At 68.6% G+C, this 56,545-nt stretch carries 56 protein-coding genes, 1 pseudogene and 1 riboswitch (1 of these 58 cut by a window edge); of the genes and pseudogenes, 36 read left to right on the forward strand and 21 right to left on the reverse strand.

Annotated elements, in window-relative coordinates; genetic code table 11:
• Positions 1–90: 90 nt before the first annotated feature.
• Genes M4D77_RS07835 through M4D77_RS07845 form a run of 3 tightly spaced genes read right to left on the reverse strand, consistent with a single transcriptional unit; the run spans position 91 to position 3,100 of the window.
• Positions 91–930 carry an ABC transporter ATP-binding protein gene (locus M4D77_RS07835; RefSeq protein ID WP_259935949.1) on the reverse strand — a complete coding sequence of 280 codons (840 nt, stop codon included), beginning with the start codon at positions 928–930 and terminating at the stop codon, positions 91–93.
• Positions 927–2,060 carry an iron chelate uptake ABC transporter family permease subunit gene (locus M4D77_RS07840; RefSeq protein ID WP_068971135.1) on the reverse strand — a complete coding sequence of 378 codons (1,134 nt, stop codon included), beginning with the start codon at positions 2,058–2,060 and terminating at the stop codon, positions 927–929. The genes M4D77_RS07835 and M4D77_RS07840 overlap by 4 nt, the downstream gene beginning before the upstream one ends.
• Positions 2,057–3,100, reverse strand: coding sequence for an iron ABC transporter permease (locus M4D77_RS07845; RefSeq protein WP_165629648.1), 1,044 nt, complete (start codon positions 3,098–3,100; stop codon positions 2,057–2,059). Before M4D77_RS07845 ends, M4D77_RS07840 begins: the two co-directional genes overlap by 4 nt.
• 270 nt (positions 3,101–3,370) lie before the next feature.
• Between M4D77_RS07845 and M4D77_RS07850 the strand changes: the two genes are divergently transcribed.
• On the forward strand, positions 3,371–3,877 hold the full coding sequence (locus M4D77_RS07850; RefSeq protein ID WP_078112747.1) for a hypothetical protein: 507 nt from the start codon (positions 3,371–3,373) through the stop codon (positions 3,875–3,877).
• 202 nt (positions 3,878–4,079) lie between these two features.
• Here M4D77_RS07850 and M4D77_RS07855 read toward each other — a convergent pair whose 3' ends face one another.
• Both M4D77_RS07855 and M4D77_RS07860 read right to left on the reverse strand, forming a co-directional pair.
• On the reverse strand, positions 4,080–5,477 hold the full coding sequence (locus M4D77_RS07855; protein WP_205333822.1) for an FAD-dependent oxidoreductase: 1,398 nt from the start codon (positions 5,475–5,477) through the stop codon (positions 4,080–4,082).
• A gap of 180 nt (positions 5,478–5,657) precedes the next feature.
• Complete coding sequence (locus tag M4D77_RS07860) at positions 5,658–6,683, reverse strand: ABC transporter substrate-binding protein (protein WP_259935950.1); 1,026 nt, start codon at positions 6,681–6,683, stop codon at positions 5,658–5,660.
• 170 nt (positions 6,684–6,853) lie between these two features.
• On the opposite strand from M4D77_RS07860, the gene M4D77_RS07865 reads away from it, so the two are divergent.
• From M4D77_RS07865 to M4D77_RS07875, 3 genes are read left to right on the forward strand one after another with little or no spacing between them, the layout of a single operon-like run.
• Entirely contained in the window at positions 6,854–7,324 is a 471-nt protein-coding gene (locus M4D77_RS07865) for a hypothetical protein (RefSeq protein WP_259935951.1), read from the forward strand.
• Positions 7,321–7,734, forward strand: coding sequence for a rhodanese-like domain-containing protein (locus tag M4D77_RS07870; RefSeq protein ID WP_058249965.1), 414 nt, complete (start codon positions 7,321–7,323; stop codon positions 7,732–7,734). Before M4D77_RS07865 ends, M4D77_RS07870 begins: the two co-directional genes overlap by 4 nt.
• Positions 7,731–8,948, forward strand: a complete 1,218-nt coding sequence (locus M4D77_RS07875; RefSeq protein ID WP_259935952.1) for an O-succinylhomoserine sulfhydrylase — start codon at positions 7,731–7,733, stop codon at positions 8,946–8,948. Before M4D77_RS07870 ends, M4D77_RS07875 begins: the two co-directional genes overlap by 4 nt.
• A gap of 73 nt (positions 8,949–9,021) precedes the next feature.
• On the opposite strand, the gene M4D77_RS07880 is transcribed toward M4D77_RS07875, so the two are convergent.
• Positions 9,022–9,966: an ERCC4 domain-containing protein gene (locus tag M4D77_RS07880; RefSeq protein WP_226514008.1), complete on the reverse strand. Its 945-nt coding sequence runs from the start codon at positions 9,964–9,966 to the stop codon at positions 9,022–9,024.
• A 61-nt stretch (positions 9,967–10,027) separates the two neighbouring features.
• The gene (locus M4D77_RS07885; RefSeq protein WP_259935978.1) at positions 10,028–11,104 is read right to left on the reverse strand and encodes an isochorismate synthase MenF; all 1,077 of its coding nucleotides are present in this window, start codon (positions 11,102–11,104) and stop codon (positions 10,028–10,030) included.
• 107 nt (positions 11,105–11,211) lie between these two features.
• Positions 11,212–11,325, forward strand: a riboswitch (SAM riboswitch).
• Between the two features lie 19 nt (positions 11,326–11,344).
• Between M4D77_RS07885 and M4D77_RS07890 the strand changes: the two genes are divergently transcribed.
• Positions 11,345–12,271 carry an aminotransferase class V-fold PLP-dependent enzyme gene (locus M4D77_RS07890; protein ID WP_259935953.1) on the forward strand — a complete coding sequence of 309 codons (927 nt, stop codon included), beginning with the start codon at positions 11,345–11,347 and terminating at the stop codon, positions 12,269–12,271.
• Entirely contained in the window at positions 12,268–12,768 is a 501-nt protein-coding gene (locus tag M4D77_RS07895) for a hypothetical protein (protein WP_159371422.1), read from the forward strand. Before M4D77_RS07890 ends, M4D77_RS07895 begins: the two co-directional genes overlap by 4 nt.
• A 162-nt stretch (positions 12,769–12,930) precedes the next feature.
• On the opposite strand, the gene M4D77_RS07900 is transcribed toward M4D77_RS07895, so the two are convergent.
• Positions 12,931–13,443 (reverse strand): inorganic diphosphatase, encoded by a 513-nt coding sequence (locus M4D77_RS07900; RefSeq protein ID WP_259935954.1) that lies wholly within the window; start codon positions 13,441–13,443, stop codon positions 12,931–12,933.
• Positions 13,444–13,607: 164 nt separating this feature from the next.
• Here M4D77_RS07900 and dacB point away from each other — a divergent pair, with 164 nt between their 5' ends.
• The 3 genes from dacB to tilS are packed head-to-tail and all read left to right on the forward strand — an operon-like array spanning position 13,608 to position 17,061.
• The gene (gene dacB / locus M4D77_RS07905; protein WP_259935955.1) at positions 13,608–15,005 is read left to right on the forward strand and encodes a D-alanyl-D-alanine carboxypeptidase/D-alanyl-D-alanine-endopeptidase; all 1,398 of its coding nucleotides are present in this window, start codon (positions 13,608–13,610) and stop codon (positions 15,003–15,005) included.
• Positions 15,002–16,132 carry a zinc-dependent metalloprotease gene (locus M4D77_RS07910; protein ID WP_259935956.1) on the forward strand — a complete coding sequence of 377 codons (1,131 nt, stop codon included), beginning with the start codon at positions 15,002–15,004 and terminating at the stop codon, positions 16,130–16,132. The genes dacB and M4D77_RS07910 overlap by 4 nt, the downstream gene beginning before the upstream one ends.
• Positions 16,129–17,061, forward strand: a complete 933-nt coding sequence (gene tilS / locus M4D77_RS07915) for a tRNA lysidine(34) synthetase TilS (RefSeq protein ID WP_259935957.1) — start codon at positions 16,129–16,131, stop codon at positions 17,059–17,061. Before M4D77_RS07910 ends, tilS begins: the two co-directional genes overlap by 4 nt.
• Positions 17,062–17,088: 27 nt before the next feature.
• On the opposite strand, the gene M4D77_RS07920 is transcribed toward tilS, so the two are convergent.
• The gene (locus tag M4D77_RS07920; RefSeq protein ID WP_259935958.1) at positions 17,089–17,796 is read right to left on the reverse strand and encodes a glycine zipper family protein; all 708 of its coding nucleotides are present in this window, start codon (positions 17,794–17,796) and stop codon (positions 17,089–17,091) included.
• 335 nt (positions 17,797–18,131) lie between these two features.
• Here M4D77_RS07920 and hpt point away from each other — a divergent pair, with 335 nt between their 5' ends.
• From hpt to M4D77_RS07965, 9 genes are all read left to right on the forward strand, one after another.
• Positions 18,132–18,695: a hypoxanthine phosphoribosyltransferase gene (hpt, locus tag M4D77_RS07925; protein ID WP_259935959.1), complete on the forward strand. Its 564-nt coding sequence runs from the start codon at positions 18,132–18,134 to the stop codon at positions 18,693–18,695.
• Between the two features lie 171 nt (positions 18,696–18,866).
• Complete coding sequence (ftsH, locus tag M4D77_RS07930; protein WP_259935960.1) at positions 18,867–21,254, forward strand: ATP-dependent zinc metalloprotease FtsH; 2,388 nt, start codon at positions 18,867–18,869, stop codon at positions 21,252–21,254.
• A gap of 9 nt (positions 21,255–21,263) precedes the next feature.
• Positions 21,264–21,875 (forward strand): GTP cyclohydrolase I FolE, encoded by a 612-nt coding sequence (gene folE / locus M4D77_RS07935; RefSeq protein ID WP_065629597.1) that lies wholly within the window; start codon positions 21,264–21,266, stop codon positions 21,873–21,875.
• A gap of 50 nt (positions 21,876–21,925) precedes the next feature.
• The gene (folP, locus tag M4D77_RS07940) at positions 21,926–22,780 is read left to right on the forward strand and encodes a dihydropteroate synthase (protein ID WP_259935979.1); all 855 of its coding nucleotides are present in this window, start codon (positions 21,926–21,928) and stop codon (positions 22,778–22,780) included.
• Positions 22,773–23,144 (forward strand): dihydroneopterin aldolase, encoded by a 372-nt coding sequence (gene folB / locus M4D77_RS07945; protein WP_259935961.1) that lies wholly within the window; start codon positions 22,773–22,775, stop codon positions 23,142–23,144. Before folP ends, folB begins: the two co-directional genes overlap by 8 nt.
• A complete protein-coding gene (gene folK, locus M4D77_RS07950) occupies positions 23,141–23,659 on the forward strand; it encodes a 2-amino-4-hydroxy-6-hydroxymethyldihydropteridine diphosphokinase (protein WP_259935962.1) in 519 nt (172 codons plus the stop codon). Before folB ends, folK begins: the two co-directional genes overlap by 4 nt.
• Positions 23,656–24,171 (forward strand): DUF3180 domain-containing protein, encoded by a 516-nt coding sequence (locus M4D77_RS07955; protein ID WP_068971963.1) that lies wholly within the window; start codon positions 23,656–23,658, stop codon positions 24,169–24,171. The genes folK and M4D77_RS07955 overlap by 4 nt, the downstream gene beginning before the upstream one ends.
• A gap of 115 nt (positions 24,172–24,286) precedes the next feature.
• Positions 24,287–25,639 (forward strand): DUF6779 domain-containing protein, encoded by a 1,353-nt coding sequence (locus tag M4D77_RS07960; RefSeq protein ID WP_259935963.1) that lies wholly within the window; start codon positions 24,287–24,289, stop codon positions 25,637–25,639.
• Positions 25,640–25,763: 124 nt separating this feature from the next.
• Positions 25,764–26,549 carry a hypothetical protein gene (locus M4D77_RS07965; protein ID WP_259935964.1) on the forward strand — a complete coding sequence of 262 codons (786 nt, stop codon included), beginning with the start codon at positions 25,764–25,766 and terminating at the stop codon, positions 26,547–26,549.
• Between the two features lie 26 nt (positions 26,550–26,575).
• Here M4D77_RS07965 and M4D77_RS07970 read toward each other — a convergent pair whose 3' ends face one another.
• Positions 26,576–27,988: a serine/threonine-protein kinase gene (locus M4D77_RS07970; RefSeq protein ID WP_259935965.1), complete on the reverse strand. Its 1,413-nt coding sequence runs from the start codon at positions 27,986–27,988 to the stop codon at positions 26,576–26,578.
• A 312-nt stretch (positions 27,989–28,300) separates the two neighbouring features.
• On the opposite strand from M4D77_RS07970, the gene M4D77_RS07975 reads away from it, so the two are divergent.
• From M4D77_RS07975 to M4D77_RS07990, 4 genes are read left to right on the forward strand one after another with little or no spacing between them, the layout of a single operon-like run.
• Positions 28,301–29,335: a Rossmann-like and DUF2520 domain-containing protein gene (locus M4D77_RS07975; protein WP_259935966.1), complete on the forward strand. Its 1,035-nt coding sequence runs from the start codon at positions 28,301–28,303 to the stop codon at positions 29,333–29,335.
• Between the two features lie 20 nt (positions 29,336–29,355).
• A complete protein-coding gene (gene panC / locus M4D77_RS07980; protein WP_259935967.1) occupies positions 29,356–30,303 on the forward strand; it encodes a pantoate--beta-alanine ligase in 948 nt (315 codons plus the stop codon).
• A gap of 2 nt (positions 30,304–30,305) precedes the next feature.
• On the forward strand, positions 30,306–30,746 hold the full coding sequence (gene panD, locus M4D77_RS07985; RefSeq protein WP_058249900.1) for an aspartate 1-decarboxylase: 441 nt from the start codon (positions 30,306–30,308) through the stop codon (positions 30,744–30,746).
• 17 nt (positions 30,747–30,763) lie between these two features.
• Positions 30,764–31,567, forward strand: coding sequence for a type III pantothenate kinase (locus tag M4D77_RS07990; protein WP_058249901.1), 804 nt, complete (start codon positions 30,764–30,766; stop codon positions 31,565–31,567).
• A gap of 201 nt (positions 31,568–31,768) precedes the next feature.
• Here M4D77_RS07990 and M4D77_RS07995 read toward each other — a convergent pair whose 3' ends face one another.
• Complete coding sequence (locus M4D77_RS07995) at positions 31,769–32,356, reverse strand: TetR/AcrR family transcriptional regulator (protein WP_259935968.1); 588 nt, start codon at positions 32,354–32,356, stop codon at positions 31,769–31,771.
• A 60-nt stretch (positions 32,357–32,416) separates the two neighbouring features.
• Between M4D77_RS07995 and M4D77_RS08000 the strand changes: the two genes are divergently transcribed.
• Entirely contained in the window at positions 32,417–33,382 is a 966-nt protein-coding gene (locus tag M4D77_RS08000; RefSeq protein ID WP_259935969.1) for an alpha/beta hydrolase, read from the forward strand.
• 10 nt (positions 33,383–33,392) lie between these two features.
• Here M4D77_RS08000 and M4D77_RS08005 read toward each other — a convergent pair whose 3' ends face one another.
• Entirely contained in the window at positions 33,393–33,896 is a 504-nt protein-coding gene (locus M4D77_RS08005) for a TetR/AcrR family transcriptional regulator (RefSeq protein WP_259935970.1), read from the reverse strand.
• Positions 33,897–33,944: 48 nt separating this feature from the next.
• On the opposite strand from M4D77_RS08005, the gene M4D77_RS08010 reads away from it, so the two are divergent.
• The 3 genes from M4D77_RS08010 to lysS all read left to right on the forward strand — a co-directional run bounded on the left by M4D77_RS08010 (position 33,945) and on the right by lysS (position 37,373).
• Positions 33,945–35,087 carry an FAD-dependent oxidoreductase gene (locus M4D77_RS08010; protein ID WP_259935971.1) on the forward strand — a complete coding sequence of 381 codons (1,143 nt, stop codon included), beginning with the start codon at positions 33,945–33,947 and terminating at the stop codon, positions 35,085–35,087.
• Positions 35,088–35,262: 175 nt separating this feature from the next.
• The gene (locus M4D77_RS08015) at positions 35,263–35,745 is read left to right on the forward strand and encodes a rhodanese-like domain-containing protein (RefSeq protein ID WP_226513987.1); all 483 of its coding nucleotides are present in this window, start codon (positions 35,263–35,265) and stop codon (positions 35,743–35,745) included.
• Positions 35,746–35,804: 59 nt separating this feature from the next.
• Entirely contained in the window at positions 35,805–37,373 is a 1,569-nt protein-coding gene (gene lysS / locus M4D77_RS08020) for a lysine--tRNA ligase (RefSeq protein WP_259935972.1), read from the forward strand.
• 92 nt (positions 37,374–37,465) lie between these two features.
• Here lysS and M4D77_RS08025 read toward each other — a convergent pair.
• The 3 genes and pseudogenes from M4D77_RS08025 to M4D77_RS08035 form a co-directional block, all read right to left on the reverse strand.
• Positions 37,466–37,693 (reverse strand): annotated as a pseudogene (locus M4D77_RS08025) (endonuclease domain-containing protein); the annotation flags it as partial.
• A gap of 85 nt (positions 37,694–37,778) precedes the next feature.
• A complete protein-coding gene (locus M4D77_RS08030; RefSeq protein ID WP_259935973.1) occupies positions 37,779–37,901 on the reverse strand; it encodes a hypothetical protein in 123 nt (40 codons plus the stop codon).
• A gap of 100 nt (positions 37,902–38,001) precedes the next feature.
• On the reverse strand, positions 38,002–39,588 hold the full coding sequence (locus M4D77_RS08035; RefSeq protein WP_259935974.1) for a FadD3 family acyl-CoA ligase: 1,587 nt from the start codon (positions 39,586–39,588) through the stop codon (positions 38,002–38,004).
• A gap of 42 nt (positions 39,589–39,630) precedes the next feature.
• Here M4D77_RS08035 and M4D77_RS08040 point away from each other — a divergent pair, with 42 nt between their 5' ends.
• The 7 genes from M4D77_RS08040 to M4D77_RS08070 all read left to right on the forward strand — a co-directional run bounded on the left by M4D77_RS08040 (position 39,631) and on the right by M4D77_RS08070 (position 49,082).
• On the forward strand, positions 39,631–40,890 hold the full coding sequence (locus M4D77_RS08040; protein ID WP_078112635.1) for an acyl-CoA dehydrogenase family protein: 1,260 nt from the start codon (positions 39,631–39,633) through the stop codon (positions 40,888–40,890).
• A gap of 1 nt (position 40,891) precedes the next feature.
• Positions 40,892–41,731, forward strand: coding sequence for an SDR family oxidoreductase (locus M4D77_RS08045; protein WP_058249907.1), 840 nt, complete (start codon positions 40,892–40,894; stop codon positions 41,729–41,731).
• 37 nt (positions 41,732–41,768) lie between these two features.
• A complete protein-coding gene (locus M4D77_RS08050) occupies positions 41,769–42,926 on the forward strand; it encodes an acetyl-CoA C-acetyltransferase (protein ID WP_078112634.1) in 1,158 nt (385 codons plus the stop codon).
• Between the two features lie 192 nt (positions 42,927–43,118).
• On the forward strand, positions 43,119–44,648 hold the full coding sequence (locus M4D77_RS08055; protein WP_068971976.1) for an aldehyde dehydrogenase family protein: 1,530 nt from the start codon (positions 43,119–43,121) through the stop codon (positions 44,646–44,648).
• Positions 44,649–44,735: 87 nt separating this feature from the next.
• Positions 44,736–45,383, forward strand: coding sequence for a TetR/AcrR family transcriptional regulator (locus M4D77_RS08060; protein WP_058249973.1), 648 nt, complete (start codon positions 44,736–44,738; stop codon positions 45,381–45,383).
• Positions 45,384–45,444: 61 nt separating this feature from the next.
• Positions 45,445–47,349 (forward strand): ABC transporter ATP-binding protein, encoded by a 1,905-nt coding sequence (locus M4D77_RS08065; RefSeq protein ID WP_226513979.1) that lies wholly within the window; start codon positions 45,445–45,447, stop codon positions 47,347–47,349.
• Entirely contained in the window at positions 47,346–49,082 is a 1,737-nt protein-coding gene (locus M4D77_RS08070; protein WP_058249911.1) for an ABC transporter ATP-binding protein, read from the forward strand. The genes M4D77_RS08065 and M4D77_RS08070 overlap by 4 nt, the downstream gene beginning before the upstream one ends.
• A 132-nt stretch (positions 49,083–49,214) precedes the next feature.
• Here the strand turns inward: M4D77_RS08070 and M4D77_RS08075 are convergent, their stop codons facing one another.
• The 5 genes from M4D77_RS08075 to echA20 form a co-directional block, all read right to left on the reverse strand.
• Positions 49,215–50,066: an ABC transporter ATP-binding protein gene (locus M4D77_RS08075; protein ID WP_259935975.1), complete on the reverse strand. Its 852-nt coding sequence runs from the start codon at positions 50,064–50,066 to the stop codon at positions 49,215–49,217.
• 185 nt (positions 50,067–50,251) lie between these two features.
• Positions 50,252–51,364, reverse strand: a complete 1,113-nt coding sequence (locus M4D77_RS08080; RefSeq protein ID WP_058253933.1) for a nitronate monooxygenase family protein — start codon at positions 51,362–51,364, stop codon at positions 50,252–50,254.
• A complete protein-coding gene (locus tag M4D77_RS08085) occupies positions 51,361–52,152 on the reverse strand; it encodes a CoA-transferase subunit beta (protein ID WP_078113609.1) in 792 nt (263 codons plus the stop codon). The genes M4D77_RS08080 and M4D77_RS08085 overlap by 4 nt, the downstream gene beginning before the upstream one ends.
• Positions 52,149–53,042, reverse strand: a complete 894-nt coding sequence (locus tag M4D77_RS08090) for a CoA transferase subunit A (protein ID WP_259935976.1) — start codon at positions 53,040–53,042, stop codon at positions 52,149–52,151. Before M4D77_RS08090 ends, M4D77_RS08085 begins: the two co-directional genes overlap by 4 nt.
• A 1-nt stretch (position 53,043) precedes the next feature.
• Positions 53,044–53,829 (reverse strand): (7aS)-7a-methyl-1,5-dioxo-2,3,5,6,7,7a-hexahydro-1H-indene-carboxyl-CoA hydrolase, encoded by a 786-nt coding sequence (echA20, locus tag M4D77_RS08095; protein WP_068970725.1) that lies wholly within the window; start codon positions 53,827–53,829, stop codon positions 53,044–53,046.
• Between the two features lie 91 nt (positions 53,830–53,920).
• Here echA20 and M4D77_RS08100 point away from each other — a divergent pair, with 91 nt between their 5' ends.
• Genes M4D77_RS08100 through M4D77_RS08110 form a run of 3 tightly spaced genes read left to right on the forward strand, consistent with a single transcriptional unit; the run spans position 53,921 to position 56,034 of the window.
• Positions 53,921–54,709 (forward strand): SDR family oxidoreductase, encoded by a 789-nt coding sequence (locus M4D77_RS08100; protein ID WP_058253930.1) that lies wholly within the window; start codon positions 53,921–53,923, stop codon positions 54,707–54,709.
• Positions 54,710–54,760: 51 nt separating this feature from the next.
• Entirely contained in the window at positions 54,761–55,657 is an 897-nt protein-coding gene (locus M4D77_RS08105) for an SDR family oxidoreductase (RefSeq protein WP_068970727.1), read from the forward strand.
• Entirely contained in the window at positions 55,654–56,034 is a 381-nt protein-coding gene (locus M4D77_RS08110) for a nuclear transport factor 2 family protein (RefSeq protein ID WP_259935977.1), read from the forward strand. The genes M4D77_RS08105 and M4D77_RS08110 overlap by 4 nt, the downstream gene beginning before the upstream one ends.
• Positions 56,035–56,108: 74 nt before the next feature.
• Here M4D77_RS08110 and M4D77_RS08115 read toward each other — a convergent pair whose 3' ends face one another.
• Positions 56,109–56,545, reverse strand: partial view of a GNAT family N-acetyltransferase gene (locus M4D77_RS08115; protein ID WP_058253927.1) — the 3' portion only. It continues 220 nt past the right edge of the window; the window shows 437 of its 657 coding nt (coding positions 221–657); the start codon falls outside the window, past its right edge; the stop codon is at positions 56,109–56,111.

Raw genomic sequence — 56,545 nt, forward strand, 5'->3', positions numbered from 1 at the left:
AGCGGGGAGCGGGGAGCGGGGAGCGGGGAGCGGGGAGCGGGGAGCGGGGAGCAGGGAGCAGGGAGCAGGGAGCAGGGGCCGCGCTTCGGATCAGGGAGCGGTGGGGGTAGCGCGGGTCCGGGAGTCCAGCGGCACGATGAGCGGGCCACCGGTGATCGGATCGGTCATGACGTGCGCCCGGAGGCCGAACGCCGCGTCGAGGGTCTCGGCGTCGATGACCTCGGTGGGCGAGCCGGTGGTGACGATGGCTCCGTTGCGCATGACGAACAGCGAATCGCTGTAGCGCGCGGCCAGATTGAGGTCGTGCAGCACCATGACGACGGTCTTGCCGTGCTCGTCGCGGAGCCGGCGGACCAGGTCGAGGACGTCGATGGAGTGCGCGAGGTCGAGGTAGGTGGTGGGCTCGTCGAGCAGGATGAGATCGGTGTCCTGCGCGAGCGTCAGCGCGATCCAGACCCGTTGCCGCTGACCGCCGGACAGGGCGTCGAGGGTGCGGTCGGCGAGGTCGAGGGTGTCGGTCATCTCCATCGCCAGCGCGACCGCCGCCTCGTCGGCCGCGCTGGCCTGCGCGAACCAGCGCTGGTGTGGATGGCGTCCCCGCCCGACCAGATCGGCGACGGTGAGCCCTTCGGGCGCGATGGGATTCTGCGGCAGGATCGCCAGGGTGCGGGCGACCTGTTTGGGCCGGACCGAGGAGATGTCGTCGCCGTCGAGGTAGACCGCACCGGTCCGGGGTGGCAACAGCCGTGCGAGACAACGTAACAGCGTCGACTTGCCACATCCGTTGGAACCGATGATCGTCGTGACCTGACCATCGGGGATGTCGATGTCGAGGCCGTCGATGACGATCCGTTCGTCGTAGCCGACGGTCAGTCCGACGCCCCGCAATCGGGCGGTGGTGGCAGGGGATTCGAGGGATGACGCGGTCATACGCTCGCCTTTCGGGACATGACGATCATCAGGTAGATCAGGAACGGGCCGCCGATCGCCGCGGTGACGATGCCGACCGGAAGGCCGCCCGGCAGAACCGTACGCACCAGCAGGTCGCCGCCCAGTACCAACGACGCACCGATGACACCGGACACGAGCGGCGTGGGCACCGCCGTACCGGCCAGCCGCAGCGCGATCTGTGGGGCCAGCAGCGCGACGAAGGCGATCGGCCCGGCCGCGGACACGCTCAGCGCGCTCACCAGGACCGCGGTCAGGAGCAGCGTCGTCGACACCGCGCCGGTCCGGACTCCGAGTCCGCGGGCGAGATCGGGTCCGAGGCTGAGCATCCCGATCTGGCGGGCCAGGACGACCACCACGATGATGCTCGCGACGACACCGGCGGCGACCGGCCACACGTTGGACCAGCCGACGTTGGACACCGACCCGACGATCCACACCTGCGCGCGAGCCACATCCCGGATGTCGGCGCGCGAGAGGAGGAACTGGGTCAGCGCCTGCAGCAACCACGTCATCCCGACGCCGATCAGCACGAGCCGGAACGGGTTGATGCCGTTGTTGGCCTTGCGACCCGGCCAGGCGAGGACGTACATAGCGACGGCGGTGAGCAACCCGCCGATCATCGCCGCCGCCGGGACGCCGAGATCGCCGAGCCAGGCACCCCAGCTGGTGGTCGAGAACGCGATGGCGGTCACCGCCGCCACGCTCGCGCCGGCGGTGATGCCGAGCATGTCCGGTGTGGCCAGGGGATTCTGGGCGATCAGCTGGGTCATCGAACCCGCAAGGCCCAGACCGAATCCCACGAGCAGGGCGACCAGCGCTCGGGGCAGCGCGACGTCGAAGACCACCACGTTCTCGACGCGGGTGCCGCCGCCGAGCAGGATGCGGGCGACGTCGACGGGGGTCAGCGGGAAGTCGCTGACACCGACGCTCGTGAGGAACAGGACGACCGTGACGGCCGTGGACACGACTGCGACGGTGAGCATCCGTGGTCGGACCACCATCGACAGCGGTTCGACGGCGATCCGATAACCGCCGGGGTGCGGTGCGATCCGGCCCTTCGTCGTGGTTCCGGACGTGATGTCGGTCTTGATGGAGGTCGGCGGATTCACACGGTCCCCAATCTCTGTCGGCGGACCATGACGATGAGGAAGGGCGCGCCGACCAGTGCCAGCATGACGCCGACCTGCACTTCGCCGGGACGGGCGACGATCCGGCCGAGGATGTCGCATCCGACGAGCAGGATGGCGCCGAGCAGAGCGGAATACGGGATGATCCACCGATAGTCGGCGCCCACGAAGGCGCGGGCGATGTGCGGTACGACCAGGCCCAGGAACACGATCGGCCCGCACGCCGCGGTCGCCGCGCCGATGAGCAGCGTGATGGTCAGGACGCCGAGGGCGCGGATGAGCACGACACGGGAACCGAGGGCCTTGGTCATGTCGTCGCCCAGGCTCAGGACGTTCAGGAAGAAGCCGCTCGCCAGCGCGAGGACGAGGCCCACCGTGATGAACGGCAGGCTCGCCCAGAACACGTCGATGCCCCGACCCGCGGTGGAGCCGACGCTCCAGAAGCGCCACTGGTCCAGCGAATTGGTGTCGACGAGCACGATCGCGGACGTGATGGCGGTCAGCATCGCGGTCAGGCCGGTGCCGGCGAGGACCAGGGTCAGGGGACTCGAACCGCTCAGCGACGACAGCCCGAACACCACGGTGGCGGCAATGATCGCCCCGACGAGACCGAATAACATGAACGCGATCGGGCTGGTGATGCCCAGCAGGTAGATGCCGCCGACGACCGCGCAGGCGGCACCCGCGTTGACGCCGAGCATGCCGGGATCGGCGATCGGGTTGCGGGTGTGGCCCTGGGTGATGGCACCGGCCGCGCCGATCGCGAGTCCGGCGGCGAGGCCGAGCAGAGTGCGCGGCACGCGCAGATCCCACACGATGCCGTCGACATCGGAGTCCTTGGGCACCTGCGGCATCCGCAGGTTGACCAGCGCGTTCCAGATCTCTTCGACACCAGCGGTGAAGCTGGGCCAGATCTCGTCGAGCGGGACCGGCCGGGTGCCGAAGAGAACCGAGGCGACGACCAGCGCTACGAGGACCGCCAGGAGCAGCGGGATTCCGAGAAGTCGGAGGGATCGGCGCACGAAGGTAAACCTTACCAACCTTCTTCGACGCGGCATCGCGCGCAGCGTCGAGCTCGGTCGTCGGTGTCGTTCGTATAACGAATTGCCGACGAAACCTGAGGGATCGCTGTGCGCGCGGTAACACTTCGCTCAGGCTGGGTCGATAGTCCCGGTGTCGGTGGGCATCTCGGGCCGACCGCAGCAAGACCGGTCGTCGGGTGGGATGGCGTGAACCGCTCCCACGACGGCGACGTCGGGAAACACAGTGTCGCCTACGAACGAGGAGGATCGATGAAATCGCTGAAACGGGCTCTCACAGGGGTTCTGGTCGCTGCAGGAATCGCCGGTGGATCGTTGGTGGGTGCCGCGCCGGCACAGGCCGCCGTTCCCAACCTCCAGATGACGGGCGGGGTCTACTGCCAGTTCGCAGCCCCTGGCACGCCGTGGAATCAGGCGTGGAGCATGACCCGGTTCATGCGCGTCACCGCGCGTGACGGCGATTTCCGTAACGTCACGCTGCAGGAGATCAACGGCGCGACGAAGTTCAAGTCGCTGCTGAAGAAGAACGAGTCGCTCACCATCAAGACCACCTGGTTCGGCTGCTTCCCGTCCTCCATCGCGGGGTACGCGATCTCCGATTACGCCGAGAACCTGACCGACAACGCCGGTTTCTGGTGGAACGTCCGGCGCATCGACAACCCGTTGGACCGATTCGGTACGGGCTCCTCCGCTTCAGCGGCCGCCCTGACCGGCGGTGGCACCGACGTCGCCGGCGTGCCGGCGATTCCGGGCCGTTGATCTCATCCGACGACAGTTGAGAATGCACCACAACTGAGCCATTCGCGCCGGGCGGCGTGCGGGGAGGACGCCCCCGCACCCGCCGGGCGCATGCGAAAGAGCGGCGACCGAGAGAACTCGGCCGCCGCTCTTATGGCTTCGACAGGCTCAGCCGGCGGGGGTGGACTCAGCCGGCGGAGGGTGGCTCAGCCGGCGGGGTGGATCACGCGGACGGGCGGGACACCTTGTCCGGCTCCGATGCGGCGAGCATGTCCTCGCGTTCGACGACCTTGACGCGTTCGCGGCCTTCGGCGGCGCCGAGGGCGCGTTCGTGTTCGTCGAGGCGGTACCAGCCGTCCCAGGTGGTGAACGGGATGTTCTTGGACTCGAGGAGTTCGACGATGGCGTCTTCGCCGGGGTGGGCCGGGTCGAGGAGTGTGCCGGCTTCCATGTCCTTGAGGATGCAGTCGACGGTTTCGTTGGCGTCGCCCTTGGTGTGGCCGATGAGGCCGACGGGACCGCGTTTGACCCAGCCGGTGGTGTAGATACCGGTCAGCTGCTGCCCTTCGTCGAAGACGCGGCCGGCTTCGTTCGGGATGACCCCGGCCTGGGAGTCGAACGGGATCTGCGGCAGGTTGTCCGAGAGGTAGCCGACCGCACGGTAGACCGCGCCGACCTCCCAGTCGGTGGTCTTGCCGGTGGGTTTGACGTTGCCGGTGCCGTCGAGTTGGGTGCGTTCGGTGCGCAGACCGACGACCTTGCCGTCGGCGCCGAGGATCTCGGTGGGGCTTTCGAAGAAGTGCAGGAACAGTTTGTGGATCGCGCCCTGTTTGGGTTCGCGGATCGCGTAGTTCTCGATGATGGTGGCGACCTGGTCGGTGATCTTCGACCCGCGGCGCGCGACGGCCGAGCCCTCGTCGTAGTCGATGTCCTCGGGGTTGACGATGACCTCGATGTTGGGGGAGTGGTCGAGTTCTTTGAGTTCGAGCGGGGTGAACTTCGCTTGGGCGGGTCCGCGGCGGCCGAAGACGTGGACCTCGACGGCCTTGTTGGCTTTGAGTCCGTCGTAGACGTTGGCGGGGATCTCGGTGGGCAGCAGTTCGTCGCCGGTCTTGGCGAGCACGCGGGCGACGTCGAGGGCGACGTTGCCCACGCCGATGACCGCGACCTTCTCGGCCTCGAGGGGCCAGGTGCGGGGGAAGTCGGGGTGGCCGTCGTACCAGGCGACGAACTGGGCGGCGCCGTAGCTGCCGTCGAGGTCGATGCCGGGGATGTCGAGGGCGCGGTCGTCGGTGGCGCCGGTGGAGAAGATCACCGCGTCGTAGTGGGCGCGTAGTTCGTCGATGGTGATGTCGGTGCCGTAGTCGACGTTGCCGAGCAGGCGGACCTGAGGCTTGTCGAGGACCTTGTGCAGGGCGGTGATGATGCCCTTGATACGCGGGTGGTCGGGTGCGACGCCGTAACGGATCAGACCGAACGGAGCAGGCATGCGCTCATACAGATCGATGCTGACCCCGCGGTCCTTGGCGGTGTCGGACTTCATCAACGCGTCGGCGGCGTAGATCCCGGCGGGACCGGCACCGACGATCGCAACCCGCAGCGGGCGGCTGTTGTCGCTCATGGAGTAGGTGTCTTCCGTTGCTCAGCACGCGAGGACAAGCAAATCTCGGTGACCCCCAGGTCCGCGCGTATGGATAAGGCCTATCCCTTCTACGGTAGGCGCTTGCTGTCCCCGACCAAAATCCGTCTGTGAGGTAACCCTCACTCGGCGGGTGCATGGTGTCCGGCGGGTTCGGGCCCGCTACGCCTTGCCGGCGGCCGCGGCGATGGGTCCGACGGCCTGCTCGGCGACCCACGGGATCGTCAGGACCGTCGGCACCGACATCGCGCTGCCGACCTCCTGGGGCAGATAGACCACGCGGCCCGACTGCGCGACCGCCAGCCGGTTGAACGCCGCGTTGGACTTGAGCTGGTCGTTGGAACCCTGCCAGTCGACGGCGACGACGACGTCGGCCGAGTCCAGCAGGTTCAGGCTCTCGGCCGGCAGGTCACCGTAGAAACCGCTGGTCACCGAAGGTTGCAGCGCGGGCGGGAAGGTGAGTCCGTAACCGGTGAGGGTCTGTCCGCGCCCGTCGCCGGGGCCGTAGATCGACACGCCGCCGGTGGGGCTGGCGGTGACCACGATCGCCGTCTTCCCGGCCAGCTGCGGGTTCTGCTCCCGCACGTTCGCGAGGAACTGCTCGGTCTCGGTCACCTTGCGATCGGCGAGTTCGGGCAGTCCGACGGCGGTACCGATCTGGCGGGTCTGCGCGTCCCACGGCACCTGCCACGGCTGGAACTGGGCGGGCCGCAGGATCGTCGGGGCGGTCTTGCTCAGCAGATCGAACTGGTCGCGGGTGGGATCGGCGCCGACGGCGGTGATGAGGTCGGGCTCGGTGGCCAGCGCCTTGGGGATCTCGTCGCCGAACGCGCCGGACGCGTTCGGCAGCACCACCGGCTTGGAGTCGGCCAGGAGTTCGGCGTTCCACGGCGCCGACGCCTGGTCGGGGTCGGCGAACGGGGCGATCGTGGTGGGGGTGACGCCGAGTGCGAGGAGGGTGTCGCCGTCACCCACGCCCATCGCGGCGACGCGCTTGGGTGCCTGGTCGACGGTCGCGGGGGCGTAGGCCTGCTGCACGGTGACCGGGATCGCGCCGGCCTCGGGCGTGGGGACCTGGGCCGTGCCGGAGTCGACCGTCTCGTCCGGCGGCGAACACGAGGTCACCACCAGGGCTGCCGCGAGCAGCCCGACGAGAAGGGTGAGTGAACGGTGGGTGGAAGCGCGCATCCGGGTCCTCGCTGGTCGTTGCGGTCGGCGACGTCGTTCGCCGCGGAACTTAGGGCCACCTTACGCAGGACGTGTTCGATGTCGACGTCGTTCGGCGCTCCGCCCGGTGCGTCCGGGGTCCGACGACGCCGGTCTCAACCGCCGCCGGGACGCTCGATAGACTGCCCGCCATGGCCGAAGCTGCAGGTGAGGGCGACCAGAAGCCCCCGTCGTGGAAGAACGCCTGGCCGTTCTTCGTCGCGGCCGGCGTCGTGGGACTCGTGGTGCTCGGCGTCGTGCTGTCGAATGTGACCCGTCCGGCCGAGGACCGGGCCGGCGACTCGGCTCAGGTCCAGTACGCGATCAACGACATCTACACCGCGCGCAACGGTCCGAACTTCGGCGAATACCGGGCGAACACCTGCGCGGCCGATGTCGAGGCGGCCGACTTCGTCTCCGAGGAACAGTTCCTCGCCGACAACCGGGAGTCGCTGCTCGCCAACGGTCACATCGAGATCCCGGAGATCAACGAGCTGGTGGTCGACGGTGACCGGGCGACCGCGAAGGTTCATTGGCACTATGACAAGACCCCCGATGATGTGAACGTCGTGGACACGATCGTGGTGCGCGAGAACGGCGAGTGGAAGGTGTGTTCCTCATGAGCTATGCCGGTGACCTGACCCCGCGCGAGGCGTGGGAGAAGCTCGAGAACAACCCGGATGCGGTGCTGGTCGACTGTCGCACGCAGGCGGAGTGGTCGTTCGTCGGCGTGCCCGACCTCGAGGTCCTGGGCAAGCGCGCGATCTTCGCCGAGTGGACCACCTTCCCCGAGGGTCGCCGCAACGATGACTTCGTGGCGCAGCTGCGTGATTCCGGTGTCTCCGACGACCAGGAGGTCATCTTCATCTGCCGTTCGGGGCACCGGTCGATCGGCGCTGCGGAGGCCGCGACCGCCGACGGTATCGCGAAGGCATACAACGTGATCGACGGGTTCGAAGGCGCCCTCGACGAGAACGACCACCGCGGGACGTCGGGCTGGCGTGCCGAGAACCTGCCGTGGAGGCAATCGTGAGTTCTGATCTGCCCGTCAGCCGTGAACTGCCTGAAGGGCTCTCGGCTGACACGATCGCGGTGCGCGGCGGGCTGGCGCGTTCGGGTTTCCACGAGACGGCCGAGGCGCTCTATCTCACGAGCGGTTACGTCTACGACTCCGCGGAGGCCGCCGAGCGAGCCTTCACCGGCGAGGACGAACGATTCGTCTACTCGCGCTACGGAAATCCGACCGTCGAGATGTTCCAGGAGCGGTTGCGCCGGCTCGAGGGCGCGGAGGCGTGTTTCGCCACCGCGAGCGGCATGGCCGCGGTGTTCGTCGCGCTCGGTGCACTGTTGAAGGCCGGCGACCGTCTCGTCGCCGCCCGCAGCCTGTTCGGTTCCTGCTTCGTGGTCTGCAGCGAGATCCTCCCGCGCTGGGGGATCGAGACCGAGTTCGTCGACGGTGAAGACCTCGAGCAGTGGGAGCGGGCCCTGTCCAAGCCCACCGACGCGGTGTTCTTCGAGACACCGTCGAACCCGATGCAGAGCCTCGTCGACGTCGTGAAGGTCTCGGAACTGGCGCACGCCGCGGGCGCACAGGTGGTGCTGGACAACGTCTTCGCCACCCCGCTGCTGCAGCGGGGTCTCGAACTCGGCGCCGACGTCATCGTCTACTCGGGCACCAAACACATCGACGGCCAGGGGCGCGTCATGGGTGGCGCGGTACTCGGAACCAAGGAGTACATCGACGGTCCGGTGCAGCAACTCATGCGACACACCGGTCCGGCACTCAGTCCGTTCAACGCCTGGACCCTCGTGAAGGGGCTGGAGACGATGCGTCTGCGCGTCGACGCCTCGGTGTCGTCGGCGCTGCGGATCGCCGAGTTCCTCGAGAGCGATCCGCGCGTGCGCTGGGTCAAATACCCCTTTCTGCAGTCACACCCGCAGTACGACTTGGCGAAGTCGCAGATGTCCGGCGGCGGCACGGTGGTGACCTTCGAGCTCAACGACCACGACGGCATCGACGGCAGGAAGCGCGCCTTCGAGGTCCTCAACGGCCTGCGGATCGTCGACATCTCCAACAATCTCGGAGATTCGAAGTCGCTGATCACGCATCCTGCGACCACCACTCATCGTGCGATGGGTCCCGAGGGACGCGCGGCGATCGGTCTGAGTGACTCGGTGGTGCGGCTGTCGGTCGGCCTCGAAGGGGTCGACGACCTGTTGGGCGACCTGGACCAGGCGCTCGGCTGACGCCCGCGCTCACGGCTCCCGTACCCGCTCAGCCGAATCCGTGGAGCGGGGATGCATCATGAGACGCGGCAGCTCAGCCGTTGCGACGATCCCAGGCCGCGCGCACCGGAGCGGGGATACGGCCCCTCGCGGGCACCTCGAGTCCCTCGGCCCGAGCCCAAGACCTGATCTCCGATGGTGTCGCGGGCGGCCCCTGCATGCTGTGCACAATGGTCTCGCTGCCGGCGGTGAGTCGCCACTCGTGTAGCGCGGCACCGAGCCAGCGGTACACCCATTCCTCGGCGAGCTTCCGGTTGTCGCAGAACACGATCGGCACGGTCGGAAACCGGACCTGCGCCTCGGCCGCTGCCTCGGCCAGCGCGGCGCCGCTGACGTATTCGCGCGTGAACAGCTTGCTGTACGAGGCTTCGACGACCACCGCGGCGCGGCGAAGTCCGGCGAGACCTGCCAGTTGGTAGGTGAGAGTTCCCTTCATGAGGCCGTTGCCGAGATCGTCGATCGACTTGCGTTCGACGGCGGCGATCACCTCGTCGTCGTTGACGATCGCATAGTCGCCGGCATCGAGGCGGTGTCGAGTGGTGGTCGCCTGCTGATGGCTGAAGGAGTAGGCGTACTTCTCGCCCGTGTCGACGACGATCTCGAGTGCCTGGCCGTGTGCCCGGGCGGTGGGGAGGGCGACGTTCGGACGCGCCTGCTTGGTGGTCTTGCGCGTCTGCCAGAAGATCATCTCCCGTCCTCGAGCGCGGGTGATGACGAATTGTGAGCGATTCTCCCTGGCCCGGGCGAGTACCAGGTCGATCGCCGCCCCGCGCCGCGTCACCGAACGTACTGCGAGTCGTTCGACGATCTGCGGTGTGGTCGGCCACTCCTCAGCGCGGTGGCAGTAGACCTTGCTGGTCCGCGGCCACGTCTCTCTCACCTTGAGGACAATGCCGTCGCTGCCGAGCGGGATACGTACGAGAAAGGGCAGCGAGGAGCCCTCTTCCGGGTTTCGGGCGATGATCAGATCGTCGGGCATCGAAGGTCAGCGTAACGGGCTGCGGTCGCCTGCGGTCGTGTTCGACCCCGAACCATCTCTGCTAATCGAGGCTGTCGATTCCCAACGCGTTCAGGACCGTCCGCAGCTTGAACGCCGTCTCCTCGAGTTCGCCCTGCGGGTCGGAGTGTTCGACGATACCGCCGCCGGCCCACGTCCGGAGGCTGCGACGATCGGCCTCGAGTTCGAGGCACCGGATGGTGACCATCCACTCCCCGTCGCCGGCGGCGTCGCACCAGCCGACCGCCCCCGCGTAGAAGCCGCGCTCACCCTCGACCTCGCGGATGATCTGCGCAGCAACATCACTCGGCGTGCCGCAGACCGCCGGGGTGGGGCCGAGCAGGAGTGCGAGATCGAGCGCAGTGGTCGCCGGGTCCCGAAGCCGCGCGCGGATCGGGGTGGCCAGATGCCAGACCTCCCCGGTCGACTGCAATTGCGGGGTCGACGGCGCGTCGACGTCGTCGCAGAGGTGTCCCAGCCGGTCTCGCAGGTGGTCGACGACGAAGGCGTGCTCGGCGAGGTCCTTTGCCGAGGAGAACAATCCGTCGGCAGCGGCGCGGTCGACGACCGGGTCGGGTGACCGCGGCGCCGATCCCGCGTACGGGTGGCAGGTGACGACGGAACCCGACTTGCGCAGCAACACTTCGGGACTCGCGCCCAACAGCCACGAACCCGAGCCGGTGGCCGCGCCGAGATCGACACCGAATGCGTTGTGTCCGGCATTGCCGCCCGCCAATGCGTCGAGAAGTCGCAGAGGCTCGACCTCGGCGTCGAGCACGATGTCGACGCTGCGGGCGAGGACGACCTTGCCGACGTCGCCGGCGACGATCCGCTTCACCGCGTGCGCGACCCGTTCGCGGTGCTCGTCGGCCGTGGGGTACAGGGTCGTCGACACCGGGGTGCGCGTCAGTGGCGGCCCGCCCGCCAGCGGCGCCGCGTCGACGTGCAGGACTTCGGGCACCACCAGCGCGGCGGGGTCGGCGAGGTCGAAGGGGATCGCGCCGGTCAGACCGTCGACGGTCCCGGCGCGCAGGGCGGCCGAGGCGGCGTCGACGTCGGTGAACGCACGGACCGCGCCCATGCCCCGCACGGTGCCGTGCGGGCGGGACAACACAAACACATCAGTCGCTGACACCCCTGACACGCTACAGGTAAGTGTGCCCTAACTTCCGATCACGTTGAGTGAAAATTGACACGCCCGCGCGAGATCGACGACCCTTGGTCGTAGGTCATGAGTGCCAGTGACAAGCCCCGGCTCGCTGGTCGGCAACCCTCCTTCGCGGTGGGGTGCTCCGGGTGACGACCCGGCCGCGTACCGACCGGACGCGGCAAGCGCGAATTGTCTGAGGAGTTTCCTGCCGTGACCGCTGTCCTGTCCGCACCCGCCGGTCGCCTGTCGCCCGCAGTCGACGTCCGCTTCGACGCCGCCCGGGAATCGGTGCGGCAGTTCGTCCGTGCGCGGGTCGACGACACCGTCGTCTTCACCCGCGATGCCGCCGTTGCCCTCGACCTCGCGGCGCGCATCACTCCCGGCGACGTCGTCGTCCTCGACATCGGGCAGGGCGCCGACCTGCTGCGGTGGTGCGCACCACGGCAGGGGCGCGACCGGGCGCGCTTCGTCCCGGCCTGCGAGACCATCGAGGACACCTTGGTCGCGCTGGAGACCGAGCTCGCCTCGGCGCCGGCATCGCTCTTGGTCGTGACCGCGGTATCGGACATCACCGGCGAGGTGCTGCCGATGGGCCGGCTCGCCTCGCTCGCGCACCGGTCCGGGGCCCGCATCCTGGTCGACGCCGCGCAACTCGTCGGGCACCGGCCCGTCTCCGTCGTCAGCCACGGCATCGACTACGTCGCGTTCGGTGAACCAGGTCGTAGGACGGATGGCCCCGGCGTCCTGATCGGTCGTCGTGACTGGTTCGACGCCGCCGATGTCGACGCCTCGCCGGACTCCGACGGCGTTCCCGGGGCGATCGCGGTCGCCGAGGCGTGTCGGGTGCTCGCCGATCTCGGACCCGAGACGATCGGGCTGCACGAACGCCGCCTCGCCGAACGTCTCGACGCCGGCCTGGCCGCGATCGGCGGCTTCACGCCGCTGCGGATCTTCACCGATTCCACCGACCGCGCGGGAGTCGCGGGCTACACCGTCGACGGCCTCGCACCGCCGGCCGACACGGTGCGCGCGAGTTTCGGAGCGGGCACCACCGTCGACGACATCGACCGGATTCTCGATGCATTCCGGGCGCGAACCGACCAGACCGACCGAACTCGACCAGGGGTGAATAGATGACCATCGAACTCGACGCACGTGCTGACCGCGGCACCGTGATCGCCGCACCGACTGCCACCCCGACGGCCCCGATCAGCATCGGACGTCCGGGATTCCAGATCGCGCTCGCGGGAGACGATCTCGCACAGACGTTTCCGATCGTCGTGCGGCGGGAGACCCTCCGCGAGGCGCAGCGCGCCCGCTCCCTGCTCCGGGCCGGCAGCCACGATCAGGCCAAGTTCGTGGTCGCACTCGAGGTGGAGGTGGCTGTCGCGCCGGACGCCGCGTCGGCGCGCACGGCCGCTGCTGCGGCGGTGGACGCGTCGTCGGAGACGGGCTCGGGGACCATCCGCTACATCGGGACGACACACGGACTGATCACGCTGGTCCGCGACATCTACGCAGCCGAGGTCGCCGACGCCGTGATCCTCATCCCGATCGACGGCGCGGCCACCGAACGCCGCATCCGCGAACAGATCCTGCCGGTGCTCGCCGAGCAGCGGTACCGCGTGGCCTGACCCACTGCTGGTTGAGCCGGCACCGAGCGTAGCCGCCGGGCCGAGCAAGCGACGAAGGAGCGCGTCGAGGTCGAGGCGCCGAGTCGAAGCCACCTGGTGACCAGACAAGACCGCCGACACCATCTCGGATGATGGTGCCGGCGGTCTCGTGTGTGGGAGAGATCAGCCGCGCGAGGGCTCGTTGGCCGCGTCGGGGTGCGCAGCGAGGCGATCGACGGCCTCCTGTGCGATCTTCTCGGCCTGGTCGCGGCCGACCCATCCGCCCGGGTCGACCTCCTTGCCCGGCTCGAGGTCCTTGTAGTGCTCGAAGAAGTGGGCGATGGGTCCCAGCTCGTATTCGGACACGTCGGAGATGTCCTTGATGTGGTCCCAGCGCACGTCCTTGGCGGGGACGCAGAGCAGCTTGTCGTCGCCACCGGCCTCGTCGGTCATGGTGTACATGCCGACGACCCGTGCGCGCACGATGATGCCGGGGAACACCGACTCGGGGAGCAGGACCATCGCGTCGAGCGGGTCGCCGTCCTCACCGAGGGTGCCGTCGATGTAGCCGTAGTCGGCCGGGTAGCCCATCGAGGTGTACAGGTAGCGGTCGAGGTAGACCTTGCCCGTCTCGTGGTCGACCTCGTACTTGTTGCGGCCACCTTTGGGGATCTCGATGGTCACATCGAATTCCACAGTTCCTCCTGGCAGTCTTGATCGGGGATGCCGCGTCGGGCCGAAACGCCCGCACGCTGCCCCAACGATACTGTTGGTCCGGCGACCTCGATGTTCGTACCCCTCGTTGTGCGTATGTCCGGGCCGTTCCATCGACCGTCAACCGCGAGAGACCCGGAGGCTTTGTGGGCGCATCCACCCGAAACGGCGGTCGTTCCGGTCGGAGACTTCTGTGGTGGACGATCACCGCGGTGGTGATCCTGGCCCTCGTCGCGACGGCCTCGGTGGTCATCGCGCTCCGGCTCGACCGGGAACCCGAACTGCCGCCGGGGGTTCCCCCGCAGCCCGCCGCGATCGCCGTCGACCCCCGGATCGACCCGGTGGTCGCCTCCGCGCCGGAGCCCACGCCGAGCGGTGTGTCGCGGGCCATCGCGCCGGCACTGCGGGATCCGGCGCTCGGCGAACTCACCGGCATGATCAGCGACTCGCTGACCGGCACCGTCCTGTGGACCAGCAACCCCGAGCGTCCGCGGATCCCCGCGTCGAACGCCAAGGTCCTCTCGGCCGCGGCCGTCCTCGAAGCCGTGCCGCACGATCAGCGACTGACCACGACGGTGGTGGCCGGCAGCAACGGGCAGATCATCCTCCGAGGTGCGGGTGACCCGACCCTGTCCGCACAGCCCGCCGGCACCGACACCTTCTACACCGACCCCGGTCGCATCGCCGACCTCGCGCGGCAGATCGAGGACACCGAGATCCCGGTGACGTCGGTGGCCGTCGACCTGAGCGCGTTCTCGGGTCCGACGATGGACACCACCTGGGACCGCCGGGACATCCAGGGTGGCGACATAGCGCCGATCGAATCGCTGATGGTCGACGGCGCCCGGCTCGAACCGCTCGACGAGTACTCGCCGCGCACCGCGGAACCGGGCATCATGGCCGGCGAGGCGCTGGCCGCGGCTCTCGGCGTGGAGGGGCCCGTCACCGAGGTGACCGGTACCGCCGGGGCCGGAGACGACCGCGTGATCGCGAAGGTCGAGTCGGCGCCGCTGGTCACCCGGGTCAACGACATGCTGCGCTACAGCGACAACGTGCTCGCCGAGACCCTGGCCATCGAACTGTCGGTGCACCGGGGCGGGCCGCCCACGCACGCCGGCGGCGTGGAGGCGATCGAACAAGTCCTGTCGTCGATGTTCCCGGACCAGTGGGCGGGCACCACCCTGCACGATGCGTCGGGGATCTCCTACGCCAACCGCACCACGCCGGAACTGCTCGACGCCGTGATGACGGCCGCCAGCGGGCCCAGCCGGCCGGCGCTGCGCCCGATGCTCGACGGGCTGCCGATCGCCGGTGGCACCGGTACGCTCGCGGACCGGTTCGACGCCCCGGGCAACCCGGGCGCGGGCTGGGCACGCGCCAAGACCGGAACACTCACCGGGGTCAGTTCGTTGACCGGCATAGTGCAGACAGTCGACGGCCGCGTGCTGTCGTTCGCCCTGATGTCCGGCGGCACCTCGCCGGCGGACGCGCGACCCGCCCTCGACGCCGTGGTGGGTCAACTGAGAGAGTGCGGGTGCCGATGACCACTTCAGGAATCGCCGGATCGGACGTCACCGACGCCGGGATCACCGGAACCGGGACCACCGAGGTCGCCGAGACCGCCGACCGTCAACCGGGCATCGGGTCGCAGATCGACTGGTCGCTCGCGGCGTCGACCGCGAAACGTCTCACCCGTCCCGGTCCCAAGACCACGGCCTACACCTACGAGGCGGCCCGTACGGAACTGGCCGACGCCGCGACCCGGGCCGAAGCCCCGGTCCGTGAGGTCACCGGGCTCGCCGACGGCCTTCGCGTACCGACCACCCGGGTCCTCGACCGGGCCGGGTGGATCGACGCCGCATCCCGGTCGATGCGCTCGATGCTCGGCTCCGACGAGTCGATCGATGCGGGATCGCCCGGACTCGGGGCCCGATTCGGCGGCCTCCAGGCCGGCGGATTGCTCGCCTTCCTCTCCACCGCGATCCTCGGCCAGTACGACCCGTTCACCCCCGACCCGGAGACCGGCGAACCGGGTGTGCTGATGGTGGTGACGCCGAACATCATCAACGTCGAACGTCAGCTCAAGGTGATCCCGACGGACTTCCGCCTGTGGGTGTGCCTACACGAGGTCACCCACCGGGTGCAGTTCTCCGCCAACCCGTGGCTGCGCGACTACATGCAGGACAACGTGGCCGTGCTGACCTCCGACGCCGGCGAGTCCACCACCGAGATCGTCACGCGGATGACCAAGGCGCTCAAGGGCTCCGACGGTCCGCGCGAAAAGGGTGTGATCGGGGCGATGCAACTGCTGCAGAGCCCGGAGCAGCACGCCGCCTTCCAACGCATGATGGTCCTGGGCACGCTGCTCGAGGGTCACGCCGACCATGTCATGGACGCCGTGGGACCGGCGCATGTGCCGTCGGTGGCGAGTATCCGCGCCGCCTTCGACAAACGACGCACCGCACCCCAGAACCCGGTCCAGCGGCTCATCCGGGCGCTCATCGGGATGGACGCCAAGCTCGCGCAGTACATCCGCGGCAAGGCCTTCGTCGACGCGGTGGTCGAGGCCGTCGGAATGGAGCGGTTCAACGTCGTGTGGACCTCGCCGGACACGATGCCGCTGCCGGGCGAGATCGACGACCCGCAGGCATGGATTCAGCGGGTCTTGTGAGACGGGCGGTCGCGGAGTTCGCGGCCGCTCATCTCTCCGGGCCGCAGGTCTGTGTGGGCCTCTCCGGCGGACCGGACTCGCTCGCACTGACCGCAGCCGCCGTCGGCGCCGGTCTGGACGTCACCGCGCTGATCGTCGACCACGGACTGCAGCCGGACTCCGCTCAGGTCGCCGCGGCGGCAGGAGACGTGGCGGGAAGTCTGGGTGCCCGCGTCCGGGTGCTACCGGTGCGCGTCGGGCGGCGTGGCGGCCTCGAAGCCGGAGCCCGTGAGGCCAGGTATGCGGCGCTCGACGAGGCCCGCGCCGATCGGCCCGTCCTGCTCGGCCACACCGCCGACGACCAGGCCGAGACCGTGCTGCTCGGGTTGGCCCGCGGGTCCGGGTCCCGCTCGATCGCGGGCATGCGTGCGTGGAACGACCCCTGGGCCCGGCCGTTGCTCGGCGTCCGCCGGCGGCAGACGCTGGCGGCCTGCACCGAACTCGGTCTCGCGCCCCATCGCGATCCGCACAACGACGATCCGCGGTTCACCCGTGTCCGACTGCGAACCGAGGTGCTGCCGCTCCTCGAGGAGGTTCTGCACGGCGGGGTCGTCGACGCGCTGGGTCGCACCGCCGAGGGCCTGCGGGCAGACAACGACGCGCTGGACGAGTGGGCGGCCGGTGTCCTCGCCGGGGCCGGGCGAGACGATGGGCTGGCGATCGCGCCGCTGCTCGCCGTGCCGCTCGCGGTCCGGACGCGTGTCCTGCGCGCCTGGCTGCTCGGTGTCGGCGCCACCGAACCGACGCACCGCGTCATCACGGCCGTCGACGATCTGATGGCGACCACCGGGAACGCGCGGTCGCAGGTGGCCATCGGCGGCGACCCCGAAGCACGACGCGTCGTCGTACGTGCCGGGGAAACACTGACGGTCCGCCTCACCGCGAGGTGAGACGGACCGTCGTGTGGTTACGGGCGATCAGCGACGCGGCGGGGTGAACGGCGAGTTGATCGTCTGGAAGTAGTGGATGCCGGCACCGATGAGCGTGCCGCCGCCGCCTAGGGCGAGGCCCGCGAGTGCTCCTGCAGCCGTGCCGAGGGGAATTCCGGCGAGGACGCATCCGATTCCGAAGGCGACTGACGCGATAGCACAGCCGAAGACTGCCCCAAGGATCCCACCAATCACGGTCCCGACCAAAGACGAGATGGTCATGCCGGTTCGCAGTTGAGAATTGAATCGTTCGAGCGCCTGGTCGTCACGTTCCTGGCGCGTTTGCGGCGCCGCGACATTGTGTCGGGCCACCCCGCGTAATTGATCGACCGCGGTCGGATTGAGTGCCGTCGAACGTGCGACCTCACGGGACGGAATGAGGGTCACCTTGTTTCCCGTGGTCCGCGTGTCGATCGGGAACTGCCGATACTCGCTGCGATACATGAGCGGCATGCGGAAGAGTTCCGCGCCGGCGGTGTCCCGGATCGTCAGATTTCCGTTCTCCGTGCTGACCGATGCGTTGTGCACCGTGAGAGTGAGGGCCGAGGCATTCCACGACGCGTCGTAGGTCGGAGCCGCGGCCCGCTGAGGTGCAGCTTCGGCGGTCGCGGCGAAGACGGTGACGACCGCGGTGACCAGGCAGAGAATTGCGCTGAAACGTATTTTGCGCAGGGGAGAACGCGAAGTGGGGAACACGAGCGCTCCTTCTTGTCCACACGGGGACAGGGCGTGAGAAGGGAGGGGAATTTCGAGGCCTGGTTGCTCAGATCTCTATTCTCGAGAATGTCAGACGCTTGATCCACTTCGAAACGCAACCACTCGGAATGGTGCCGGTGTGATGAGTTGTTATGGGACCGTTATGCACATAGCAATTCCGCGAAATGTCGGTGTGAAAGGTCAACAATGATTTGAGCAGGCATTTCTCGATAAAACCGCAGGTCGATGCTCGATCATTTCTCCGACCGACGGTCGCGGCCCTCGGTGCAACCCCCGTTCGCCGCGGTATCGGCAAAACATGACAAGCTGGGACCGTGCAGTTTGCCGATCCGTATGCCGCTGACATCGACGCTGTCCTGATCACCGAGGACGAGATCAAGCAGCGCACCGCCGAACTCGCCCAGTCCGTGGCGTCGCGCTATGCCGACATCGAGGAGGATCTGGTCCTCATCGGTGTCCTCAAGGGCGCGATCATGTTCATGACGGACTTCGCCCGGTCGCTGCCGATCCCGTCGCAGATGGAGTTCATGGCGGTGTCGAGTTACGGATCGTCGACCTCGTCCTCGGGTGTGGTCCGCATCCTCAAGGACCTCGACCGCGACATCGAGGGACGCGACGTCCTGATCGTCGAGGACATCATCGACTCCGGTCTGACGCTGTCCTGGCTCATGAAGAATCTCGCCACACGGTCGCCACGCAGCCTGGAGGTGTGCGCCCTGCTGCGCAAGCCCGAGGCCGTGCGGTCCCCGGTCCGCGTCGCCGATGTCGGATTCGACATCCCCAACGAGTTCGTCGTCGGGTACGGCCTCGACTACGCGGAGCGATACCGCGACCTGCCCTACATCGGACGACTGAAGCCGTCGGTGTACACGCACTGATCCATCGCCGGCGCATGACGCGCCGCCCGCGTGTCCGACCTGCGAGGGAACGGTTTCACCAGCGCGATCGTTGACCGGTAGCCTCAATGTGTACGTCGACGGGAAGGACATGGGAACGGCGTCGGCACCGGGACTCGATCCCGTGAGCCCGCACGACCCCCACCAACTGGCATGAACCGTAAGACAGTCTTCCGCAACCTCGCCATCCTGGCGCTCATCCTGCTCGCCCTGTGGGGCTGGAGCGTGATGAGCGACTCCGGTCGGGAGTACCGCGGCGTCGACACCTCTGTCGCACTGCAGCAACTCAACGACAAGAACACCAAGTTCATCAGCATCGACGACCGCGAGCAGCAGCTGCGCATCGAGCTGAACACCCCGATCAAGGTCAACGACGCCGACGCCGACAAGATCAGCGCCAAGTACCCGGCGCAGGCGGGGGACCAGGTCTTCGAGGCCGTCCAGGGCACCGGCGCCCCGTACACGACCAACGTCAACGAGCAGTCCGTCCTGTGGCAGATCCTCATCTTCGTGCTGCCGATGATCCTGCTGTTCGGTCTGTTCTTCTTCGTGATGAGCCGTATGCAGGGCGGTGGCCGCGGCGGCGTGATGGGCTTCGGCAAGTCGAAGGCCAAGCAGCTCACCAAGGACATGCCGAAGACGACCTTCGCCGACGTCGCGGGCGCCGACGAGGCCGTCGAAGAGCTCTACGAGATCAAGGACTTCCTGCAGAACCCGACGCGGTATCAGGCGCTGGGCGCCAAGATCCCGCGCGGTGTGCTGCTCTTCGGCCCTCCCGGAACCGGCAAGACGCTGCTGGCCCGCGCGGTGGCCGGCGAGGCGGGCGTCCCGTTCTTCACGATCTCCGGTTCGGACTTCGTCGAGATGTTCGTCGGCGTCGGCGCGTCGCGTGTGCGTGACCTGTTCGAGCAGGCCAAGAACAACAGTCCGTGCATCATCTTCGTCGACGAGATCGACGCCGTCGGCCGGCAGCGCGGCGCGGGTCTCGGCGGTGGTCACGACGAGCGTGAGCAGACGCTCAACCAGCTCCTCGTCGAGATGGACGGGTTCGGCGACCGCTCGGGCATCATCCTGATCGCGGCCACCAACCGCCCCGACATCCTCGATCCGGCACTGCTGCGCCCCGGACGTTTCGACCGGCAGATCCCGGTCGGCAACCCCGACATGGCGGGTCGACGGGCCATCCTGAAGGTGCACGCCAAGGGCAAGCCGATCGACTCCGACGCCGATCTCGACGGCCTCGCCAAGCGCACGCCGGGTATGTCCGGCGCCGACCTGGCCAACGTCGTCAACGAGGCGGCGCTGCTCACCGCACGGGAGAACAAGCAGACGATCAGCGCCGAGGCCCTCGAAGAGGCGGTCGACCGGGTCATCGGCGGTCCGCGCCGCAAGTCCCGGATCATCAGCGAACACGAGCGCAAGGTCGTGGCCTACCACGAGGGCGGCCATACCCTCGCCGCCTGGGCGATGCCCGACCTCGACCCGATCTACAAGGTCACGATCCTGGCGCGCGGGCGTACCGGCGGCCACGCGCTCGCCGTCCCCGAGCAGGACAAGGACCTGATGACCCGCTCGGAGATGATCGCGCGGCTGGTGATGGCGATGGGCGGCCGTGCCGCCGAGGAACTGGTGTTCCACGAGCCGACGACCGGCGCGTCGTCGGACATCGACCAGGCGACGAAGATCGCGCGTGCGATGGTCACCGAATACGGCATGAGTTCGAAGCTGGGTGCGGTGCGCTACGGCCAGGACCAGGGGGATCCGTTCCTCGGCCGGTCCATGGGCTCGCACACCGACTACTCCGCGGAGATCGCGAGCGAGATCGACGACGAGGTGCGCCGGCTCATCGAGGCCGCGCACACCGAGGCGTGGGCCATCCTGACCGAGTACCGGGACACCCTGGACGTGCTCGCGACGCAGCTCCTCGAGAAGGAGACGCTGACCCGCAAGGACCTCGAGAAGATCTTCGCCGACGTCGACAAGCGTCCGCGGATCACCGCGTTCAACGACTTCGGCGAACGCACTCCGAGCGACAAACCGCCGGTGAAGACGCCGGGAGAGCTGGCGATCGAACGCGGTGAGCCGTGGCCGCCGCCGGAGCAGGCCAAGATCCCGGAGCCGGTCGGTGCCGGCTATCCCGGTGGGCCGCAGGTCCCCGGCCAGGTGCCGAACTACCCGCCGATGTATCCCGAGCCGGGTGGTCCGACACCCCCGACGCAGGGCAATCCGGAACCGCGGTACCCCGACCACGGATATCCGCCGGCCGATCCCGGCCCCCACTATCCGAATCCCCAGTATCCGAACCCCCAGTATCCGAACCCGAACTACCCCAACCCGCAGTATCCGGACCCGGGCAACGGCCGGACGGCACCCGGGTCGGGTGGGCCGTACGGGGGCGGCACGCGCCCGGATTACGGCGCGCCGCGCGATTGGTCCGCACCCGGTTGGCCGCCCGAGCCCGACCCGCGGTCGGGTCGCAACGGCGACACGAACGGCTGGGGTCATCGCGCCGGTGACGACGACTCGCGTCCGAGTTCGTAAAGTGGCCGGATGAGTATCAGCGAGCGGCGGGACGCCGTACTCGAGGGACCCCGGTCCGACTTCGACCAGGCACGCGCCGAAGCCGCGGTCCGCGAGTTGCTGCTCGCCGTCGGCGAGGACCCGGATCGGGAGGGTCTGATCCGGACGCCCACGCGGGTGGCGAATGCCTACCGGGAGATGTTCGCCGGTCTGTATACCGAGCCCGACGAGGTCCTCGCCACGACGTTCGACGAGGACCACGACGAGCTGGTGCTGGTGAAGGACATCCCGATGTACTCCACCTGCGAGCATCATCTGGTGTCGTTCCACGGTGTCGCCCACGTCGGCTACATCCCTGGCACCTCGGGCCGGGTGACCGGGCTGTCCAAGTTGGCGCGCCTGGTCGACCTGTACGCGAAGCGTCCGCAGGTCCAGGAGCGGCTCACCAGCCAGATCGCCGACGCGATGATGCGCAGACTCGAACCCCGCGGGGTGATCGTGGTGATCGAGGCCGAGCACCTGTGCATGGCCATGCGCGGTATCCGCAAACCCGGCGCGACGACCACCACGTCGGCGGTGCGGGGCATCTTCAAGACCAGTGCGGTGTCCCGCGGCGAAGCCCTCGACCTGATCGCCCGGTGACGCAGGCGTACGCAGTCCCCGCCGGCGGCGGTGTGCACCGGACTCTCGTGATGGGCGTCCTCAACGTCACCGCCGACTCGTTCTCCGACGGCGGCCGCTACCTCGACGCCGATGCAGCCATCGCACACGGGCTCGAACTCATCGAGCAGGGTGCCGACCTCATCGACGTCGGTGGCGAATCGACCCGGCCCGGCGCGGTCCGGGTCGACCCCCGTCTCGAGGCCGAGCGCGTGGTCCCGGTGATCGGCGAACTCGCCGCGCGCGGGGTGACCGTGTCGGTCGACACGATGCGCGCCCCGGTCGCGGCCGCCGCGATCCGGGCCGGCGCCGCGATCGTCAATGACGTGTCCGGCGGGCGTGCCGACGCCGACATGGCGCGGGTCGTCGCGGACGCGGGATTGCCGTGGATCCTGATGCACTGGCGCCCGGCCGGGGAGAGCTCGGACAGGCGGTTCACGCACCGCAGCGGAGACGTCGACGGGTACCGGGACGTGGTTGCCGAGGTGAGTGGGGAACTGCTCGCCCAGGTCGACGCGGCGGTGTCGGCCGGCGTCGATGCCGACCGCCTCATCCTCGACCCAGGGCTGGGCTTCGCCAAGACCGCCGAGCACAACTGGGCCCTGCTCCACGCATTGCCCACCATCACCGGGCTCGGCTTCCCGGTGCTGGTCGGAGCCTCCCGCAAACGCTTCCTCGGGTCGCTGCTGCGTCGCGACGGTGCGGATCGGCCGCCCGCCGGACGCGATGTCGCCACCGCGTCGGTCTCGGCGCTGTCCGCCGCCGCGGGCGCGTGGGGGGTGCGCGTCCACGACGTCGCGAGCAGTCGCGACGCGGTCGCGGTCGCGGCGGCCTGGCGCACCGGCGGTTCCCGAACCTCGTCCTCGGTAGGAGACTCGAATGGCTGACCGGATCGAACTGCGCGGCCTCAAGGTGCGCGGCAATCACGGTGTGTTCGACCATGAACGGGTCGACGGCCAGGACTTCTACATCGACGTCGTGCTCTGGGTGGACCTAAGGGCCGCCGGCGAGTCCGACGACCTCGCCGACACCGTCGACTACGGCGCGCTCGCGCAGCAGGTCGCCGGCATCGTCGGGGGCGAACCGCGCAACCTCATCGAGAAGGTGGGGGCCGAGGTCGCGGAGTCGATCATGACCGACGAGCGCATCGATGCCTGCGAGGTGACCGTGCACAAGCCGTCGGCGCCGATCCCACTGACCTTCGACGACGTCGCGGTGGTGACCAGACGTTCCCGCAAGGGGACGCGATGAGCCGCGCGGTGCTCTCGGCCGGTTCCAACATCGGTGACCCGACCGCGCACCTGCGTTCGGTCGTCGAGGCTTTCGCCGACGACCTGGTCGCGGTGTCCGCGGTCTATTCGACGCCGCCGTGGGGCGGGGTCGAGCAGGAGGACTTCCGCAACATCACGCTCGTCGTCGACGGCCCGCACGATGCGCGCGGATGGCTCGAGCGCGGATTCGAACTCGAGCGGGCGGCCGAACGGACGCGCGAGATCCGCTGGGGGCCGAGAACTCTCGACGTCGACGTGATCACCGTGTACGAGTCCGGCCAGGTCGTCCTGTCCGGGGACCCGGACCTGACACTGCCCCATCCCCGTGCCGCGCAACGGGCTTTCGTCCTCGTCCCGTGGCTCGAGATCGAACCCGATGCCACCCTCTGGACCCCGGACGGTGCGCGCGCGGTGTCCGATCTCGTGGCCGGGCTCGACGCCGCAGAGCGGGACGCGGTGCGTCCGGTCGGCCGCCTGACCGGGGTCGACTCGTGACCGCGCCGGACCCGCGCCGGCCGGATCAGGACGACGAGGAAACCGGTCTCGGTCCCACCCGGGTCCGCGATCTCGCCGTCATCGCAGCGGTCACGGCGATCGTCGCGTGGATCCTGGTGCGGTACAACTACTCCGATTTCCCGCCGCTGCCGTTGCTCGCCGGTGTGGTGCTGTATGTGCTTGCCGCACTCGAGATCGTCATCGCCTTCGTCGTCCGTTCCCGGGTCGATTCGCGGGATGTCGGTCGCGCGCGGGGACAACTCCATCCACTCACGGCCGCGCGAGTGCTGGCCCTGGCCAAGGCTTCTGCGATCCTCGGCGCGATCGCCGTCGGGGTGTGGCTGGGTCTGCTGGCCTTCCTGCTCGGCCAACACGATCTGGCCGCTGCCGACCACGACCGGCCGGGCGCGATCGTCGGACTGATCGGCGGGGTGGTCCTCGTCGGTGCCGCGCTGTGGCTCGAATACTGCTGCCGAGCACCCGACGATCCGTCCGCCGTCGGCGGTCCGTGAGGGTCGGGGCGAGTGTCGGACGCCCCGCGCACTCGTCGCCTAACATGTCGACTATCGGAGAAACTCCGCACCCGCCTGCGGTCCGAATGCACTCACAGCGGGTAAATTCACGATCATGACGACCTCGAACGGCCGTGCCGCCGACTCGCGCCGCTCGAGTCGGTCGACGGCTCAGTGGTTGCTCGGCCTCTTGATCGTGCTCGCATTGATCGCCAGCATCCTGATGGTCTTCACCGACAGGCTGTCGATCACCGGCTCGCTGGCAGTCATCGCGGCGTTGTGGGCGGCCGTCATCGGCGCGATCCTGGTGACGAAGTTCCGTCGACAGGCCGAGAGCGCCGAGGCGAAGAGCCGTGACCTCCGGTTGGTCTACGAATTGCAGCTGGAACGCGAGATCGCCGCGCGTCGGCAGTACGAACTCGATGTCGAGACGACCATCCGCAAAGAGGTCACCGCCGAGTCGAACGAAGAACTCTCCGAGCTCAAGGCCCAGGTGCTGGCGTTGCGTTCCAGCCTGGAGATGCTCCTCGGTGAACCGCTGCCGGATCAGCGGGTCGCCCTGTCGAGTGAGAAGATGCGCGAACTGGCCTCGGGCCTGAACGACGAATCACGCGCGGGTCGTCGATCCGGTGCACCCTACGGCGGTGGCTTCTCCGGTGATATCGGTGGCGTGTCGTCCTACGGCGCCACCTACGCCGACGACGGGGTGCTCGCCGCGCGCGACTTCGCGGCGACGGCTCCGACCGCGGACGACGGCAGGCATACGGGACCGGTCGATCCCAACGAGATGACCGAGGTGATCCCGGTCGTCACCGACGACCCGATCTCGGGCCGCATCGCCACCGAGGTATCGCCCGACGAGCCCGCGGCGACGAGCGCGCCGGCCGAACCCTCTGCCGCGACGGGGACGTCCGGGAGGACGTCCGACTCAGACGTCTCCGACGCCGAGATCGTCGACACCGATCACGCCGACGGCCCGGAGGCCTCCGCAGGCGCCGAGACCTCGGGTGCGGACGGTGCGTCGACCGGCGCCGGAGAGTCCGCGTCATTGCCGTTCTCCGGGGGCTTCTACCTCGGGAACGACACCGACGCGGCGGATACCCGAGGCCCGGGATCGCAGTCGCCGGTCGCGGACGCGAATCAACCGCTCTACACCGACGACACCCCGACCGACGAATGGTCGACCCGGGCGGCGTCGGGCGAAGCACCCGAGAGCGATGAGACCCCGGGCGTCGCGGATGCTTCCGACGACGTGGAGCCCCCGCCCTTCCTCGGGTCCGCTGGACGACACGAGAATCAGCCGGGCGGTCGGCCCGCGGAGTCCTTCGGCGGTGGTCGTCGACGCCGTGCGGTTGCCGACGACGCGGAATCGGCACACTCGGCGGGGTTGCCCGTCTCCGAACTCCTGAGCCAGCTGCGGTCACAGACGGAGTCCACCGGCGGCGGACGGCGCCGACGGAACGGCTGATCCGCCCGGCCGCTTGCGACGCTGCCGGGTCGCGGTCCGATGCCCCTGTCATCCGTCCGGGTGCATCTGCGGCGTTGCCGCGGATTCGCCGATACGAGTTGGACGATCGCCCTAGTATTCCCGTATGAGCGAGACGCTCGCGGGTGGGGAGTTCGGTCTCGGGCCGGGGTCCGATCCGTCGATGGCCGCGATCCGCCACACCGAGCGCGGGAACGCGGTCAAGCAGTCGCTGGTGAGCACCGCGGTGTTCCTGCCGGTCATCGCGTGGTGGCCGACGGTGTTGTGGCTCTTCACCTTCGACCCGCTCGACGGCACCCCGTTCCCCGAGTACCACGCGAACCTCCAGGCCAACGGTCCCGAGGCGAGCCTGTTGCTCATCTGGTCGCTGACGGCTCTGATGCCGCTGTACATGGTTCTCGTGCTGGGGATCTGGGCTCGTAACCCGTTGCGGTCGGGGATCGCGGTGGTGATCGGCGCGGTCGGGGCACTCGGATTCTGGGGTGGTCAGGTCCCGGTCCTGGTGCGATCGGGAGACTACCCCGTTCTCACGTTCTGTTCGGAGCACATGCCCGCCTTCGTCGTGATGCTGATCGTGGCGTGGTCGGTCGCGCGTCGTCGTGGATTCTGGTGGGTGCTGGCCATTCCGGTCATCATGCTGCTGGCGATCAACGCGTACGAGGGCTGGGCGTCGAACCCGGTCGACGCGATCGTCGACGGCACCGGGAGACTCCTCGACGTCCCGGCCTCGCAGGTACTGGACCCGTTCTCGCCGAGATTCCGTTCACCGTTCGACGACGTGGTCGACATCGTGGCGGGGATCCTGACCCTGTGGGTGGTCGACGCCGTGTTCGGCGCGTTGTCCAGGCAGGCGCGTGAGCCGCAGAAGTCCCGGCCGGGGAGCTGGCGCTGACGAAATCCGTTGCGACGACGTCGAAGTCAGAACTGCATCGCCACGGCGCGTCCGACGGTGAACGCGATGAACCCCAGGCTCAGCACGACGCCCAAGACGCACAGCATGCGGGCGAACCGCCCGGCCGAACCCGGCTGACCACGGCCGGCGAGATACCAGCCGGCCACGCCGACCGGCAGGCCCAGTCCGCCGACGACGCTCAACGGGATCGCCGCCACACCGCATGCGAGCGACGCGGTGGTCCGCCGGGTCGCACCCGGGCCGGGCCGAGGTGGGTCCAGCACCGGTAGATCGCGCGAGGCGCGGACCGTCGACGACCCGGGATCATGCTGGGGGACAGCGTGTCCGGGAAGTCCGGAGTATGCCGTCGCGCCCCGTGCGATGGTGGGCCGAGAGCCGTCGTCCCCCGGCCGGGTGGCACCGGCGACCGGGATCGCAGCAGTGGGTGCGAAGGCGGTCGGGGGCAGCGCCCGCGGTGCGGGTCGGGACATCGGTGGACCGGACATCGGTGCCGCCGCGGCGTGGCCGCGCACGGTGCGCTCCGGCCGCGGTGGCGCCGGGGCGAAGACCGTCGAGTCGATCGCCGAACGGAGCTCGGCGGCAAAGGCGCCCGCCGACGACGGACGGTCTGTCCGGTTCTTCGCGAGACCGGAGCGCACCACGTCGGACACCGCCCTCGGCACGTCGGGACGGAGGTCGGCCAGCTCCGGGGGCGGGGTGCTGAGGTGGTGGTGGATCATCATGGCGGGGGTCCGTGCGGTGAACGGCACTGTGCCCGCGATCAATTCGAAGACGCTGCAGGCCAGTGAGTAGACGTCGCTGCGGGCATCGAGGGTCTCGGCCGAGAGCTGTTCGGGTGACGAATAGGGGAATGAGCCGATGACGAGATCCGTCGAGGTGAGCGAGGTGGCACCACCGTCGGTCGGGCGCGCTATCCCGAAGTCCGCCAGCCGGATACGCCGACGCGTGACGTGCTGGGGGAGTCGCGGATCGGACTCCCCGGGGCTGATCAGGATGTTCGCCGGTTTGACGTCGCGGTGGAGCAGTCCGGAGCGGTGCGCGTGATCGAGCGCCGCGCCGATCGCGTCGCCCACGGCCGCGACGTCGGCGAGCGGGAGCCCGCCGGGGCTGGTGGCGAGCAATGCCGCGGCGTCCGTGCCGGGCACGTACTGCATCGAGATCCAGAGTCGTCCGTCCACTTCGCCCCGGTCGTAGACACTGACGATGCACGGGTGGTCCAGCTGGGCGGCGAGGTCGGCCTCGCGGGTGAACCGGGCTCGGAAGATCGGATCGTTCGACACCTGCTCGGCGAGGACCTTGATCACGTCATGGCGCGGGAGCCGGGGATGGCGGACGAGGTACACCTCACCCATCCCGCCCGCACCGATCCTGCGCACGACCCGGTAACCGGCGAACTCTGTGCCCGGTTCCAAGCTCATGGGCGGGACCTTCGTGTGCGCGGGTGTGTCGATGTCGTCCGGGCCGGCAATCCTGGGCGGACTGCGGCTGTCTCAGACTACGCCGCGTCGGCGCAGGTCACCGGTGGTTCGGTGGATCGGTCGGCACGACCGGCGGATCGACCGGCCGCCCACGAGGTGACACCTGTCACAGACGTTGGCACCGGCCGCGGTGTCGGACCTACTCTTGCTCTGCAACGTCTGGTACCCGTGCCGACCCCGCCGCGATGAGTCCGCTCATGCGACGGAAGTGTCGGCGGAGGCGGGACTGGAACGACACTCTGGAGGACAGCGGTGACCTCACCGAGCGGTGATGCCGGTATGCCGTCTGCACGGCGAACCGGTGGCGATGACGCCTTCGGCGATGGCTCGCACCTCCGTTCCGGTCTCACCGAACCTTTTCCCGGCATGACGAATCTGCCGACGCCCGCTCGCCTCACCGTCGGCCTCGTGTCCGCCGGCCGCGTCGGGACGGCTCTGGGCGAGGCGCTGGAGAAGGCCGGGCACGTGGTCGGAGCCGTGGTGGCGCGGTCGCCCGAGTCCCGGGCCCGCGCGGTGAGTCGACTCCCCGATTCCGAGGTCCTCGACCTCGACACGGTCGTCGCGCGATCCGAGTTGCTGCTGGTCAGCGTGCCCGACTCCGAGCTCGCCCCTGTGGTCGACGAGATCGCGGCGTCCGACTCGCTCCGTCCGGGGACGATCGTCGCGCACACCGCGGGCGCGCACGGGGTGGCCGTGCTGCAACCGCTGACCGACCGTGGTGCACTCGGAATCGCGCTGCACCCAGCGATGACGTTCGTGGGTTCGGAGGATGACACCGCACGCCTCACCAACGCCTGTTTCGCCATCACCGCTGCCGACGCCGTCGGCGAGGCCATCGCGTCGTCGCTGGTGCTGGAAATGGGCGGTGATCCGGTGCGGATCGCCGAGGCCGATCGCACGCTGTACCACGCCGCGCTCGCCCACGGCGCCAACCATCTGATCGCCCTGATCTCCGACGCGGTCCTCGCACTCAACGCCGCCATCGACCACTCCGGCCGCGACACGGCGACCGTCGACGGACATGGCAACCGCCTCGCCGAACGCATCCTCGGGCCGTTGGCGGCGGCGTCGTTGCGGAATGTGCTGGAGCTCGGCCCGTCGGCGCTGACCGGCCCCGTCGCCCGCGGTGACGCGGCCGCGGTCGCCCGACACCTCGCGGCCCTGCGCACCGTCCCCGCCGGCCCGGGACCGCACGGCATCGCCGACGCGTACCGCACACTCGCCCGGCGCGCCGCGGATCAGAGCGACGCGCCGCAGGCGTTGATCGACGCATTGGAGGACCGATGACATCAAGCGGAGGAGACGGCGTGAGCGGCCCGTCCGACGAACAGCCCACCTACTCGGCCGGGAAGATGACCGTGCATCGGGAGCCGGCGTCGCTGAGCCGCGTCACCCGTGCGCTGCGCGCCGCGGGTAAGCGTGTCGTGCTCGTCCCGACCATGGGTGCCCTGCACGCCGGTCATCTGCAGCTCGTCCGCGCCGCCAAGGCGAAGGGCAACACCGTGGTGGTGGTGTCCATCTTCGTCAACCCGTTGCAGTTCGGCGCCGGCGAGGACCTCGACGCCTACCCGCGCACCCTCGACGCCGACCTCGCGCTCCTCGAGCCGCTGGGCGTCGAGCTGGTGTTCGCGCCGTCCGCGTCGTCGATGTACCCGAACGGTCCGCGGACGACGGTGCACCCGGGCGAGGCGGGTGGAATCCTCGACGGGATCTCGCGGCCGACACACTTCGCCGGAATGCTGACGGTGGTCCTCAAGCTGCTCAACATCGTCGGACCCAATGCGGCGTTCTTCGGTGAGAAGGACTATCAGCAGCTGGTGCTCATCAAGCAGATGGTGACCGACCTGAACCTCGACGTCGACATCGTCGGCGTCCCGACCGTCCGCGAGTCCGACGGGCTGGCGATGTCGTCACGCAACCGCTACCTCACCCCGGAGCAGCGGGAGCTGGCGACGACGCTCTCGGCGTCGCTCGTCGCGGGGGCCCATGCGGCTGAAGGCGGACGCGATGCCATTCTCGCCGCCGCACGGTCGGTGCTCGCCTCGGTCCCGGAGATCGAGGTCGACTACCTGGACCTGCGCGGGCGTCAGCTCGAGGAGCCGCCGGAGAAGGGCGCGGGACGGCTGCTCGTCGCGGCCCGGCTCGGCGGCGCTCGCCTGATCGACAACGTCGGCGTGACGGTCGGCGGCGTCGCCGCGCTCGAAGAAGAAATCGCCTGGACCAATGCCACCACAACCACGACAGAGGGACGATGACCATGTTGCGCACCATGATGACCTCGAAGATCCACCGCGCCACCGTGACCCAGGCCGACCTGCACTACGTCGGCTCGGTGACCATCGACTCCGATCTGCTCGACGCCGCGGGCCTGCTCGAGGGTGAGCAGGTCACGATCGTCGACATCGACAACGGCGCCCGGCTGGTGACCTACGCGATCGCCGGCGAGCGTGGCAGCGGTGTCATCGGGATCAACGGTGCGGCAGCGCATCTCGTCCACCCGGGCGATCTCGTCATCATCATCGCCTACAGCATGCTCGATGCGGCCGAGCTGCGTGAGTACTCGCCGAACGTGGTGTTCGTCGACGCGCAGAACCGCATCGTGACCACGGGCGACGATCCGGCCGACGTACCCGCGGGGTCGGGTCTGCTCGACCCGCGTCACCTCGATGGTCCGGTCTTCGCCGACGCCTCGCTCTGACGCGGCGACGACCTTCGATGCTGCTCACCGTCGACGTCGGCAACACCAACATCCATCTCGGCGTGTACGCCGGGGTCGGGGATCACGCGCGCCTGGTGCGTGATTGGCGAATCCACACCGACCCGCATTACACCGCCGACGAACTGGCGTGGGCGTTCCGCGGCATGCTCGGCGACGACATCGAGCAGGTGACCGGGGTGAGTGCGCTGTCGACGGTTCCGTCGCTCCTGCGCGAACTGCGCGTGATGGTGCCGCGCTACTTCGGCAACGGGCCACACGTGCTGCTCGAACCGGGTGTGCGGACCGGGGTTCCCCTCCTGGTCGACAACCCGAAAGAGGTCGGCACCGACCGGGTCGCCAATTGCCTTGCCGCGCATACGGAATTCGGCGGGCCCTGCATCGTGGTCGCGTTCGGTACCGCAACGGTCGTCGACGCGGTCTCGGCGACGGGCGAGTTCCTCGGCGGGGCCATCGCACCGGGCGTCAACCTCGCGGTCGAGGCGCTGTCGGAGCACACCGTGACCATGCGCAAGGTCGAGTTGATGCCGCCCCGCAGCGTGCTCGGCAAGAACACCGTCGAAGCGTTGCAGTCCGGCATCCTGTACGGCTTCGCCGGTCAGGTGGACGGGTTGGTCGACCGCGTCTGCGACACCGTCCCGGGATTCGACGGCGACGACGTGACAGTGGTCGCCACCGGATTTCTCGCCCCGCTGATGTTCGACGAATGTCGTTCCCTCACCGATCATCACCCGCACCTGACCCTGGATGGTCTACGTCTGGTCCACGAACGGGCCAAGGCGAATCCGCGTCGCGGGAAGTAGATCTAGTGTCCCGCGCCGGAAATTCGTTGATGATTGCGACGCCCAGGCGGCGCCTCGCTTCGTTGGCGTCGTCGCAGGTACATCCAGTAGCTGCGTCCTCCGCCGCCTCGCGATGCATCCACCTGGACCGCCGAACTCATGAAACGAATTTCCGACCCGGGACACTAGGCGAACCGAACAGCGGCACGGGGATTCGTCGCGTCAACGGTGCGCGCGGAGTGCTGCCTCGGTGTAGGCCGTGATGCGGTCGGTCAGTTCGCCGGCGGTCAGGTCGGTGCCGGCCAGCTGGTGGATCTGTGCGTCGACCGCGGCGAAGGCGAGCCGGAGGTCAGCTGCCGCGGACTGCGCCGTCCAGCCGTCGGCGACGAGATGAGCGCTCAACCGGTCGATCAGCGAATCGATCAGGGTGGTGTACTCCGTGGCCAGGCGTGTCGGGTCGGCCAGTTCGCGCAGCCGCCCATGGGCGCGGCCGTGCGTCGAGTTCTCGCGGACCGCGACCTCGATCACCGCATGCAGCACCTCCGGCCACGGGCACGAACCGGGCGGGTGGTCGTCGAGGACGGCCGTCATCGCCCCGGCGGCGGCGTCGAGATGGCGAAGCGCGAGTTCGTCGAAGATCGCCTGCTTGTCGCCGAAGTACTGGTAGATCGAACCCACCGACACCCCGGCCTTCTCGGCGATGCGGTTGGTCGTCATCTCCGCGCCCTCGGTGTCCAGAAGCTGAGTGGCCGCCTCGAGAATCGTGTCGACGGTGAACGAAGAGCGTTGCTGCCGTGGCCTTTTGCGCATCTGATCGATCCTCGGGGAATGCGAGTTGTGGAGTCCCGCCGCCGGTTCGACGATGGATACATGATCCGCCGGTCCGGAACCCCCGAATCCTACCTTCGCTTCCTGCCCGAGCCCTGGCGCTCCGTCGCCGCCGGGGTCGCGGCCGAATCCACCTGGTGGACCTGGCCGTCGAGCTCCGGCCGGCCGTGCGGGGAGGTCGACGTCCACATCCTGCGGGCGCGCCGGAGCGCGGCACCGCTGCGCGTGTTGCTGCTGCACGGCGGTGGCGGACACAGTGCCCTGGTCTGGCCGCTGGGCGCGATCCTCGCGAACGAGGGGTTCGAGGTCCTCGCCCCCGATCTGCCGCAGTACGGACGCACGCGGGTGGCGGATCCGGGGAGGGTCCGCTACCAGGACTGGGTCGACCTGATCTGCGATCTCGTGACGGCCGAGACCGACGACGATCCGCGTCCGCTCATCGTGCTGGGGGCGAGTCTCGGTGGGATGCTCGCCTACGAGGTCGCGAGCCGGACCGGACGGGTGGCCGCGGTCGTCGCGACCTGCCTGCTCGATCTGGCCGGGGATCCCGATGCGCGTCGAGTGGTCGCGCGTACGCCGGCGCTCGCGCGACTGATCCCGCTGATGCCGGTGCTCGCCCGCGTCGGGGTGCTCGCCCGGATGCGGTTCCCGATCCGCTGGGTGGCGCCGATGTCGGCGATGAGTCGCGACCCCGAACTGTCCTGGGCCTGCGTCGACGACCGTCTCGGTGCCGGATCGTCGGTGTCGCTGGGGTTCCTGGCGGACCTGATGACGCACGAGGTGCCTGCCCCGGAGACGTACCGCGGACCGCGTGTGCTGCTGGTCCACCCGGCGGCCGACTCGTGGACGCCGCCGGAGGTCAGTGTGCGCTTCGCGCGGCGGATCGCGGCGCGCGCCGACATCCATCTGCTGACCGGGTGCGGGCACTTCCCGGTGGAGCAGCCCGGCGTCGACGAGCTCGCCGACCACCTCCGTGCGCTGGCCGACGAACTCGTCGGGACGACGTGACCCCGGATCGTCAGCGGAACGCGCGCAGCAGGGGAGTGGGATCGTGGTCGGCGTCGGTGCCGTCGGAGTTTCGCAGCAGGGCGTCGAGGACGAGGCCGTCGAGCGCGGCGACCAGTTGCCGGGCCTCGGTGCGGGGCAGCCCGGCGTCGACGAGTCCGTCGACGTAGCGCTCACGGTGCCCGACCATCGCCCGTCGCAGGTCCTCGTCGCGTGTCGCCAGGAGCATGAGCTCATACCGAGCCCTGGTACGGACGCGGTCACTGCCCAGCCAGCGGGCGATCACCTCCTGGGTCGACTCGCCCTCGGCGGCCCGATCCCCGGTGAACACATGCTCGACGAGAGCCGCGAGGAAACCGCTCTGACCGCCGAAATGATGCCGAACGCTCCCGTGGGGCATCCCGGACGCGTCTTCGACCGCACGCGCGGACGCCTGCCGGCCCCCGACGGTGCCGATGAGGGTGATGCCGGTGTCGAGCAGCAGATCGCGTGTCGACCCGTTGACTGATTTCTCCACGCGGAGAAGTTTATCTGCTAGCTTCTTCTCCATGTGGAGAACAGTCTCATGAAGGTTGTCGTGGTGGGGGCCGGGATCGCCGGCCTGTGTACCGCGGTCGGACTGGCATCGACGGGTGCCCGGGTGACGGTCGTCGAGCGCGCGCCCGAGGTGCGCGGCGGGGGTGCCGGCCTGAGCATCTTCGCCAACGGGGTCCGCGCACTCGACGCATTGGGTATGCGGTCGGTCCTCGGCGACGCCGCAGCGCCGACCCCGCCGACGAGCGGAACACGGACACCGGGCGGGCGATGGCTCAGTCGGTTCGATCCGGCGTCGCTGACCGACATGCGCGTCGTCCGCCGCACCGATCTCCACGCGGCCCTCCTTGCCGCCGCGGCCGACGTCGTAAGCATCAGGACCGGTTCCGGGGTCGACGACATCGCGCCCGACCGCGGTCTCGTGCGACTGTCCGACGGCACCGAGATCGGTGACTGCCACCTGATCGTCGGCGCCGACGGTCTGCGCAGCCGGGTGCGTGCCGCGGTCGTCGAGGACCCGGGCGTCCGGCGATGTGGCTACTCGGCGTGGCGGGCCATCACGACGACCCCGGTGTCGGTCGACGCGGCCGGCGAGACGACCGGACGTGGGGCGCGTTTCGGGATTGCGCCGCTCCCTGACGGGCATGTCTACTGGTTCGCCTCGGTGTCGGATGACGGGGGCGACACGGCGGGCGGTCTCGATGCAGTGCGGCAACGGTTTTCGGGCTGGCATCGACCGATCGGGGAGCTGCTCGACGCCACCGATCCGGCGACCGTCGGGTACCTGCCGATCGAGGAGCTCGCCAAGCCGCTGCCCACGTTCGTCAGAGCGGGCCGGGGGTGCTCGAGTGTTCTCGTCGGCGACGCCGCCCACGCGATGACCCCGAACCTGGGTCAAGGTGCCAACCAGGCGATGGAGGACGCGGCCACCCTGACCGCGCTGGTACGCCGGCACGGCCGCGCTGACCTCGGCGAGGCGTTGCGCACCTACGACCGGCTCCGACGCCCGCGGACCCAGCAGATCGCGCGGCAGGCGTCGATGATCGGCCGGGTCGGGCAACTGCGTGCCGGCCCCGCTGTCTGGGCGCGCGACCTCGCTCTGCGCATGACGCCCGACGCCGTCCTGAACGCACAGATGCGACGCGTGCAGCGGTGGCAGCCGCCGGAAGTGTGACGACGTCGGTGTGACGACCTCGGTCGGGTCGAGGTCTGGCCGGTGCGGGTGTGCTGTGGCATACTCGTCGCCGTGATCACGAGCTGTCGGGAGTGTTGTCAGGGCTAGTACCGCGTCTGCGGCTGCCCTCCTTCGCGCTCCCCGCTCGATCTCGATCACCTGAGGACTCCCTCTCATGACCGCTTCGGTTGCTTCTTCTGTTCGTCCTTCTTCCGCCGGTACGGTGTTCGCCCCTGCTTCGGTGTTTGCCGCTGTACCGCCGACCGTCGCCCCGGCCCCGTCTGCGCCGCTGTCGTTGCGGGTCGAGGACTACGCGTCCGCCGTCGCCGCCGGTGCCACCCCCGTCGACGTCCGCTCCCACCGGCGCCGTCAGCTCGACGGCGCACTTTTCGGGGCCCTGGCAATCGACGCCGTCGAGGTTCTCGACCGGCTCACGCCGGACACCCCGGACTCACTGCGCGTCGCCCGGCCGGAATCACGATGGATCCTCGTCAGCGAGGACGGGCACGAGGCCGAATGGCTCGCCTGGCACCTGCAGGCGCGCGGGGTGCACGGTGCGGTGTTCGTCGTCGGCGGGCACCGTCGGATGCGGTCGGCAAGGGTCAACGGCCGGATTCGGCCCGACGACCTCGCCGTCATCTCCGCCCACGAGAGCTGAACCCGCCCAGCGCGACCCGGTTGTGTCCGCGGTCACCGCGAGGCGGTGAGTTGGAGTCGATGACCGGCCCCGATAGGGTGCGTGGGGTGAGTGACAGCCCGACCAGCACCGCCACCCCCGAAGCGACCGACGAGCAGACGCCCGAGCAGTTGCGCATCCGCCGCGAGAAGCGTGAGCGGATCCTGGCCGAGGGTCGCGAGGCCTACCCGGTCGCCATCCCGCGCACCCACAGCCTCGGTGAGATCCGCGCGGCCTACCCCGACCTCGAGGCCGGTACCGAGACCGGACAGCACGTCGGCGTGAGCGGACGCGTGATCTTCCTGCGCAACAAGGGCAAGCTCTGCTTCGCCACGCTGCAGGAGGGCGACGGCACGCAGCTGCAGGCGATGGTCAGCTTCAACGGCGTCGGCGAGGAAGCGCTGGCGCGGTGGAAGTCCGAGGTGGACCTCGGGGACATCGTGTTCATCTCGGGCGAGGTCATCAGCTCGCGCACCGGCGAACTCTCGGTGATGGCCGACGGCTGGCAGATGGCGTCGAAGTCGTTGCGGCCGTTGCCCGTCGCGCACAAGGACATGAACGAGGAGACTCGCGTCCGGCAGCGCTACGTCGACCTCATCATGCGCCCGGAGGCGCGCAGCATCGCCCGCACCCGGATCTCGGTGATCGCCGAACTTCGTGCGGCGCTGGGCCGTCGGGGTTTCCTCGAGGTCGAGACCCCGATGCTGCAGACCCTGCACGGTGGGGCGGCCGCTCGACCGTTCGTCACGCACTCCAATGCCTTCGACATCGACCTGTTCCTGCGCATCGCACCGGAGCTGTTCCTCAAGCGCTGTGTGGTCGGCGGCATCGAGCGCGTCTTCGAGATCAACCGCAACTTCCGCAACGAGGGTGCCGACTCCACGCACTCGCCGGAGTTCGCGATGCTCGAGACCTATCAGGCCTACGGCACCTACGACGACTCCGCCGTCATGATCCGCGAACTCGTGCAGGAGGTTTCGCAGGCGGCGCTCGGCACCCAGACCCCGACCATGCCGGACGGTTCCACCTACGACCTCTCGGGGGAGTGGACCGCACTCGAGATGTACCCGTCGCTGTCGGAGGCGCTGGGCGAGCAGATCGTTCCGGCCGGTGCCGACGGCGAGACCACCGTCGAGCAGTTGCTGGCCGTCGCGGCGCGCGTCGGCCTCGAGATCCCGAAGGACAAGGGGTACGGCCACGGCAAGCTCGTCGAGGAACTCTGGGAACATATGGTCGGCGAGAAGTTGGACCGCCCGGTCTTCGTCCGCGACTTCCCGGTCGAGACCTCGCCACTGGTCCGCGCGCACCGGTCGCAGATCGGCGTGGTGGAGAAGTGGGACCTCTACGTACGCGGCTTCGAGTTGGCGACCGGATACTCCGAACTCGTCGACCCCGTCATCCAGCGCGAGCGCTTCGCCGACCAGGCCCGCCTGGCCGCCGCCGGCGACGACGAGGCGATGGTCCTCGACGAAGAGTTCCTCGCCGCGATGGAGTACGGCATGCCCCCGACCACCGGCACCGGCATGGGCATCGACCGCCTGCTGATGGCCCTCACCGGCCTCGGCATCCGCGACACCATCCTGTTCCCGCTGGTGAAACCCCGCACCTGACGGGATTTCGTAGCGCGGATACGCGCTATATCCGCATCTACGCTACGGATTTCCGTGTTCCAGGTGAACCGGAGGACAGTCCAGCCGTTGGCGACGAGGTCGTTCTGTCGGGTGCGGTCTCGCTGGAATGCGACGGCGTCACTATGGAAAGCCATCCCATCGATCTCGATGGCGATCTTCGACGCCTCGAACGCGAAGTCGAGGACGTAGCCACACGCCGGCGTGTTGGCCGACCACCCCGTGAACCCGCTGCCGTCGAGTAGCTTCGCGGTGATCCGCTCCGCCTCCGACCTCGCGCCCGACGACATCGCCTCCAGCATCGCCCGCGCGCGTGGCGAACCCCGACGAGCCGCATCCGCATCCGCTCGTCGACCGTCCGATCGGCCACCCGGAAGACACCTCGCGTCACCCGGACCCACTGTCCGGTCCGGACCCGATGCCGTCGGCCGATACGCCGTGCGAGTGTGCCTGATGCGTGGTGAAGACGCCGTCGCGGGAAGCGATCATGGCGCGCAGGTCGTCGGTCATACACACTTCGACGCACCGCACGTCCGGCCGGTTCCCAGCCCCGCATTTCGTAGCGTCAGTAAGTGAATAGCGCGCATTTGGCGCTACGAAATCCCGGGGGTCAGGCGAGGTTGCGCTTGAGGATCTTGCCCGACGCGTTGCGGGGGAACTCGTCGACGAAGACCACCGACCGGGGGATCTTGAAGTTGGCGAGGTGCTCCTTGGCGAACGCGATGACCTGCGCCTCGTCGAGGTCGGCGTCCGCGCGGACCGTCAGGTAGGCGCGGCCCACCTCGCCGAGCCGGGCGTCGGGCACGCCGACGACCGCGGACTCGGTGACACCGTCGAGCCGCGCGAGGGTCTGCTCGATCTCGGCGGGGTAGACGTTGAACCCGCCGCAGATGTACATGTCCTTCAGCCGGTCGGTGATCTTGAGGTTGCCGCGTTCGTCGAGGGTCCCGATGTCGCCGGTGTGCAGCCACCCGTCGGCGTCGATCGTCGCGGCGGTGGCCTCCGGGTCGTCGAGGTAGCCGACCATCACCATGTCTCCGCGCGCCAGCACCTCACCGTCGTCGGAGAGCGTGATCTCCATACCCGGGAACGCACGTCCGCAGGTGTTGGCGACCGTCGCATCGTCGTCGTCGGGGGTGCAGGTGGAGACGAAGCCGCTCGCCTCGGTCAGGCCGTAGGCGGTGATGACGGTGTCGACGCCCAGGTCGTGCTGGAGGCGTTCGACGAGGACGACGGGCACGATCGCCGCGCCGGTGATGACGATGCGCAGGCTCGAGAGATCGTGGTCGGCGCGCTTCGGGTCGTCGAGGATGGTCTGGAAGATGGTGGGCGCGCCCGGGAAGACCGTCGCGCGTTCGTCGGACACGAGTTTCATCGCCTGGTCCGGTGAATAGACGGCGAGCGGCAGCATGGTCACGCCGAACAGCACGCTCGGCAGGATGCCCGCCTTGTACCCGAAGGTGTGGAAGTACGGGTTGACCATCAGGTAGCGGTCGTCCGGGCCCAGACCGGCGTTCGCGCCCCAGCCGTACGAGCCGGTCAGGGTCTGCCGGTGGGTCGCCAGCACACCCTTCGACTTTCCGGTCGTGCCGGAGGTGAAGAGGATGTCGGAGAGATCGTCGGGGGAGACGGCATCGGCGCGTCGGTCGGCTTCGGCGAGTGCGTCGGGGGTTGCCGCCCGACTGAGGAACTCATCCCAGTCGACGGCACCGTCGAGCGGGGCGGCGTCGTCCGTGAGCGACACCCGGATCACGACGTCGGGCATCGTGGCGCGGTGATCGCGCAACAACTCGGCCGCATGATCGGCACCGAGGAACTCGCCGGACACGACGACGGCCCGGGCCCCGGACCGTTCGATGATCTCGATCGCCTCGCCCGCGGTGTAGCGCGTGTTCAAGGGGACGAGCGTCGCACCGGCGTAGTGGACCCCGAGCGCCGCAATCGGCCAGTGGAAGCTGTTCGGCGACCAGATGGCGACCCGGTCGCCGGCCTCGATACCCGAGGACACCAACGCTGCCGCGAAATCCCGGACGGACTCGTGGAGACGGGTCCAGGTCGACTCGATGCGCGGATGCGTCGAAGACTGCCACTGACCGTCGACGAGAGCGATACGGTCGGGCCAGGTCTGCGCCGCCCGGCGCAGTGCGGCCGGGGTCGTGGGCGTGGGGAGGACCTCGTGCAGTGGGGTCTGCGCCATGCGCCCAACCTAGCACTTGCTTGGTGCGTTATGCTAGCGCCCATGACCACGACGAATCTCGCCGATCGTGCCGTCGACCTGGGTGAATGGGCGAAATCGACACCGAACGCCACCACCGAGTTCGCGGCCGCGGTGCGTGCGTGGCTCGACGAGAACCTCGCCGGCGACTTCGCCGATCTGAAGGGTCGTGGGGGGCCGGGCAGCGAACACGAGTTCTTCGCCGAGCGCCTCGAATGGGATCGTCACCTCGCGCGCGCCGGGTGGACCTGCATCGGTTGGCCGGTCGAGTACGGCGGTCGTGGTGCGACGCTCGAACAGCGCATCATCTTCCATCGCGAGTACGCACGCGCCAACGCACCTGCGCGCGTGAATCATCTGGGTGAGGAACTGTTGGGCCCCACGCTCATCGCCTACGGGACCGACGAGCAGAAGCGGCGTTTCCTGCCCGGCATCGTCGATGTCACCGAATTGTGGTCGCAGGGCTACTCCGAGCCGGGCGCCGGATCGGACCTCGCGGGCGTGTCCACGTCGGCGCGGCTCGAAGACGGCAAGTGGATCATCAACGGCCAGAAGATCTGGACCTCGCTCGCCCACGTGGCGCAATGGGTGTTCGTGATCGCGCGTACCGAGAAGGGATCGTCGCGCCATGCCGGACTGAGTTTCCTGCTGGTGCCGCTCGACCAACCGGGCGTCACCGTCCGTCCGATCCAACAGCTCACCGGCACTTCGGAATTCAACGAGGTGTTCTTCGACGACGCGGAAACCGATGCCGATCTCATCGTCGGTGACCCGGGCGACGGCTGGAAGGTGGCGATGGGGCTGCTGCAGTTCGAGCGCGGGGTGTCGACGCTGGGTCAGCAGGTCGGATTCGCGCGCGAGCTGGGCAATCTCACCGATCTCGCGCGAGCCAACGGGGCGCTGGACGACCCGGAGATCGCGTCGCGGCTGGCTCGGGCGGATATCGGGTTGATGGTCATGCGCGCCCACGCCCAGCGGACGCTGGACGGGGACGTGACCTCGCAAGCGGGTGCGGCCTCGGTCTCGAAGTTGTTGTGGGCCAACTGGCATCGCGACCTCGGTGAGCTCGCGATGGACGTCGTGGGCGCACCGTCGCTGATCGGGCCGGCCGCGACCGCCGAAGGCAAGGCCAACGACATCGCCGACCCGGAGAACGTCGAACTCGACGAATGGCAACGGCTCTACCTGTTCACCCGCGCCGACACCATCTACGGCGGCTCGAACGAGGTGCAGCGCAACATCATCGCCGAGCGCGTGCTCGGCCTACCCCGAGAGGCACGCTGAGATGACCGGAGTCGACGTCAACGGGGCCCGGGCGGCCGGCCGAGCGGTCTCGCCGCTGGCCACACCGCCTGCCGAGATCGCCGGGCACGGCCTGCTGCTGGGCAAGAAGGTCGTGGTGACCGCCGCCGCCGGAACGGGAATCGGCTTCGCGTCGGCCCGGCGTGCGTTGCTCGAAGGCGCGGATGTGCTCATCAGCGACTGGCATGAACGACGCCTCGGTGAGGCCGCCGAGAAGCTGTCGGCGGAATTCCCGGAGCGCACGGTCACCCAGCGCACCTGCAATGTGCAGGTCACCGCGGAGGTCGACGCGCTGATCGCCGATGCCGCAACCGAACTCGGACGTATCGACGTACTGGTCAACAATGCCGGGCTCGGCGGCGAGACCCCGGTCGCCGAGATGACCGACGAGGAATGGGATCGTGTCCTCGACATCACGCTCACCGGTACATTCCGCGCCACCCGCGCAGCCCTGCGGTATTTCGGCTCGGTCGAGCACAACGGCGTGATCGTCAACAACGCCTCTGTCCTCGGCTGGCGGGCCCAGCGCGGACAGGCGCACTACGCCGCGGCGAAGGCCGGGGTGATGGCCCTGACCCGCTGTTCGGCACTTGAAGCCGCCGACGTCGGGGTGCGCATCAACGCGATCGCACCGTCGATCGCGAAACACCCGTTCCTGGCCAAGGTCACGAGCGACGACCTCCTCGACGAACTCGCCTCCCGAGAGGCCTACGGGCGCGCGGCCGAGGTCTGGGAGGTCGCCGCGACCGTTGCGATGCTGGCCAGCGACTACACCACCTACCTCACCGGCGAGGTCGTCTCGATCTCCAGCCAGCGTGCTTGACCGCCAACGACTTCTACCGATTCAAGGAGCACCGACCATGACCACACCCCAGGCCTACATCGTCGACGCCGTCCGCACCCCGGTCGGCAAGCGCAACGGCTCGCTCGCCAAGACCCACCCCGCCGATCTCGGCGCCCACATCATCTCCGCACTCGTCGAGCGCACCGGCATCGACCCCGCGGCCGTCGACGACGTGGTGTTCGGCTGCCTCGACGCCATCGGTGGCCAGGCGGGCAACGTCGCCCGGACCGCCTGGCTCGCAGCCGGTCTCCCGCTCGAGGTGCCCGGCACCACCGTCGACCGGCAGTGCGGGTCCAGCCAGCAGGCCATCCACTTCGCAGCGCAGGGCATCATGAGCGGAACCCAGGACATCGTCGTCGCCGGCGGCCTGCAGAACATGAGCGCCATCCCGATCTCGCAGGCGATGATCTCGGGCAAGGAGTTCGGATTCACCACGCCCACCGCTGAATCCGCCGGCTGGCAGGAACGTTTCGGCGACGCGCAGATCTCGCAGTTCCTCGGCGCCGACATGATGGCGAAGAAGTGGGACATCAGTCGCGAGGACATGGAGCGCTGGGCGCTGCAGTCGCACGAGCGGGCCCGGGCAGCGATCGCCGACGGCAAGTTCGACAACGAGAACGTCGCCCTTGGTGACTGCGTCGTCGACGAATGCCCGCGCGAGACCTCGATGGAGAAGATGGCCGGCCTGCAGGTCCTCGCCGATGGTTCCCGGCTCACCGCGGCCGTCGCCTCGCAGATCGCCGACGGGTCGTCGGCGACCCTCGTCGTCTCCGAACGCGCGCTGAAGGAACACAATCTGACACCGCGAGCCCGCATCCACCACCTGTCCGTGCGCGGCGACGACCCCGTGATGATGCTCTCCGCGCCGATCCCGGCCACCAAGTACGCCCTCGACAAGACCGGCATGTCCATCGACGACATCGACGTCGTCGAGATCAACGAGGCGTTCGCGCCGGTCGTGCTCGCGTGGCTCAAGGAGACCGGCGCGGACCCGGCGAAGGTCAACCCCAACGGTGGCGCCATCGCACTCGGTCACCCCCTCGGCGCCACCGGCGCCAAGCTGTTCGCGACCCTCCTCAACGAACTCGAGCGCACCGGCGGCCGCTACGGACTCCAGACGATGTGCGAGGGCGGCGGGACCGCCAACGTCACGATCATCGAGCGGCTCGGCTGAGAGTCACCACCTCTGCTGCCTGAGGGCCACAGTTCGCCCCTCGACGTTCCCCTCTCGAGGCCGTACCATTCTGACAACAGGCGTGCCCACATACGGGTGTGATCTGGCGCATACTATTGTGTGGCACACGCGGACCATTTCGTTCCAACCGCCGCACGTCAGGTGCAGCACGACCTAGCTGAGGGGATCTCGATGACCAAGCCTGCTGAGCACACCAGCACCGGCGCCACCGGCGCGACGCGTGGCGTCTCGTCGGAAGCGCATAGTTTGACCGAACTGGTCGAGATCCAGCGCGCGGCGTTCCTGCGCGACGGGATCCCCGACGCCGACACGCGCATCGACCGCATCACGCGGCTTGCAGCCCTGCTCCTCGACAACGCCGACGAGATCGCCGCCGCGCTGGCCGAGGACTTCGGTGCCCGCCCGCGCGAGCTCTCGCTCGCCGCCGATGTGGCCGGCTGCATGATCGACCTCGCCCACCAGCGTCGCGGGGTCAAGGAGTGGATGGCCGAGTCGAAGGTCGCGAAGGTGCAGGGCCTGCTCGGGTACAAGCAGAGCATCCGCCACGACCCGCTGGGCGTCGTCGGCATCATGGGGCCGTGGAACTTCCCGCTGCAGCTGACGGTCGTGCCCGCGGGTTCGGCGTTCGCCGCCGGTAACCGGGTCATCATGCGACCGTCGTCGGTGACCGCGAAGACCACCGACGTGATCGCGAAGCACGCACCGAACTACTTTTCGATCGAGGAGCTGGCGATCGCCACCTCCAAGCACGGCTCGGGATCGGACTTCGCCAAGCTCAAGGTCGACCACATGTTCTTCACCGGCTCGCCCGGCGTGGGTGCTTCGGTGGCCCAGGAGGCCGCGAAGAACCTGATCCCGGTCACCCTCGAACTCGGCGGCAAGAACCCGGCCGTCGTCGACGTCGACGCCGACATCGACAAAGCCGCGACGATGCTCGCCGACGCCCGCATGGTCAACGGCGGCCAGGTGTGCCTGTGCCCGGACTACGTCTTCGTCCCCGAGGCCAAGCTCGGCGAGTTCACCGACAAGGTCGTCGCGCGGTGGACCGAGAACTTCCCGACGATCATCGACAACGAGCAGTTCACGTCGACGATCAACCAGAAGAACTACGAGCGGATCCTCGGGCTCATCGACGACGCCGAGCAGCTCGGCGCCACCAAGCGTCAGGTGATCCCCGGCGGCGAACCGCTGCCGGACGCCGAACGCCGCAAGATTCCGCCGACGCTGCTCACCGGCGTCAAGGCGGGCATGAAGATCGAGGAGGACGAGGTCTTCGGTCCGGTGCTGACCGTGTACCCCTACCGCGACCTGTCCGAGGTCATCAGCCAGATCGGCTCGCACCCGCATCCGCTGACCATGTACTGGTGCGGCGATCAGAACGAGCGGTTCCAGAAGCTGGCCGACAACACCCGCAGTGGTTCGATCAACGGCAACGACTTCGCCATCCACCTGTTCAGTGGCGAACTGCCGTTCGCCGGCGTCGGTAACAGCGGAATGGGCGGGTATCACGGCCGCACCGGTTTCGAGACCTTCAGCCATGCTCGGGCCGTCGCGTTCTCGACGCTGCCGGTCAGCGTTGCCGAGATGATGTCGCCACCGTTCCTGCCCAAGGACACCAGGCTGACCAACAACCAGCTGAAGCTGTGGAAGTTCTTCAACAACCGCGCCATGAAGAAGGTGCGCAAGCGCCTCGGCGCATAACATCGGTCGTCTTGGCCGGGATCGTCGTCCGACGGTCCCGGCCAAGCGCTTGCTAGGGTGAGCGCAGACTCTTCCAGGAGGATGCGCTTGTCACCACGAGGTCAGACCAGGATCGACGCGAACGGCCGGACCGCTGCGAGTACCGCCGACGCGCCGACTCGTTCGTCGCGCCGGGACGAGTTGTTGGCGACCGCCGGGCGCATGTTCGCCGAGCAAGGGCTGCGCTCGACGACGGTCCGGGACATCGCCGACGCGGCCGGAATCCTCTCTGGGAGTCTGTATCACCATTTCGACTCGAAGGAGTCGATGGTCGACGAGATCCTGCGGGGTTTCCTCGACGACCTGTTCGCTCGCTACCGGCAGATCGCGGCGTCGAGCAAGTCGGCGACCGAGACCCTGCGGGGGCTCGTCATCGCGTCGTTCGAGTCCATCGATGCCGAACGCAACGCGGTCGCGATCTACCAGGACGAGGCGAAGCGTCTCTCGGGCCAGGAACGTTTCGCCTATATCTCCGAACTGAACGTCGAGTTCCGGCAGTTGTGGCAGTCGGTGTTGCAGCGCGGCGTCGAAAACGGGGAATTCCGGGCCGATCTCGACGTCGAACTCGTCTATCGCTTCATGCGCGACACCGTGTGGGTCGCCGTGCGGTGGTATCGGCCCGGGGGCTCGATGACGGTCGACTCGATCGCCGATCAGTACCTGTCGGTGGTCCTCGACGGCATCCTGCCGCGCTGACCACGCGCGTCGAAGTTAGGGTAGCTTTCCTTTCCCAGCGTCTGGCCGTTATTGTGCGCGTATGACAATTGGCGGAACCGATGTGGCCGCGCCGGCACCAGTCTCCGACGTCGACGTCGAACCCGACGATCCGAAAGCCGCGCGCGCTCAGGCCAGATCCGAGTCCAAGGCGAAAGCCGCTGCCCTCGCCGACGTCCTGGCCCCGGTGAAGAAGCGCACGCTGCTCGCCCAGTTCGTCCAGGTCTTCGCCTCCGCCGCCACGGTGGTGCCGTTCATCGGGATCGTCGAACTCGGGCGCATCCTGCTCGAACCGGGACCGGTCGATTCCGGGCGCGTCTGGATGGTCGTGTGGCTGGTGGTCGGTGGGCTCGGCGCTCGCGCCGCCTTCAGCTTCCTCGCGCTCGCGATCACCCACTTCGCCGATCTCGATCTCCAGGCGCAACTTCGAATCCGCATCGCGGACAAGCTGGGTCGGCTGCCGCTGGGGTGGTTCAGCCGGACCAGCTCGGGTGCGGTCCGCAAGTCGGTGCAGAACGATGTCGCCGACCTGCACTATCTCGTCGCGCACGCGACCGTCGAGGCCACGGCCGCGATGCTGTCGCCGATCTTCGCGCTGATCTACTGCTTCTACCTGGACTGGCGCCTGGGGCTGCTCGCGATCGCGACGGTGCCGCTGTACGCGCTGACGTACTCCTACATGGCTCGTGACCTGACGACCGAGATGGAGAAGATGGACAAGGGCGTCGCGCGGATCAGCGCCACGATCGTCGAGTTCATCTCGGGCGTCGCCGTGGTGAAGACCTTCGGGCAGACCGGCAAGGCACACCGGCGGTTCGTCGATGCCGCCGATGAGTTCAACGACGACTTCGCCGGCTACATGGGGCCGATGCTCCGCGTACAGGCGGTCACCACCGTCCTGATCAGCGCGCCCTTGATCCTGCTGGTCAACCTCGGAGTCGGGTACTGGCTCGTCGACAACGGGTGGGTCCAACCGATCGAACTCGTCGGGTCGACGCTGATCGCGATGGTGTTGCCGACCGCGCTGCTCACGGTCTCGACCGCGGTGCACACCCGTCAGCAGGCCTCGGCCGCCGCCCTGCGTATCGCCTCGTTGCTCGCCGAACCGGAGCTGACGGTTCCGGAGAACCCCCAGGTGCCCGCCGGGCACGATGTGCGGATCGAGAACGTGCACTTCACCTACCCGCCGCGCCTCGGAGTCCCGTCCGGGGTGAAGGCGCTCGACGGGGTCAGTGTCGAACTGGCCGAGGGAACCGTGACCGCTCTCGTCGGGCCGTCGGGAAGCGGTAAGTCGACGCTTGCGACGCTGCTGCCCCGCTTTGGCGATCCCGACTCCGGTGCGGTGCGCATCGGTGGGGTCGATGTCCGCGACATCGCGCCCACCGAGCTCTATCGCCACGTCGGGTTCGTGCTCCAGGACGTGCAGCTGCTGACGATGTCGGTGCGCGACAACATCCGGCTCGGCCGTCCGGACGCGAGTGACGAGCAGGTCTACGACGCCGCCCGCGCCGCCCAGATCCACGACCGCATCCTGGAGCTGCCCGACGGTTACGACACCGTGGTCGGCGACGGGGCGCACTTCTCCGGCGGTGAGGCGCAACGTGTCTCGATCGCGCGGGCCCTGCTCGCCGACACCCCGATCCTCGTCCTCGACGAGGCCACCGCCTTCGCCGACCCGGAGTCGGAGGCGCAGATCCAGCAGGCCATCGGCGCGTTGATGGTCGGGCGCACGGTGCTCGTCATCGCGCACCGTCTGGGCTCGATCACGCACGCGGACAACATCGTCGTCCTGGATCGGGGTCGGGTCGTCGAACAGGGCCGGCAGGACGAACTGGTTGCCCGCGGCGGGTTGTACGCGTCGATGTGGGCCTCCTACGAGGCCGGGACCACCAGGCAGGACGAGGAGATCGCGCGGGGCGCGGTCACGAGCAGCGAGGCGGCACGATGATCCGCGGTTTCTATACGATCCTGGGTTCCGAACGTGCCCGGATGGTCGTCTTCCTGACCTGGGTGGTCGTCTACGGCGTCGCGCAGGGGCTGGCGATGCTGACCCTGGTCCCGATCGTCGAACACCTGCTGACCGGTGACCTCTCCGCCGCCGCGATGTGGTTGTGGCCGTTGGCCGTTCTGGTCGCCATCTGTGCGGTCAGTGCCTACGTGCAGTCGCTCAAGGGCATGACGATGGCGCTCTACGCGATGCGCATGCTGCACCACCGTCTCGGCGATCACATGGTCACGCTGCCGCTCGGCTGGTTCACCCGCGACCGCGTCGGTGACGTCTCCCAGATCGCGGTCAAGGGAACGATGTTCGTGGGCAGTACCGGCGCGCACTACATCACCCCGGTCGTCGTCAACATGGTGAGCTCCGTCGTGGTCGTCATCGGTATCTGCTTCTTCGACTGGCGCATCGGTCTTCTGATGGTCGCAGGGACGCTGCTGCTGATGTACGTCGGCAAGCTGTCGAGTTCGTTCCTCGCGAAGTCCGAGGGCCGTAAGCGTGCCGAGGCCGTCAAGGTCAACAACCGGGTCCTGGAGTTCGCCCGCTGCCAGGCGGTGCTGCGGGCCTTCGGCGACTCGGACTCCGCGCACAAGCCGCTTGCCGACGCACTCGGACAACAAGCACGCGTGGGCAAGTCGATGCTCTGGCGCTCGATCCTCGGCATCCTGCTGAACGGACTGTCGGTGCAGGTCGTCTTCAGTGCCGTGCTCGCGCTCGGCGCGGGGCTGGCCGTGGCGGGCCACATCGAGCCGGCCCTGCTGATCGCCGTCTTCGGCCTCGCGGCCCGCTTCTTCGGCCCGATCGGCGAACTCGCCGAACTCGGTTCGACGCTGCGCATGTCCACCGACGAGATCAACCGCATCACCGGGGTGCTCGACACCGACCGGATGCCCACCCCCGATCAACCCACGCCGATCACCGAACCGGGTGCTGTCGAACTCGACGGTGTCGCTTTCGGGTACGAGACCGGCGCGCAGGTCCTGCGCGATGTGTCCCTGCGAGCCCGCCCCGGCACGATGACTGCACTCGTCGGCCCGTCGGGGTCGGGTAAGTCGACGATCTTCCGTCTCATCGCACGGTTCTACGACGTCGACGGCGGCGTCGTGAAGGTCGGCGGCGTCGACGTGCGGGAGCAGGAGACCGGTGCACTCATGGGCCAGTTGTCCCAGGTGTTCCAGGACGTCTACCTCTTCGACGACACCCTGTGGGAGAACATCAAACTCGGACGGCCAGATGCGACCGACGACGAGATCCGAGCAGCCGCCGAGACCGCGGGGGTCACCTCGATCGTCGACCGGCTGCCCGATGGCTGGCAGACCGTCGTCGGTGAGGGCGGTTCGGCCCTGTCCGGCGGTGAGCGGCAACGAGTCTCGATCGCACGCGCCCTGCTGAAGGACGCGCCGATCGTGCTGTTCGACGAGGCGACCAGCGCTCTCGATCCCGAGAACGAGTCCCACGTCGCGGAATCCATCCGCCGGCTCGCCGACTGCAGCACGGTGCTGGTCATCGCGCACAAGCTGTCCACCGTGATCGCCGCCGACCAGATCGTCGTGCTCGACGATCAGGGCGGCGTCGACGACATCGGCACCCACGACGAACTGCTCACCCGCGGTGGGCGATACACCGAGTTCTGGAACCAGCGGACCGCAGCCGCCGGTTGGACGCTGACACCGTCGGCGTAGCTGCCGTCGCTCTTTCTGATCCGAAGGGCGACGTAACCACTGCTCCCTGAGCCGGAAGAACAACATAACCTCTGCTCCCTGAGGTGCGAGGAGCGATAGCGACGAGCCTCGAAGGGTTCTGGCGAGACGAGGTTACGAACCCTTCGTGACGCGCGCAAGCTCGCTTCTCAGGGAGCAGCGAGTAGGGCCGTCGTCACGCTGTGACCCCCGCGCCGACCACCGCCCTTCCTGGTGGGCGATCTCGATCGGGTAATCGAAGCACTCGGTCACCAGGGCTGTGGTGAGAATGTCGTGAACCGGCCCGGCGGCGAGGATTCGGCCGCCGGTCACCAGCACGGCATGCGTGGTCGTCTCGGGAAGTTCCTCGAGGTGATGGGTGACGAGCACCGTCGCGAGTTCGGGGTGCGTGCGGTGGAGTCGGTCGACGGTCTGCAGAAGTCGCTCGCGTGCGGCCACGTCGAGGCCGGTCGACGGCTCGTCGAGCAGCAGGAGCTGCGGATCGGACAGCAGCGCGCGGGCGATCAGCGTCCGGCCGCGTTCGCCCTGCGACAGGTTCGTCCACGGCGCCGACGCGAGCGCGCTCAAGCCGAGCATCTCGATCAGTTCGTCGGCGCGGGCCAGTGTCTCCGATGCGGGTTCCCGGTGGTCCATCAGCTCGGTCGTGCCGGTCGCACCGGTCAGCACGACCTCGCGGATCGACAGCGGCGACCGCAGCGGATGCCGCGGATTGACGTGGCCGATGGACTCACGCAGCTTCCGGGTCTCGACGCGCCCCAGTTGGTGTCCGAGGACATGGACGGTCCCCCGCGTCGGATGCTGTTCCGCGCCACACAGGCTCAGGATCGTCGACTTGCCGGCGCCGTTCGGGCCGATGAGCGCCCACCGCTCGCCGGCGTGGACGGTGAGGTCGATGTCGGCGAGGATCGCGCGGGACTGCCGCACGAAGTCGACCGAATCGAGGCGCAGGACTTCCGGGGTCGTCACGGTCCGAAGGTACCGGACCCTTCGTGACGGCCCTCCGCAAGCTCCGGGCCTCCTCAGGGGGAGGGGGGTGACGGGCCGCCCTGCGCTGCCTGAGGTGCGAGGACCCTTCGTGACGGCCCTCCGCAAGCTCCGGGCCTCCTCAGGGAGCGGGGTAGGGACGGCCCTCCGCACGCTCCAGGGCGCCCCTAGCCCAACGACCCGAGAGCCTTCAGCCGTTCGTGCGCCTGGGTCATGATGGACTGGATCAACTCGTCACAGCTGGGCAGGTCGTCGATCATGCCGACGACCTGGCCGGAGGCGAGCACGCCGGCGCGGGTGTCACCTTCGACGAGGCCGGCCTTGAGCAGCATGGGGGTGTTGCCCGCCATGATGACCTGCTGCCACGTGCGTTCGCCCGACTTCTTCATCGTGCGCCCGTCTTTGAGCATCGTCGTCCAGCGCATGCCGGTCATCTGCTTGAACTCGTTGGCATTGCGGGCCGCGGCGACGAGGGCCCGGGCCGGGCTCCCGCTCTCGAGCGCCTCCACCAGCGGGGTACGCAACACGCGGTGCGGCATGCCGTCGACCTTGACCGAGACAACGGTGTCGCCGAGACCGCGGGCGAGGTACTCCTGCTTGACGGAGTCGGGCACGGCACTGTCCGACGTCAGCAGGAACCGGGTGCCCATGGCCACGCCCTGAGCCCCGTAGGCGAGTGCGGCGGCGAGCCCACGGCCGTCGAAGAACCCGCCCGCGGCGACCACCGGCATGTCGATACCCTTGGCGGACAGCGCATCCAGCACCGACGGCAGCAGCAGGGTGGTGGCGACCGGTCCGGTGTGACCACCGCCCTCGCCGCCCTGGACGATCACTGCGTCGGCACCCCACGAGGCGACCTTGACGGCATGTTTGGCCGCACCGATCGACGGGATCACGACGATGCCGTTGTCCTTGAGCTTCGCGATCAGTTCGGGTTTCGGGGCCAGCGCGAAGGAGGCGACCTTGACGCCCTCTCGGATCAACAGGTCGATGCGTTCGGGGGCATCGGTCGCGTCGGCACGCATGTTCACACCGAATGGCTTGTCCGTCAACGATTTCGTCTTCGCGATGGCCGCCTCGAGTTCCGCGAACGTCATCGTGGCCGACGCCAGGATGCCCAGCCCGCCGGCGTTCGAGGTTGCCGAGGTCAGCGACGGTCCGGACACCCATCCCATGCCGGTCTGGACGATCGGGTACTCGATGCCGACGAGCTCGGTGAACGACGTCGACAGTCCGGCGGCGCGCGCGGGACTCGGTTGTGCGCTGGTGGGACTGCTCATCGGACTTCCTTGTTGCGGACGCCCTTCGGGTCGAGGACGTCCCGGATCAGACCGAGCTCCTCTGCCGTCGGCCGGCGCGTTTCGGGTGCGTCGGCAAGGCCTTCGACCTCGAAGCCGGTGTTCTCGGCGACCTCGTCGGCGCCGACCCCGGGATGCAGGGACAGGGCCCGCATGGTGTGGCCTGGTCCGCCGAAGTCGAAGACGCCGAGGTTGGTGACCACGCGATGGATGTTCAGGTCGTCGAAGGCCGGGTTCTCCGGATCAACCTTGTCGAAACCGACGCCCGACACGATGTCGACGGACTCGCCGAAGACGCGCGCGGTGTGGCGGGCCACCCAGTAGCTGGTGGGGTGGTTGATGGTGTTGCCGGGCGCGCCACGCACACCGAACATCTGACGAGTGGGGTGCTGCAACGGACCGAACGCCGACAGGTTCTGATTGCCGTGCCGGTCGATCTGGTTGGCGCCCATGACAACATGGCGCCGACCCGATGCCACGACGTCGAACACCTTGCGGAACGGCATCCACCCCTCGATCGGCCCGGTCTTCCCGATCGGCGGGGTGTCGGCGAGGATCAGCGCCTCGCCGTCGGTGATCAGCAGGTCGGGTTCGGTGGTGAGACGCGCGAGCCGGGCGCCGAGCAGGGGGGTGGGCGCCATCGGCGAGGCCATGATCTCGCCGGCGCCGGCGAAGATGTCGGCGCAGGAGATCACGCAGTACTCGGCGCGGGTGGGTTCATCCGTACCGGACGATTCACCGGGCGTGGTCGCGGTTTCGGCGGTGCTCACTGTCCGGTCTCCTTCTGCTCGTCCTGCCAGGCGGTCACTTCTCGCTGGTAGGTCTGTTCGTCGACCTGGAGGAATCGGCGCGAGAACGCGTCCCAGGTCTCGGGCTCCTTCGCCGACGCCACATAGAACTGCTGGAACTTCTCGTCCCGGCCGTACTCCCCGGCAAACGTGAAGTGAGCGCCGTTGGGCGCGTGGACGACGCGGTCGACGGCCATTCGGTTCAGCAGAAGACGTTGGTGTGGGACGGTTTTGACGAGCACCTCGGTGGAGACGATCTGATCGGCCTCGAGATAGCGACGTTCGGCGGCCGCGCAGTAGAGGTCGTCGAAGTACGGGTCGACCCCGGTGTAGGCGGCATTGCCGTGGGCATCGGCCAGATCCAGGTGCACGAAGGCGGCGTCGAGCTTCAGTGCCGGCATGGCCACCAGCGTCTGCGTCCGGCCGTCGGCGTCGGGATAGGGCGAGGTGACGGTCTTCAGCTCACCCTCCCAGAAGTTGAGGACGTCGGAGCCGAGGCCGGCACGAATGGGCAGGAACGGCACGCGTGCGGCGGCTGCTTCGAGGCCGCATTTCACCATGCCCTCGTCCATCTCGCGTACCTCGATCTCGCCGTTGGTGCGCGCCTTGGCGAACCACGGATCGTAGAACGGAACCGAGTCGAGCGAGACGAAGCCGTAGTACGCGCGGCGCACCTTCCCTGCCGCGCAGAGCAATCCGAGGTCGGGGCCACCGTAGGTCACCACGGTGAGGTCCTTGACTTCGGAGCGGGCGAGCGCACGGACCAACGCCATCGGCTTGCGGCGCGAACCCCATCCGCCGATGCCGATGGTCATGCCGTCGCGTAGCTCGGCGATGACGTCGTCGAAAGTGCTTGTCTTGTCGGTGGGCATGTCAGGCACGTCCTCCATCCGAGGCGGAATTCGCGGCAAGTGGTTTGCCGGTCGACACGAACGCGTCGCGGTGCTCATCGGCGACGCCGGCCAGGTTCAACTCGAAGGTGTACCCCTGCTCGAGGCGGTAACTCGCCTTGACGTCGACGGGGTCGATGTTGTTGATCGCCTCCTTGGCTGCGCGGATCACGCGAGTGTCCTTGGCGGCGATGGCCTCTGCGACCTCGAGTGCCGCGTCGAGCAGTTCCTCGCGGGGCACGACCCGGTAGACCGAACCGAAGTGCTCGAGTTGCTGGGCGGTGACGTTCTTGGCGGTGAAGTAGAGGGTGCGCATCATGTGTTGTGGCACGAGCCGCGCGAGATGGGTTGCGGCGCCGAGTGCTCCGCGGTCCACCTCGGGTAGTCCGAAGACGGCGTCGTCGGAGGCCACGATGACGTCGGCATTGCCGACGAGGCCGATGCCGCCGCCCACGCAGAACCCGTTGACGGCGACGACGACGGGGACGGCGCAGTCGTAGACGGCACTGAAGGCGGCGGCGCATCCGCGGTTGGCGCCGATCAGGGCGTCGAAGCCGTCGGTCGCCTGCATCTCCTTGATGTCGACGCCCGCGTTGAAGCCCCGACCTTCTGCGCGGAGCACCACCACGTGGGTGGAGGGGTCCTGGCCGGCGGCGGTGATGGCGTCGCCGAGTTCGAACCATGCGGCCGATGGCAGCGCGTTGACCGGCGGATAGTCGACGGTGACGGTCACGATCCCGGTATCGGAACGTGTCGTGGTGATCGGCACGCGGGCTCCTCTCATGGGGCGGTCCGGACAGTCCGAGGGGACTGCGGAAGCGCACCAAGCAAGTGCTTGGTTGTTTGGTAGGGTAGCACCCATGCAGACGCAGTCACAGGTCGAGCTGGGCCTGGTCGGGAAGGTCATCCTGGTCACGGGCGGGGCGCGCGGGGTGGGTGCCGGGATCACCCGCGTCCTGGGTTCGCTCGGCGCCCGTCCGGTGATCTGTGGTCGCAACGCCGACAATCTCGCCGACGACCTCCGCGATCTCGATTTCGTGTCCTGCGATGTCCGCGACGCGGATGCGGTCGTGGCGATGATGGACGACATCATCGGGCGGGCCGGACGCATCGACGGTGTCGTGAACAATGCCGGCGGCTCCCCGTTCGCGCTGGCCGCCGACGCGTCGGTCCGGTTCGCGAGCAAGATCGTCGACCTCAATCTGCTCGCCCCGCTCGCCGTGGCCCGCGCGGCCAACGCGGTGATGCAGACGCAGCCGGATGGCGGTGGCATCGTGAACATCTCGAGCGTGAGCGGCCACCGGCCGTCACCCGGCACCTCGGCCTACGGTGCGGCGAAGGCCGGACTCGACAACCTGATGAGCTCGCTCGCCGTCGAGTGGGCGCCGCGGGTGCGGGTGAACTCGGTCGTGGCCGGCCCGGTCGTCACCGAACAGTCCCACCTGCACTACGGCGACGACGCCGGTGTGGCAGCCGTCGGCGAGACCATCCCGATGGGGCGGATGGCCACGCCCGCCGATGTCGGCAACGCGGTCGCCTTTCTCTTGTCACCGCTTGCCGGCTACATCACCGGGTCGACGCTGACCGTCCACGGCGGTGGCGAGAAGCCGGCATTCCTCGACGCCGCCACGGCCGGTAACGCAGTCTGAGACCCGGTGTGCGGTTCGGGGCCGCAGACACTTCGGAAAGGAAGAACATCAGTGACCAGCAAGTTGAATGAGGGTCGTGTCGTCATCGTGACCGGTGCCGGCCAGGGCATCGGACGCGCCCACGCCCTCGCGTTCGCCGCCGACGGCGCGAAGGTCGTCGTCAACGACTACGCCGAGGACCCCGCGAGTGAGGTCGTCGACGAAATCGTCGCCGCCGGCGGGCAGGCAGTCGCGTCGGTGGGCGACGTCGCGGACTGGGATTCGGGTGCGGCCATGGTCGAGACCGCACTCTCCGCGTTCGGACGCCTCGACGTACTGGTCAACAACGCGGGTTTCGTGCGCGACCGGATGCTGGTCTCGCTGTCGGAGGACGAGTGGGATGCGGTCGTCCGCGTACATCTCAAAGGGCACTTCGTCGGTCTGCGGCACGCGGCCGCGCACTGGCGCGCCCAGGCGAAGGCCGGCGACGTTCCGCAGGCGCGCATCATCAACACGAGTTCCGGTGCGGGACTGTACGGTTCGGTGGGCCAGGGCAACTACGTCGCGGCGAAGGCCGGCATCGCGGCCCTGACGATCCAGGCGGCCGCGGAACTGGGGTCGTATGGTGTGACCGTGAACGCGATCGCTCCGGCCGCCCGTACCCAGATGACCATGGGTGCCGGCGAGGCGATGGCCGCTCAGATGGCGGCGCCCGCCGACGGTTCCTTCGACACGATGGATCCGGCGAACGTCTCGCCCCTCGTGGTCTGGCTGGGTTCGCCCGCGGCGGGCTCGGTGACCGGCCGGGTGTTCGAAGTCGAGGGCGGCAAGATCTCGGTCACCGATGGATGGCAGCGAAGCATCGAGCGGGACAAGGGTTCTCGGTGGGAGGCCGGCGAGCTCGGCCCGGTGATCGAGGAGATCCTGGCCAAGGCGCCGGTACCGATGCCGGTGTACGGCGCGCGATGACCTCGCCCCGAGATCCCTCGGCCGAGCGGATCGCCGCGGCGCGCGCATATGTGGACGCCTTGGTGAGTCACGATCCGTCCGCGGTCGCCCTGCACCCGGACTGCACCCGCGTGGAGTTCGGTGTGCGGACCGGGCGCGACGGCGAACACATCGCCCGCAGCCTCGCGCGTGGCCCGCAATTCCGCCTCATCCACCGGATCTCGGACTTCACCGCCACGGTGGACGGGCACAGCGTCACCACGCGCTACGTCGTCCACGTCCGACCCAAGACCCTTCGGCTGGGTGCCACCGTGTCCGAGACCTTCGTGGTCGACGAGGACAACCGGATCCGCGCGATCGTCGCCCACTTCGGCCTCCCGCGGCCCCAACGGGCCTGACCGCCCGGCACGCCACCAACAGACGAACCCACCACCCCGAACGGGCGGTGGGTTCGTCGACTGTAGGTGGACCGTCAGGCGCTGGGCGCGCGGACGACCATCGGCACGCCGGGGAAGTACGCCGCCATCTCCGACCGGGACTTGCGAAGCGCTGCGGTGCCGTACCCCGACTTGCGGAACTGGGGGTGGATCCAGATGCGCAGGTCGATCTCGCCGTCCTTCAGTTCGCCGAACACGAAGCCGACCTTCGACTCGCCTTCGACGGCGACCAGCCAGACGGCCTCCTCGGCGTCGACCCGGGCGGTGGCGGCATCGATCTCGGCCGCGACATCGCCGGCGGGAGCGCCCGAACCGTCGCCGGCGGTGCCGATCTCGTTGGTGCGCGCCGAGAACAGTTCGGCGTCGGCGGACGGGTCGAACGGACGGAGATCAAGGGTGTCCCCACTGCTGGCCGGACGTTCGGCGAGCGTGAAGGTGAGGGCGCTGTTGAGGTCGTCGAGTTCGGCCTGGT

Origin of the sequence: Gordonia sp. p3-SID1431 (genome assembly GCF_025143765.1) — a bacterium.
In the GTDB taxonomy this organism is placed as follows: Bacteria; Actinomycetota; Actinomycetes; order Mycobacteriales; family Mycobacteriaceae; genus Gordonia; species Gordonia hongkongensis.

Excerpts from the sequence above, each read along its gene's own strand:
- ftsH (WP_259935960.1), top strand. The coding sequence starts at position 18,867 with ATGAACCGTAAGACAGTCTTCCGCAACCTCGCCATCCTGGCGCTCATC.
- lysS (WP_259935972.1), top strand. The coding sequence starts at position 35,805 with ATGACCGGCCCCGATAGGGTGCGTGGGGTGAGTGACAGCCCGACCAGC.
- M4D77_RS07895 (WP_159371422.1), top strand. The coding sequence starts at position 12,268 with ATGACCATCGAACTCGACGCACGTGCTGACCGCGGCACCGTGATCGCC.
- M4D77_RS07850 (WP_078112747.1), top strand. The coding sequence starts at position 3,371 with ATGAAATCGCTGAAACGGGCTCTCACAGGGGTTCTGGTCGCTGCAGGA.
- M4D77_RS08045 (WP_058249907.1), top strand. The coding sequence starts at position 40,892 with ATGACCGGAGTCGACGTCAACGGGGCCCGGGCGGCCGGCCGAGCGGTC.
- M4D77_RS08055 (WP_068971976.1), top strand. The coding sequence starts at position 43,119 with ATGACCAAGCCTGCTGAGCACACCAGCACCGGCGCCACCGGCGCGACG.
- M4D77_RS08015 (WP_226513987.1), top strand. The coding sequence starts at position 35,263 with ATGACCGCTTCGGTTGCTTCTTCTGTTCGTCCTTCTTCCGCCGGTACG.
- M4D77_RS08040 (WP_078112635.1), top strand. The coding sequence starts at position 39,631 with ATGACCACGACGAATCTCGCCGATCGTGCCGTCGACCTGGGTGAATGG.
- M4D77_RS07970 (WP_259935965.1), bottom strand. The coding sequence starts at position 27,988 with ATGAGCTTGGAACCGGGCACAGAGTTCGCCGGTTACCGGGTCGTGCGC.
- M4D77_RS08030 (WP_259935973.1), bottom strand. The coding sequence starts at position 37,901 with ATGACCGACGACCTGCGCGCCATGATCGCTTCCCGCGACGGCGTCTTC.
- panD (WP_058249900.1), top strand. The coding sequence starts at position 30,306 with ATGTTGCGCACCATGATGACCTCGAAGATCCACCGCGCCACCGTGACC.
- M4D77_RS07960 (WP_259935963.1), top strand. The coding sequence starts at position 24,287 with ATGACGACCTCGAACGGCCGTGCCGCCGACTCGCGCCGCTCGAGTCGG.
- M4D77_RS07910 (WP_259935956.1), top strand. The coding sequence starts at position 15,002 with ATGACCACTTCAGGAATCGCCGGATCGGACGTCACCGACGCCGGGATC.
- M4D77_RS08110 (WP_259935977.1), top strand. The coding sequence starts at position 55,654 with ATGACCTCGCCCCGAGATCCCTCGGCCGAGCGGATCGCCGCGGCGCGC.
- M4D77_RS07995 (WP_259935968.1), bottom strand. The coding sequence starts at position 32,356 with ATGCGCAAAAGGCCACGGCAGCAACGCTCTTCGTTCACCGTCGACACG.
- M4D77_RS08035 (WP_259935974.1), bottom strand. The coding sequence starts at position 39,588 with ATGGCGCAGACCCCACTGCACGAGGTCCTCCCCACGCCCACGACCCCG.
- folP (WP_259935979.1), top strand. The coding sequence starts at position 21,926 with ATGGGCGTCCTCAACGTCACCGCCGACTCGTTCTCCGACGGCGGCCGC.
- M4D77_RS07860 (WP_259935950.1), bottom strand. The coding sequence starts at position 6,683 with ATGCGCGCTTCCACCCACCGTTCACTCACCCTTCTCGTCGGGCTGCTC.
- M4D77_RS08080 (WP_058253933.1), bottom strand. The coding sequence starts at position 51,364 with ATGAGCAGTCCCACCAGCGCACAACCGAGTCCCGCGCGCGCCGCCGGA.
- M4D77_RS08070 (WP_058249911.1), top strand. The coding sequence starts at position 47,346 with ATGATCCGCGGTTTCTATACGATCCTGGGTTCCGAACGTGCCCGGATG.
- M4D77_RS07990 (WP_058249901.1), top strand. The coding sequence starts at position 30,764 with ATGCTGCTCACCGTCGACGTCGGCAACACCAACATCCATCTCGGCGTG.
- M4D77_RS08000 (WP_259935969.1), top strand. The coding sequence starts at position 32,417 with ATGATCCGCCGGTCCGGAACCCCCGAATCCTACCTTCGCTTCCTGCCC.
- M4D77_RS08050 (WP_078112634.1), top strand. The coding sequence starts at position 41,769 with ATGACCACACCCCAGGCCTACATCGTCGACGCCGTCCGCACCCCGGTC.
- M4D77_RS08010 (WP_259935971.1), top strand. The coding sequence starts at position 33,945 with ATGAAGGTTGTCGTGGTGGGGGCCGGGATCGCCGGCCTGTGTACCGCG.
- M4D77_RS08090 (WP_259935976.1), bottom strand. The coding sequence starts at position 53,042 with ATGCCCACCGACAAGACAAGCACTTTCGACGACGTCATCGCCGAGCTA.
- M4D77_RS07835 (WP_259935949.1), bottom strand. The coding sequence starts at position 930 with ATGACCGCGTCATCCCTCGAATCCCCTGCCACCACCGCCCGATTGCGG.
- M4D77_RS08065 (WP_226513979.1), top strand. The coding sequence starts at position 45,445 with ATGACAATTGGCGGAACCGATGTGGCCGCGCCGGCACCAGTCTCCGAC.
- M4D77_RS08100 (WP_058253930.1), top strand. The coding sequence starts at position 53,921 with ATGCAGACGCAGTCACAGGTCGAGCTGGGCCTGGTCGGGAAGGTCATC.
- M4D77_RS07870 (WP_058249965.1), top strand. The coding sequence starts at position 7,321 with ATGAGCTATGCCGGTGACCTGACCCCGCGCGAGGCGTGGGAGAAGCTC.
- M4D77_RS07855 (WP_205333822.1), bottom strand. The coding sequence starts at position 5,477 with ATGAGCGACAACAGCCGCCCGCTGCGGGTTGCGATCGTCGGTGCCGGT.
- folB (WP_259935961.1), top strand. The coding sequence starts at position 22,773 with ATGGCTGACCGGATCGAACTGCGCGGCCTCAAGGTGCGCGGCAATCAC.
- folE (WP_065629597.1), top strand. The coding sequence starts at position 21,264 with ATGAGTATCAGCGAGCGGCGGGACGCCGTACTCGAGGGACCCCGGTCC.
- M4D77_RS07880 (WP_226514008.1), bottom strand. The coding sequence starts at position 9,966 with ATGCCCGACGATCTGATCATCGCCCGAAACCCGGAAGAGGGCTCCTCG.
- M4D77_RS07865 (WP_259935951.1), top strand. The coding sequence starts at position 6,854 with ATGGCCGAAGCTGCAGGTGAGGGCGACCAGAAGCCCCCGTCGTGGAAG.
- M4D77_RS07965 (WP_259935964.1), top strand. The coding sequence starts at position 25,764 with ATGAGCGAGACGCTCGCGGGTGGGGAGTTCGGTCTCGGGCCGGGGTCC.
- folK (WP_259935962.1), top strand. The coding sequence starts at position 23,141 with ATGAGCCGCGCGGTGCTCTCGGCCGGTTCCAACATCGGTGACCCGACC.